At 60.4% G+C, this 57,671-nt stretch carries 48 protein-coding genes and 1 tRNA gene (1 of these 49 running past the window's edge); 13 read left to right on the top strand and 36 right to left on the bottom strand.

Going from position 1 to position 57,671, the window contains the following annotated elements:
- The 6 genes from AB5Z20_RS02610 to pheS all read right to left on the bottom strand — a co-directional run.
- Positions 1-99, bottom strand: the 5' portion of a protein-coding gene (locus AB5Z20_RS02610) for a hypothetical protein (RefSeq protein WP_368156152.1). Its footprint begins 750 nt before the window's first position; only the first 99 of its 849 coding nucleotides appear in the window; it begins with the start codon at positions 97-99; its stop codon lies off the left edge, out of view.
- Between the two features lie 103 nt (positions 100-202).
- Positions 203-949: an energy-coupling factor ABC transporter ATP-binding protein gene (locus tag AB5Z20_RS02605; RefSeq protein ID WP_368156151.1), complete on the bottom strand. Its 747-nt coding sequence runs from the start codon at positions 947-949 to the stop codon at positions 203-205.
- A gap of 44 nt (positions 950-993) precedes the next feature.
- Positions 994-1,830, bottom strand: coding sequence for an energy-coupling factor transporter transmembrane protein EcfT (locus AB5Z20_RS02600; protein WP_368156150.1), 837 nt, complete (start codon positions 1,828-1,830; stop codon positions 994-996).
- Positions 1,808-2,893 (bottom strand): cobalt transporter CbiM, encoded by a 1,086-nt coding sequence (gene cbiM, locus AB5Z20_RS02595; protein ID WP_368156149.1) that lies wholly within the window; start codon positions 2,891-2,893, stop codon positions 1,808-1,810. The genes AB5Z20_RS02600 and cbiM overlap by 23 nt, the downstream gene beginning before the upstream one ends.
- A gap of 248 nt (positions 2,894-3,141) precedes the next feature.
- Positions 3,142-5,595, bottom strand: coding sequence for a phenylalanine--tRNA ligase subunit beta (pheT, locus tag AB5Z20_RS02590; RefSeq protein ID WP_368156148.1), 2,454 nt, complete (start codon positions 5,593-5,595; stop codon positions 3,142-3,144).
- A 162-nt stretch (positions 5,596-5,757) separates the two neighbouring features.
- On the bottom strand, positions 5,758-6,834 hold the full coding sequence (pheS, locus tag AB5Z20_RS02585) for a phenylalanine--tRNA ligase subunit alpha (RefSeq protein ID WP_035136801.1): 1,077 nt from the start codon (positions 6,832-6,834) through the stop codon (positions 5,758-5,760).
- Between the two features lie 504 nt (positions 6,835-7,338).
- Here pheS and AB5Z20_RS02580 point away from each other — a divergent pair.
- Positions 7,339-8,913, top strand: coding sequence for a carboxypeptidase M32 (locus tag AB5Z20_RS02580; RefSeq protein ID WP_368156147.1), 1,575 nt, complete (start codon positions 7,339-7,341; stop codon positions 8,911-8,913).
- A 409-nt stretch (positions 8,914-9,322) separates the two neighbouring features.
- Here AB5Z20_RS02580 and glmM read toward each other — a convergent pair whose 3' ends face one another.
- Both glmM and AB5Z20_RS02570 read right to left on the bottom strand, forming a co-directional pair.
- Positions 9,323-10,654 carry a phosphoglucosamine mutase gene (gene glmM, locus AB5Z20_RS02575; protein ID WP_368156146.1) on the bottom strand — a complete coding sequence of 444 codons (1,332 nt, stop codon included), beginning with the start codon at positions 10,652-10,654 and terminating at the stop codon, positions 9,323-9,325.
- An 81-nt stretch (positions 10,655-10,735) separates the two neighbouring features.
- Positions 10,736-11,758: a DMT family transporter gene (locus AB5Z20_RS02570; protein ID WP_368156145.1), complete on the bottom strand. Its 1,023-nt coding sequence runs from the start codon at positions 11,756-11,758 to the stop codon at positions 10,736-10,738.
- 289 nt (positions 11,759-12,047) lie between these two features.
- Between AB5Z20_RS02570 and AB5Z20_RS02565 the strand changes: the two genes are divergently transcribed.
- Both AB5Z20_RS02565 and AB5Z20_RS02560 read left to right on the top strand, forming a co-directional pair.
- Positions 12,048-12,122 (top strand) — tRNA-Val (locus tag AB5Z20_RS02565).
- A gap of 390 nt (positions 12,123-12,512) precedes the next feature.
- Positions 12,513-13,199 (top strand): DUF5710 domain-containing protein, encoded by a 687-nt coding sequence (locus AB5Z20_RS02560; RefSeq protein WP_368156144.1) that lies wholly within the window; start codon positions 12,513-12,515, stop codon positions 13,197-13,199.
- A 38-nt stretch (positions 13,200-13,237) separates the two neighbouring features.
- Here AB5Z20_RS02560 and AB5Z20_RS02555 read toward each other — a convergent pair whose 3' ends face one another.
- Both AB5Z20_RS02555 and AB5Z20_RS02550 read right to left on the bottom strand, forming a co-directional pair.
- A complete protein-coding gene (locus AB5Z20_RS02555) occupies positions 13,238-13,522 on the bottom strand; it encodes a hypothetical protein (RefSeq protein ID WP_368141544.1) in 285 nt (94 codons plus the stop codon).
- Positions 13,523-13,644: 122 nt separating this feature from the next.
- Positions 13,645-14,727 (bottom strand): HNH endonuclease, encoded by a 1,083-nt coding sequence (locus AB5Z20_RS02550; protein ID WP_368156143.1) that lies wholly within the window; start codon positions 14,725-14,727, stop codon positions 13,645-13,647.
- Positions 14,728-14,942: 215 nt separating this feature from the next.
- Here AB5Z20_RS02550 and AB5Z20_RS02545 point away from each other — a divergent pair, with 215 nt between their 5' ends.
- The gene (locus AB5Z20_RS02545; protein WP_368156142.1) at positions 14,943-15,488 is read left to right on the top strand and encodes a hypothetical protein; all 546 of its coding nucleotides are present in this window, start codon (positions 14,943-14,945) and stop codon (positions 15,486-15,488) included.
- Between the two features lie 56 nt (positions 15,489-15,544).
- Here the strand turns inward: AB5Z20_RS02545 and AB5Z20_RS02540 are convergent, their stop codons facing one another.
- The 7 genes from AB5Z20_RS02540 to AB5Z20_RS02510 all read right to left on the bottom strand — a co-directional run bounded on the left by AB5Z20_RS02540 (position 15,545) and on the right by AB5Z20_RS02510 (position 22,178).
- Positions 15,545-17,011, bottom strand: a complete 1,467-nt coding sequence (locus AB5Z20_RS02540; RefSeq protein WP_368156141.1) for an ATP-binding protein — start codon at positions 17,009-17,011, stop codon at positions 15,545-15,547.
- 430 nt (positions 17,012-17,441) lie between these two features.
- On the bottom strand, positions 17,442-18,290 hold the full coding sequence (locus AB5Z20_RS02535) for a PTS system mannose/fructose/sorbose family transporter subunit IID (protein WP_320676563.1): 849 nt from the start codon (positions 18,288-18,290) through the stop codon (positions 17,442-17,444).
- The gene (locus AB5Z20_RS02530) at positions 18,290-19,063 is read right to left on the bottom strand and encodes a PTS mannose/fructose/sorbose/N-acetylgalactosamine transporter subunit IIC (RefSeq protein WP_271748895.1); all 774 of its coding nucleotides are present in this window, start codon (positions 19,061-19,063) and stop codon (positions 18,290-18,292) included. The genes AB5Z20_RS02535 and AB5Z20_RS02530 overlap by 1 nt, the downstream gene beginning before the upstream one ends.
- A gap of 81 nt (positions 19,064-19,144) precedes the next feature.
- The gene (locus AB5Z20_RS02525; protein WP_022094037.1) at positions 19,145-20,179 is read right to left on the bottom strand and encodes an SIS domain-containing protein; all 1,035 of its coding nucleotides are present in this window, start codon (positions 20,177-20,179) and stop codon (positions 19,145-19,147) included.
- 194 nt (positions 20,180-20,373) lie between these two features.
- Positions 20,374-20,847 carry a PTS sugar transporter subunit IIB gene (locus tag AB5Z20_RS02520; protein WP_250786915.1) on the bottom strand — a complete coding sequence of 158 codons (474 nt, stop codon included), beginning with the start codon at positions 20,845-20,847 and terminating at the stop codon, positions 20,374-20,376.
- Between the two features lie 71 nt (positions 20,848-20,918).
- Complete coding sequence (locus tag AB5Z20_RS02515; RefSeq protein WP_320676570.1) at positions 20,919-21,338, bottom strand: PTS sugar transporter subunit IIA; 420 nt, start codon at positions 21,336-21,338, stop codon at positions 20,919-20,921.
- Between the two features lie 135 nt (positions 21,339-21,473).
- Entirely contained in the window at positions 21,474-22,178 is a 705-nt protein-coding gene (locus AB5Z20_RS02510) for a GntR family transcriptional regulator (protein WP_215674199.1), read from the bottom strand.
- A gap of 280 nt (positions 22,179-22,458) precedes the next feature.
- Between AB5Z20_RS02510 and AB5Z20_RS02505 the strand changes: the two genes are divergently transcribed.
- The 4 genes from AB5Z20_RS02505 to AB5Z20_RS02490 all read left to right on the top strand — a co-directional run bounded on the left by AB5Z20_RS02505 (position 22,459) and on the right by AB5Z20_RS02490 (position 27,156).
- Positions 22,459-25,503, top strand: a complete 3,045-nt coding sequence (locus AB5Z20_RS02505; RefSeq protein WP_368156140.1) for an insulinase family protein — start codon at positions 22,459-22,461, stop codon at positions 25,501-25,503.
- A gap of 324 nt (positions 25,504-25,827) precedes the next feature.
- Complete coding sequence (locus tag AB5Z20_RS02500; RefSeq protein ID WP_117839829.1) at positions 25,828-26,091, top strand: type II toxin-antitoxin system HicA family toxin; 264 nt, start codon at positions 25,828-25,830, stop codon at positions 26,089-26,091.
- Positions 26,084-26,413 (top strand): type II toxin-antitoxin system HicB family antitoxin, encoded by a 330-nt coding sequence (locus AB5Z20_RS02495; RefSeq protein ID WP_343006541.1) that lies wholly within the window; start codon positions 26,084-26,086, stop codon positions 26,411-26,413. The genes AB5Z20_RS02500 and AB5Z20_RS02495 overlap by 8 nt, the downstream gene beginning before the upstream one ends.
- A 146-nt stretch (positions 26,414-26,559) precedes the next feature.
- Complete coding sequence (locus AB5Z20_RS02490; protein WP_368156139.1) at positions 26,560-27,156, top strand: 5-formyltetrahydrofolate cyclo-ligase; 597 nt, start codon at positions 26,560-26,562, stop codon at positions 27,154-27,156.
- A 167-nt stretch (positions 27,157-27,323) separates the two neighbouring features.
- On the opposite strand, the gene AB5Z20_RS02485 is transcribed toward AB5Z20_RS02490, so the two are convergent.
- Both AB5Z20_RS02485 and metA read right to left on the bottom strand, forming a co-directional pair.
- Positions 27,324-28,286 (bottom strand): hypothetical protein, encoded by a 963-nt coding sequence (locus AB5Z20_RS02485; RefSeq protein WP_346964789.1) that lies wholly within the window; start codon positions 28,284-28,286, stop codon positions 27,324-27,326.
- 443 nt (positions 28,287-28,729) lie between these two features.
- Positions 28,730-29,656 carry a homoserine O-acetyltransferase MetA gene (metA, locus tag AB5Z20_RS02480; RefSeq protein ID WP_368156138.1) on the bottom strand — a complete coding sequence of 309 codons (927 nt, stop codon included), beginning with the start codon at positions 29,654-29,656 and terminating at the stop codon, positions 28,730-28,732.
- Positions 29,657-29,867: 211 nt separating this feature from the next.
- Between metA and AB5Z20_RS02475 the strand changes: the two genes are divergently transcribed.
- Complete coding sequence (locus AB5Z20_RS02475) at positions 29,868-30,845, top strand: L-lactate dehydrogenase (protein WP_195245863.1); 978 nt, start codon at positions 29,868-29,870, stop codon at positions 30,843-30,845.
- 184 nt (positions 30,846-31,029) lie between these two features.
- Here AB5Z20_RS02475 and AB5Z20_RS02470 read toward each other — a convergent pair whose 3' ends face one another.
- The 12 genes from AB5Z20_RS02470 to AB5Z20_RS02415 form a co-directional block, all read right to left on the bottom strand.
- On the bottom strand, positions 31,030-31,998 hold the full coding sequence (locus tag AB5Z20_RS02470) for an SIS domain-containing protein (protein ID WP_217750346.1): 969 nt from the start codon (positions 31,996-31,998) through the stop codon (positions 31,030-31,032).
- A 144-nt stretch (positions 31,999-32,142) separates the two neighbouring features.
- The gene (locus AB5Z20_RS02465) at positions 32,143-32,898 is read right to left on the bottom strand and encodes a GntR family transcriptional regulator (protein ID WP_368156137.1); all 756 of its coding nucleotides are present in this window, start codon (positions 32,896-32,898) and stop codon (positions 32,143-32,145) included.
- A 2-nt stretch (positions 32,899-32,900) separates the two neighbouring features.
- Complete coding sequence (locus AB5Z20_RS02460) at positions 32,901-34,883, bottom strand: RecQ family ATP-dependent DNA helicase (protein ID WP_368156136.1); 1,983 nt, start codon at positions 34,881-34,883, stop codon at positions 32,901-32,903.
- 333 nt (positions 34,884-35,216) lie between these two features.
- The gene (locus AB5Z20_RS02455) at positions 35,217-35,936 is read right to left on the bottom strand and encodes a GntR family transcriptional regulator (RefSeq protein ID WP_368131287.1); all 720 of its coding nucleotides are present in this window, start codon (positions 35,934-35,936) and stop codon (positions 35,217-35,219) included.
- A gap of 219 nt (positions 35,937-36,155) precedes the next feature.
- Positions 36,156-37,163, bottom strand: a complete 1,008-nt coding sequence (locus AB5Z20_RS02450; protein WP_368156135.1) for a YitT family protein — start codon at positions 37,161-37,163, stop codon at positions 36,156-36,158.
- Positions 37,164-37,518: 355 nt separating this feature from the next.
- Positions 37,519-38,148: an HAD family hydrolase gene (locus AB5Z20_RS02445; RefSeq protein ID WP_368156134.1), complete on the bottom strand. Its 630-nt coding sequence runs from the start codon at positions 38,146-38,148 to the stop codon at positions 37,519-37,521.
- A gap of 160 nt (positions 38,149-38,308) precedes the next feature.
- Entirely contained in the window at positions 38,309-39,292 is a 984-nt protein-coding gene (locus tag AB5Z20_RS02440) for an SIS domain-containing protein (protein WP_035136781.1), read from the bottom strand.
- A gap of 199 nt (positions 39,293-39,491) precedes the next feature.
- Positions 39,492-40,325 carry a PTS system mannose/fructose/sorbose family transporter subunit IID gene (locus AB5Z20_RS02435; RefSeq protein ID WP_368156133.1) on the bottom strand — a complete coding sequence of 278 codons (834 nt, stop codon included), beginning with the start codon at positions 40,323-40,325 and terminating at the stop codon, positions 39,492-39,494.
- A gap of 13 nt (positions 40,326-40,338) precedes the next feature.
- On the bottom strand, positions 40,339-41,133 hold the full coding sequence (locus AB5Z20_RS02430; RefSeq protein WP_055310098.1) for a PTS mannose/fructose/sorbose/N-acetylgalactosamine transporter subunit IIC: 795 nt from the start codon (positions 41,131-41,133) through the stop codon (positions 40,339-40,341).
- A 36-nt stretch (positions 41,134-41,169) separates the two neighbouring features.
- Entirely contained in the window at positions 41,170-42,093 is a 924-nt protein-coding gene (locus AB5Z20_RS02425) for a PTS mannose/fructose/sorbose transporter subunit IIAB (RefSeq protein WP_368156132.1), read from the bottom strand.
- A 183-nt stretch (positions 42,094-42,276) separates the two neighbouring features.
- Positions 42,277-43,359, bottom strand: coding sequence for a DMT family transporter (locus AB5Z20_RS02420; protein ID WP_368156131.1), 1,083 nt, complete (start codon positions 43,357-43,359; stop codon positions 42,277-42,279).
- A gap of 397 nt (positions 43,360-43,756) precedes the next feature.
- On the bottom strand, positions 43,757-44,749 hold the full coding sequence (locus AB5Z20_RS02415; RefSeq protein WP_006235139.1) for an SIS domain-containing protein: 993 nt from the start codon (positions 44,747-44,749) through the stop codon (positions 43,757-43,759).
- Positions 44,750-44,954: 205 nt separating this feature from the next.
- Between AB5Z20_RS02415 and AB5Z20_RS02410 the strand changes: the two genes are divergently transcribed.
- Complete coding sequence (locus AB5Z20_RS02410) at positions 44,955-45,677, top strand: GntR family transcriptional regulator (protein ID WP_368156130.1); 723 nt, start codon at positions 44,955-44,957, stop codon at positions 45,675-45,677.
- A gap of 21 nt (positions 45,678-45,698) precedes the next feature.
- On the opposite strand, the gene AB5Z20_RS02405 is transcribed toward AB5Z20_RS02410, so the two are convergent.
- The 4 genes from AB5Z20_RS02405 to mfd form a co-directional block, all read right to left on the bottom strand.
- Complete coding sequence (locus AB5Z20_RS02405; RefSeq protein ID WP_368156129.1) at positions 45,699-46,289, bottom strand: N-acetyltransferase family protein; 591 nt, start codon at positions 46,287-46,289, stop codon at positions 45,699-45,701.
- Between the two features lie 77 nt (positions 46,290-46,366).
- On the bottom strand, positions 46,367-47,392 hold the full coding sequence (locus tag AB5Z20_RS02400; RefSeq protein ID WP_368156128.1) for a low specificity L-threonine aldolase: 1,026 nt from the start codon (positions 47,390-47,392) through the stop codon (positions 46,367-46,369).
- A gap of 45 nt (positions 47,393-47,437) precedes the next feature.
- Complete coding sequence (locus AB5Z20_RS02395; RefSeq protein WP_368156127.1) at positions 47,438-48,301, bottom strand: phosphatase PAP2 family protein; 864 nt, start codon at positions 48,299-48,301, stop codon at positions 47,438-47,440.
- Positions 48,302-48,527: 226 nt separating this feature from the next.
- Positions 48,528-52,160: a transcription-repair coupling factor gene (gene mfd / locus AB5Z20_RS02390; RefSeq protein ID WP_368156126.1), complete on the bottom strand. Its 3,633-nt coding sequence runs from the start codon at positions 52,158-52,160 to the stop codon at positions 48,528-48,530.
- Between the two features lie 322 nt (positions 52,161-52,482).
- Between mfd and AB5Z20_RS02385 the strand changes: the two genes are divergently transcribed.
- The 3 genes from AB5Z20_RS02385 to AB5Z20_RS02375 all read left to right on the top strand — a co-directional run bounded on the left by AB5Z20_RS02385 (position 52,483) and on the right by AB5Z20_RS02375 (position 56,617).
- Positions 52,483-53,439, top strand: a complete 957-nt coding sequence (locus AB5Z20_RS02385) for an FHA domain-containing protein (RefSeq protein WP_368156125.1) — start codon at positions 52,483-52,485, stop codon at positions 53,437-53,439.
- Between the two features lie 143 nt (positions 53,440-53,582).
- Positions 53,583-55,592, top strand: coding sequence for a DUF6273 domain-containing protein (locus AB5Z20_RS02380; protein ID WP_368156124.1), 2,010 nt, complete (start codon positions 53,583-53,585; stop codon positions 55,590-55,592).
- Positions 55,593-55,627: 35 nt separating this feature from the next.
- Positions 55,628-56,617: an FHA domain-containing protein gene (locus AB5Z20_RS02375; RefSeq protein WP_368156123.1), complete on the top strand. Its 990-nt coding sequence runs from the start codon at positions 55,628-55,630 to the stop codon at positions 56,615-56,617.
- Between the two features lie 211 nt (positions 56,618-56,828).
- Here AB5Z20_RS02375 and AB5Z20_RS02370 read toward each other — a convergent pair.
- A partial coding sequence (locus tag AB5Z20_RS02370; protein WP_368156122.1) for an InlB B-repeat-containing protein occupies positions 56,829-57,671 on the bottom strand: 843 nt, incomplete at its 5' end.

Below are 57,671 nucleotides of genomic sequence, written 5' to 3'. Positions count from 1 at the left end.
AAACAAAAAGGCATTGCGGTCGCGAACGCTCTTGCCAAGCGCACCAGTGCGCTCCAGCAAACGCTCCGTCTGAGCGATATGAATGTTCCAGCTTGGCATAGCCACCCCCATAAAAACCTGGATAACTATACCATCACGGCAAAGCCGCGCGAGCGGCTACGCACGCTCTACGCAGCAACTAGTCCGTAGCACCGTTTTCGGTTCAATACGACGGCGCAGGCGCCTCAACCACATGGTGATATCGATCGATATAGATTGCACGGGCCCCCAGGCGGCGCACCAAATCTTGGTGATGTGTGCTCATCAAGACCGTCTTACCCGCCGCGACGTAGGCCAGCAAGAAGTTGACCACAATGTCGCATGAATCCTCGTCGAGCCCATTGGTAGGCTCGTCGAGAACCAAGATATCCGGGTTCATCGACACCACCGCAGCCAGCGCAACGCGCTTCTTTTGCCCGCCCGAGAGCTGATAGGGAGAGGCGTCGGCAAGGTCGGCAACCTGGAACAGCCCCATGGCATCGCGCACGCGGCGCTCGAACTCGTCTGCCGGCAGCCCCATCTGCGCGGGACCAAAAGCAACTTCCTCGCCCACCGTAGCGCAGAACAGCTGGGCATCGGCATTCTGGAACACAAAGCCCACGCGCTGATGAAAACGCTGAGCGGCCGCGGAATCCTTTAGAAACGCCGCATCGATCACATGCCCGTCAAACAGGTATGCCCCTGCGTCTGCGAGTTCAAGGCCGTTAATAAGGCGCATGATCGTCGTCTTGCCGCAGCCGTTGGGACCGAGCAAGGCAACGAGTTCACTGCGATCGACCTGCAGCGAAACGCCATCGACCACCGTATGGCCCGCATAGGAGAACACCACGTCGCGCAGCTCGATGAGCGGCGTGACCTCGGCGCCGCCCGCACCGTTCGTGCCCGCCGCATTATTCATATCGATCGTCAAAACGTCGCCCTTCCCTATTCACATCGACGGTTCGACCGTCCGCGCTACAACACAGCGCACAACACGGCGAGCAACGCCACAACGGCCGCGTAAACCGCATCGCGCCAGCCAAACCCGGCGCGTGCGGGCGCCGGATACGCACCGGCAAAGCCGCGGCAGAGCATAGCCTCGTCCATCGCGCGGCTGCATTCCATCGCCTTGATAAAGGTCATGCCCATGATACCCGCCAGCGAGTCGGTGCGCGAAAAACCCGCAGACGCGGACCCGACGCTGCGCAGCATGACCGATTCGCACAGATTGTGCGCCGTGCGTCCCAGCACCTCGATATGCTTGAGCGCCATATCAAACGTAAAGATGACCTCGTCGGGCAGGTGCAGCATTTTGAGCGCCGCTGACATGCGGCTCCAGGTAAGCGTCCACGAAACACCCAGCACCAGTGACACATTAATGAAGGTCTTGAGTGCAATCTTGAGCATGGCGCCCGTAGCAGACGCGCCCAGCAGCAGGGCAGGCAGCGCTAGAACCACCGCGAGTCCCGCAGCGCCAAGCGCCGGCACAAAGGTTGCCCGCAGCCCGCGTACGGGGCGCACGGCAACGAGCACCAGCGCAATGGCCGCCATCAACATGAGGTACAGCGGGCTCTGCGTCAGACACACGCACAGGACGCAAACGAACATCCCCACCAGGCGCACCGGAGCCGAAACGCAAGAAAGGGCGCAGTCGACCATCGACCCGCCCTCATGCGCGCCCCCACCCAGGCGAACCCGCTCAAGCAGGCTCGCCAGGTGCAGGACATTCTTTTGCATTACGCGATGCCGAGCCCCCGCGGGCTCGTATCGCTCCTCGGTCGCAAGCCAGCTAGGCAGCTCGGCTATTGCCATGAGCACCGCTTTCCTTAACCGTCAGCGAGATCAGACGGAATGCGATGGTGAGCACCGCCACGCCAATCACACCCGAAAGAATATACATGGCAGCCTGGCCGGCAAAGCCAAGACCCTGCTCCTCGGAATAGGCCTGAAGGTAATCGCCCGTGGGCAGCGCATCGGCAAAGGTCGGGGTATCGAGGCCGACCGAAGCCTGCAGACTGTCGTCGCCAGCCTCCTGAACGGCGGTCGCGGCGCCCTCAGCGTCCCACTCGCCCCAAGCGTCACCCGTAGCCAGCAGACCCAGCGGCGTGGCCACGACAAGCGCGGCAACCAAGATGAGCGTGGGGACCAGCGAGGTCTTCTTGGCAGCAGCGCCCTCGGCAGCAAGCTGGCCATCGACGGCCTCGGGGCCGACGATAACGCTCGGCGCCGTCTTCTTAATGAAACCGTAGATGGCGGCCGTCGCTACGCCCTCGACCACGCCGGCAACCAGCATATGCGGGATCAACATGGCCGGAATGGCCACGGACAGCGGGAAGGGGCAGTACAGCGGAGCACCCGAGGCGTTGGTGAAGAGCATCGGCTGAATACCGAACTCGATCGCCGCGCACAGGGCCGCCAAGCACAGGCCGACCCAGCCGCTTACGATAGCCGAAACCGAGGTGCCCCAGCTCTTGTCGTGCAAACGGCTGTTGAGCGCACGGAACACGATAGCAGCGGCAAACGGCAGCACGAAGGCCATGTTAAAGCAGTTGGCGCCAAAGGATAGGATGCCGCCGTCGCCAAACAGCAGCGCCTGCAGCGCCAGCGCGACCGAGACGGCAATAGCAGCGGCCTCGGGGCCCAGCAGCAACGCGATGAGCGCGCCACCAACGGCGTGACCAGTGGTACCGCCGGGCAGCGGCACGTTGAACATCATGAGCAAAAAGGAGAACGCGGCGCAGATGCCCAGGAACGCCATGTGCTCGCGATCGAGCGTGGCGCGCACCTTCTTGATGCAGTGAACCCAAACGGGCACCATTGCCACTGCCATGACGGCATCGGTCTGCGGGGACAGATAATTATCTGGAATGTGCATGTACGCCTCCCGGTTATCGGCGCACAGAATTGCAACGCCGCTTAAAACGCCTTGTCAGTGTTACGCATTGTCAGATTCGTAACACGCCGCGGGCTATCATAGCAAAACGGCGCACTGCCGACAAAGCAGCACGCCGTTATGTAATGCGCGTGTCATATATGCAGGATCAACGGTGCCTTATACCGAACACCGCGGTCACACAGAGCCCACAGCAACCGCCATCAGGCCCTACGCTCCCAGCGCAAATCCTAGCCGCGGACCTCGCCGTTTACGCCCTTGCACACCTTGGTGACTATCTTCTGGTGCGCCTTCTCGACCTCTTCGCTGGTGAGCGTGTGGTCGTCGGAGCGATACGTAAGCGCAAAGGCCATGGACTTCTTGCCCGCTCCGATGCGGATGGGATCGCGGTAGACGTCGAACAGGCGCACGCCCTCGAGCAGCTTGCCACCGGCGCTGGTAATACGGCGCTCAAGATCCTCGCAGGTCACAGCGTTGTCGACCACGATAGCAAGGTCGTGCTCAACGGCAGGGTACTGCGAGAACTCGCGGTAGTTCTCCTGATTGCGGGCGCCCTTGATCAGCTTGTCCAGATCGAGCTCAAAGGCAACGACGACCTCGTCGATGCCCATCGCCTCGCGCGCCTCGGGGTGAATCTCGCCGACCCAGCCCAGCACAGTGCCGCCGGACAGAACCTCGGCAGCACGACCCGGCTGCAGGAAGGCATAGCCCTCGCCCTCGACGGGACGGAAGCGAACCTTCTCGATGCGCAGCTGGGCGAGCAGCTCCTCGACAATGCCCTTGCCAAAGAAGAAGCGCAGCTTACGGTACTTCATGCTCCAGGACTGCTCGCTCCACTGGCCCGAAAGCACACCCGCCACGGACTTGGTCTCCTTGGGCAGGCTGGCGTTCTCGCGACCGTGGAACAGACTGCCGACCTCGTACAGGTGCACGTTGGGCGTACCGTGCGCCTCGTTGTAGGCCACGGACTGCAGCAGGCCCGGCAGCAGCGAACGACGCATCTCGGTCTGCTCGGCTACCAGCGGGTTCATGAGCACCACGGGGCAACCGCGGCCCTCGGTGGACATACCGATCTTCTCCAGGTCGCCCGGAGCGGCAAAGCCAAAGGTCGTGGTCTCGTTGAGGCCGCAGGCGCGCAGAATCTCGCCGACCTTGCGGGTGAGGTTCTGCTCGCGGGTCAGGCCGCCGATGTGGTTCTTGGCAGCCGGGATGGTCGCCGTCACGCGGCCCATGCCCCATAGGCGCAGGACCTCCTCGATCAGATCGATCTCGCGCGGCAGGTCGGGGCGGAAGCTCGGCGGAGTGACCATAAAGTCCTCGCCGTCGCGCTCGACGGTGCAGCCCAGGCGAGTGAGCGAACGCTCGATAAAGTCAGGCTCGATGTCGGCGCCGCAGATGGCATGCACGCGGGCCAGGCGCAGCTTGATGCTGTCGATGGTTTTGGGCGCGGGGAAAACGTCGACGTAGCCGGGAGCGACCTCGCCGCCGGCGATCTCCTCGATGAGCGCGCACGTGACGTTGGCGACATCCACGCAACCGGTCTCATCGACCTGGCGTTCAAAGCGAATGGAGGCGTCGGAGATCAGCGACAGGTCGCGGCTGGTGTGCGAGGTGCGACCGGCGTTGAAGCAGGCGCTCTCGACCATCACGTCGACGGTGTCGTCCTCGATCTCGGAATCCATGCCGCCCATAACGCCGGCCAGCGCCACGGGACGCTCGCCGTCGGTGATAAGGCCCATGCCGGCGTCAAGCGTGCGCTCCTCGCCGTCGAGGGTCGTAAACTTCTCGTCCTGTTGGGCGGCGCGAACCACCACGCGGCGATGGCCATCGCGCTCGGCAAAGGTGTCCAGGTCAAAGGCGTGCAGCGGCTGACCGGTGAGCATCATCACATAGTTGGTGATGTCGACGATGTTGTTGTGCGGGCGCACACCCAGGGCGTTAAGGCGCTTGACCATCCAGTCGGGCGAGGGGCCGACCTTCACGTTGCGCACGATGCGGGCGACATAGCGGTCGCACAGGCCCTCGTCGGCGATCTCGACCGAAAGCTCGTCGTCAGTCGCGCGGCCGGTCTCGGCCTTGATGGCGGGCAGCTCAACGTGGAAATCGCGGTCGAAGATGGCGCCGGTCTCGCGGGCCATGCCGATCATGGACAGGCAGTCGGGACGGTTGGGCGTGATCTCGCAGTCGAGCACGGTGTCGCTCGAGCCCACGTACTCGGCAAACGGCATGCCGCAGGGCGTATCCTCGGGCAGGATCATGATGCCGGAGTGGTCGCCGCCCAGGCCGAGCTCGCGCGCAGAGCAGTTCATGCCCATGGACACGACGCCGCGAAGCTTGCTCTTCTTGATCTTGACGTCGCCGGGAAGCACAGCGCCGATCATTGCCGTGACGATGTGGTCGCCAGCCTCGAAGTTCTGCGCGCCGCAGACGATCTGCAGCGGAGCGGGGTTGCCGTCGGCGTCGAGATTCTTGTCGCCCACATCGACCGAGCACACATACATGTGGTCGCTATCGGGGTGCGGGGTCTTGGTGAGCACCTTGGCGGTCACCACGTGGTCGAAGGACTCGCCCACGGTGTCGATTGCCTCGACCTCGGTGCCGGTACGGATATATTCGTCCGAAAGGGTCTTGGGATCCTCCGGAATATCGATCATGGTCTTGAGCCAGTCGTAAGAAACGCGCATATAGCTCTCCTAGTTCTTAATCTCCGCATAGGGAGGGGTATCAAATGAAGACGTTCGCCTTAGGGTTGTCCAGGTGCCCCAGGTTGGCGTGAAAGAGGAGCGACGCGTACTAAAGGTACGCGAGCGACGGTTTGAACGCCAAGATGGGGTGCCTGGGCAAGCCTAAAATTGGTTCAGGAAGCGCATATCGCCTGTCATCAGGGTTCGCAGGTCGGGCAGGTCGTAGCGCAGGGCCGCGACGCGCTCGGCACCAATACCAAAGGCGAAACCGGTGTACTTCTCGGGGTCGATGCCGCAGTTGATAAGGACGTTGGGGTCGACCATGCCGCAGCCCAGGATCTCGATCCAGCCGCTGTGCTTGCAGAAGTTGCAGCCCTTGCCGCCGCACACGTGGCAGCTCACGTCCACCTCGCAGCTGGGCTCGGTGAAGGGGAAGAAGTGCGGGCGGTAACGCGTCTTGCGGTCCTCGCCAAACATGCACTTAACAAAGTAGTCGAGCGTGCCCTTAAGATCGCCAAAGGTGATGCCCTCGTCGACGACCAGGCCCTCGATCTGGTTGAACTGCGGCAGGTGGCAAGCGTCGGCCGTGTCGGGACGATAGACGGTGCCCGGGCAGATCATGTAGATGGGCGGCTTCTGCGACTCCATGGTGTGGATCTGCACGCCCGAGGTCTGGGTGCGCAGCAGCACGTCGGACTCGCCATGGGCGTGCGCCTCGGGGTGCGCAACGCTGCCGGGGTTGTTGTCGACCACGTAGAAGGTGTCGCGGGCCGAGCGGCTCGGGTGATCCATGGGGGCGTTGAGCGCGGTGAAGTTGTAGTAGGAGGTGTCGACCATGGGGCCGGACTCGACGGTGTAGCCGATGCCGCAGAAGATGTCCTCGGCCTCCTCGATGATCTGCTTGATCAGGTGCTGGTGACCGATTTGCGGACGGATGCCCGGCAGCGTGATGTCGACGGCCTCGTGCTCGAGTGCGTGCTTGAGGGCGGCGGCCTTCATCTCGGTGGTGCGCTCGTCGAGCATGCCCTCGATCAGCTGGCGCATCTCGTTGGCGCGCTTGCCCATCATGGGACGATCCTCGGGGGCGAGCTTGCCCATCATGCGCATCAGGCCGGTGATGCGGCCCTTGCGGCCGAGCAGCTCAACGCGCGCGGCCTCGAGCTTTGCGGCGTCGTCGGCGCCTGCGACGAGCTCCTTGGCCTCTTCCTCGAGTTTGACCAGATCATCAATCAGACTCATGTCTTCCCTTTCGTCTCTCGCGCATCCGCTTGCCGAGGCGGCTGCCGCCGTCTGACGTTGCGAAAACGCGGCCCGGTTCGGTAACAAAAAACCGTCCTCGGGCATGTGCATTGCCCAAGGACGGTTGAATTCCGCGGTACCACCTTGTTTGACCCGGCGGATGTCTGGCCCGCCGCGCCCACTCTTTGCCCCTTGTCGCGAGGCTCACGGCTTCCCTACTGGGGACATCGCCGCCGCCGGCCGCGTGCCCGTTGAGGTCGCTGCTCGGGAGTGAACGCTTGGCCCTTGCCACCGCAGGAAGGCTTACAGCCCATGACCTTCCCTCTCTTGCCGGCGACGCGGCGGGCAAAACCCTCTCCGTCAACGCATTGGGCTACAGGATACCACATTGTGTGGGCGTATCGCCGCGTTCCGTTTTGTTCGTGCTGGGTACAAGGCAGGTAGCTGTGCAAACTGGCCGTGCGCCCAGCCGTGGCGCTCGGCTCACGAGATCAAGGATATGGTATGGGAAAGAAACTCGATAAGAAGGCCAAGCCCGCAGCGGACAAGACGCCCAAAGGCATGAAGGTCGATAAGGCCGTCAAAAAATTCCGCAAGCTCGAGGGCAAGCTGTGGACCCGCGAGTACCTGCTCAAGATTGCCGAGTTTGACGGCGCGACCATTGCTCCCGCCAACGGTGCCGCCGCCCGTGCCGACGCCATGGGCACCCTTGCCGGCGAGCACCATAAGCTTCTGACCAGCGAAAAGTCTGTCGAACTTGTGCGCTCGCTGGCACGCGAAACCGTCGCCGGCGGCAAGATCGACGACCCGCAACTGCTCGACGAGATCCGTGTGCTCGGCCGCGACCAGCGTGAAGCGAGCGTCATTCCCACCGGGGAGGCCGAGGCCTGGACCAGGCTCACCTGCGAGGCCGACGCCGTGTGGCACAAGGCCAAGACGGCCAATGACTGGGCGAGCTTTGAGCCCTATGTAGATAGAATCGTCGCCCAGCTTAAGCATCAGGCCGAGCTCATGGACCCCAAGCGCGACCCATACGATGTTTGGCTCGACCAGTACGAGCGCGGCCTTTCCGCCAAGAGCTTCGATGCGTTTTGCGATGAGGTCAAGGCGACGGTCGTGCCGCTCGTGCACGCCATCGGCGAGCGCGGCCAGCAGCCCGCTGCCGACTTTTTGCACGCCCGCGTGCCCGAGGCCGCCCAGCGCGCCATGAGCTTCGACCTTATGAAGCTCGTCGGCCTTAACCTGGACGACACCACGCTTGCCTTTACCGAGCACCCGTTTAGCGAGGGCTTTGCCGTGGGCGACGCGCGCATCGCGACGCACATCTACGAGGACGACTGCATCTCCAACGTCTACAGCATCATCCACGAGGCGGGACACGCCATGTACGAGCTGGGCGTCAATCCTGCCTATGCGCGCACCTGTCTGGAGGGCGGCACCTCCATGGGCATCCACGAGAGCCAGAGCCGCTTTTTCGAAAACACCGTGGGTCGCAGCCGCGCCTTTATGGGCCCGCTGCTCGAGGTACTGCGCCGCCACGCGCCCGAGGTCTATGGCAGCGTGGACGAGGATACGCTCTACCACGCCGTGAATATCGCACAGCCGTCGCTGATCCGCACCGAGGCGGACGAGCTCACCTATCCGCTGCACGTTATGGTGCGCTACGAGATTGAGCGCATGCTGTTTGCCGGCGAGGCCACGGCCAAGGACATCCCCGCGCTTTGGAATCGCTTTATGGACGAGTACCTGGGCATTCCCGTTCCCGACGACACGCACGGCTGCCTGCAGGATACGCACTGGAGCGGTGGCTCGTTTGGCTACTTCCCCACCTATGCGCTGGGCAGCGCCTACGACGCCATGTTTGTGCCGGCCATGTGCCGCGACGGCGTCGACCTTACCGATGCCTGCGCGAGCGGTGATCTGGCGCCCGTCCGCGCCTGGCTGGGCGAGCACATTTGGCAGTGGGGCCGCGCCAAAGACGCGCCGGAGCTCATCAAGGGCGCCTGCGGCATGGCATTCGATGCTCGTTACTACTGCAGCTACCTGCAGGACAAGTTCACCACGCTCTACGAGCTGTAAAGCTTAGGCGACACGCCAACGCAAAGGGGCGCCGCAGGATCCATCCCGCGGCGCCCCCTTTTCACCTAGTCATTGGGGACGTTCTTTAATGACTAGTCGTTTGGGACACTCTTTGCCAGCCAGAAACCCGGCACTTGGGGACGTTCCTTATGTGCCGGCACTTTAGGAACGTCCCCAAGTGCCGGATGGCGAAGAGTGTCCCCGATAACTAGTCATTAAAGAACGTCCCCAATGACTAGGTTGACGCCGATGTCTTGGCAATGTCAGCGAAAACGACCCCAAGCGAGCAAGGTGACATGAAATGAAAGGGCGCTGACCTTCTGGTCGCGCCCTTGAAATTGAACGTCAGATTGCCGCTTGGGGTCGTTTGCAGCGTCGAGCAGTTACGCGGTTTGGTAAAACCGCGTAACTATAAAGCCTCGAGCGCGTTGGCGATGCGCTTCATGGCGGCGTCGGCGGCGGCTTGGTCGGGGGCTTCGGCCAGCACGCGAATCACCGATTCGGTTCCGCTCTTGCGCACCAGCACGCGGCCCTCGCCCGCCAGCGCGGCCTCGGCCTCGGCGATCGCATTCTGCACGCCCATGTTCTCGAGCGCGGCATCCTTGTCGACCACGCGCACGGCAACCTGCGCCTGCGGCAGCAACTTGCACGGAGCCGTAAGCTGCGAGAGCGTCTCGCGCTCGGCACGAATCACTTCCATCACACGCAGCGAGGTCATAATGCCGTCGCCCGTGCGCTCGATATCGCCAAAGATCGTATGCCCCGTCTGCTCGCCGCCCAGGCTGTAGCCGCCCTCGCGCATCTTTGCATACACGTGACGGTCGCCCACGCCGCTGGTCACGGCGCTCAGGCCGGCAAGCTCCAGCGATTTGATCAGGCCAAAGTTGCTGGCGATCGTCGGCACCACGGTACCGCCCGAGAGGCGCCCGTGCTTGTTCAGATACACGCCGCACACGTACAGGATCTGATCGCCGTCGACCACGCGGCCGCGCTCGTCCACGGCCAGGCAGCGGTCGGCATCACCGTCGTAGGCAAAGCCCACATCCAGGCCCTGCTCCACCACGTGGCGCTGCAGGCGCTCCATATGCGTAGAGCCGCAGTCAACGTTGATATTAAAGCCATCGGGCGCGGCATTGATCACGCGCACATCGGCGCCCAGCGCGTCGAACACCGGCTTGGCCACCGAGGACGCCGAACCGTTGGCGCAGTCGATGCCGATCTTGACGCCCTGCAGCGAAAAGTTCGCGCTCGCGATGAGCGAGGCAATATAGCGGTTGCGACCCTGCATGTAGTCCACCGTGGCGCCGATGTGGTTGCCCGTGGCCAGCGGCACCTCGCTCTTGCCATCGATATAGTCCTCGATGAGCTCCAGCACGTCCTCGTCCATTTTAAAGCCGTCGCTGTTGACGAGCTTAATGCCGTTATCGCAAAACGGGTTGTGGCTCGCGCTGATCATGATGCCGCAATCGAAACAGCCCTCCACGGTCTGATGCGCCACGCCCGGCGTGGGGATCACGTGCAGCATATATGCGTCCGCACCGCTCGCGACCAGGCCACTCACCAGCGCCGCCTCGAACATATAGCTCGAGCGACGCGTGTCCTTGCCCACGATCACGCGTGCCTTGCGCTCGCGGTTGGCGCCGTAATACCAGCCCACAAAGCGGCCGATCTTATAAGCGTGCTCTACCGTCAGCCCAACGTTGGCCTCACCGCGAAAGCCGTCGGTGCCAAAGTACTTCATAAGAGATCCTCTCTATAGACAAAGGCGCGCCGCCAAAGCAACGCGCCGCCAGCCTATTATCCTTTAAAGCAACCGCAGGGGCTACACCGTGAGGAACATCATCACGATGATCATGGCAAAGCCGATAAGGTCGGTCGGCAAAAACACCGTGCCCAGCATAACGGCACTCGTGATGGTCGCCGAGACCGGCTCCACGGTTCCGATGAGGCTTGCGCGGACCGAGCCAATGTCCTTAACGCCCTGCATATAGAGCATGTAGGCAAAAAACGAACCGATGACCACGAACACCGCGAGCGCCTCGATACCGGCAACATCGAGCGCCGGCATATGCGCCCAAGGGCGAACGAAAGCACACGAAACGATGCCCGCCGTGAGCATAGCCGAACCCGTGACGATGGGGCTGCCATATTCGGGCAGGATCTTGGCGGGGATCACCGCCATGCAGGTGGCGCTGACCGCACACATAAGGCCCGCGACCAGGCCGAGCGGCGAGATGCTCAGGCTGGTGGGGTCACCGCCGGTGGCGATCAAAAACGTACCGCCCAGAGCCAAGCCAATGCCGATAACCTCGCGCGTGCGCGGCCTGCGGCGGTCGATAACGCAGGTGTATTCCATAATGATGACCAGCTGCAGGCACTGAAGCACCGTCGCGGTTCCGGCATTGGTCAGGCGCACGGCCGAAAGATAGCAGAACTGGTTGAACAGCAGGCCAAAAGCGGTAAAAAGCAGCAGTTGTCTGCGGTCGGCGGGCGTGGTCCAGAGTTTAACCAGACGCTCGCGATCGCGCGTGACCACCACGGCCATAAAGAGCAGACCGGCGAGAATCTGGCGCACACTCATAAGCCACAGGGTATCAACGTGATAGGTATCGAACAGGAAGCTCGCGCTGGTACCCGAAAAACCCCAAAACGAACCACCCACCAGCGTGGCCAGAACGCCCGTAATCATCTTGCGCGTCGACGCACTGTTCAGGCGGTCGCGCCATGCACGGCGGGTACTGCGGCTGAGCTCGTCAGTGCCCTCGGGCACATCAATGTTCGATATATCGGTCATCGGCACCGAAGCCCCTGCGCCTTCGACCTGCTCGACACACTCTTTGCTCATTCCACTCCCCCGAAACAGCCTGGAAACAATTCGGCTTACCTTACCACGGCGAAGGCATCAGCTAGAGGCTTGTCCGCTTATCGGTAGGACAATTCCGCAGGCGTCTTTCCATAGCTCGATACCGCAATGGCCTTGCATTATGCGACAGCCAAATCGCGGCAGCAGGCTCTTTTGAAATGGATATAACAAAGCCCCCGAATTCCACAATGTAAGCGATTTTTAAAAATGTTCTTGCCACCGAGTTCAGGCTCCGTTATATTATCCCTTGCGCGCTTGCGCACCCTTGATCGGGCGTTTAGCTCAGGGGGAGAGCGCTTCCCTGACACGGAAGAGGTCAGAAGTTCAAATCTTCTAACGCCCACCAAATGTTCACAGCTCAGAGGCTATGTCTCTGAGCTGTTTTGTTTTATGTCGCCAAATCCGCTGGCAACTCCAACCGTCATCGCAACGTAACATCAATTCACCTGACGAATGGCTGCCAAACAAATTCAATACCCCAACATCAACAACAGCCGGGCACAAAACTGCGCCGCAAACTGCTCCAACCACCCTGCCCATGTACAAAACCGCGTCAGCGACCCAAGTGCCTATCCCGGCTGACTCCGTAGTCAATCAAAACCGCCCCAATAGCCACCGAGCCCGAGACCAACACGTCTCGAACCCATCCGCACCGCAACTTCTCAGCAAAACGCCGCGATGTCTGCGCCCTGCGGTATCCTTGAGCCACTTGCACCTGCAGCACCAAGGAGCCGCCATGCGCACCGAGCTCGATGTCCCCTTTTCGCACAAAGAAGAAGCCAAGGCGCTGGGCGCCAAATGGGACCGGACCAAGAAGATCTGGTATGTACCCAGCGGCGTCAACCCCGAGCCCTTTGCCGAGTGGCTGCCCGGTGTTGACCGATTCGACCCCTCAGCGCCGTATATATATCTAGTACTGGGCGAGCGCGAGTGCTGGAAGTGTCACAAAGAGACCTCGGTCGCGGCCTTCGGCATTCCCTATCGAACCGATAACGACGAGAGCATCGCCATCGCGCACGCGCCCAACGAAGCTGGGCACATTGCCATCGACACGGCCAACGCCAACGCACTCGCCATCGTGCCCGCTCTTGGCTGCGTGCCGGGCGAGATCCGCGACTACCTTCATAAGCGCTGCGGCTACAAGCCCGTAGGCGCGCGAGCCTCCAAAGCCCCGTCGCTCGGCAACACGTGCACCAGTTGCGACGCGCTGCAAGGCAGTCGCTATCTGTTCGAGGAGCCCTCGTCCCCGTTTGCCCTCACTGCCATCAACAAGCTGCCGGCACTGGAGTTTATACGCGTCGAAGTTGCCGGCGTCTTTGGCGTCCCGGCCACGCGTACCAATTTTGACCAGGCGCTCTTTACCTGGGCACGCGACCATCACGCCGAGTTCCACAAGCAGCTCGGTGAGGGGATTTATTTGTAGGGACGGAGAGGCCTTCACAGTCAGCTCCTCCGCATCACCTATCCCTCGTCGCCGGCGTCGTACACGATATCGAGGCCACAAACAGGGCATTTCTCCGGATACACCGGCATATGAACGCCTGTCCGTTTTCTCACTTCGTCGCTGAGCCTGTCGCGCGCATCGATGAACCGAATGTCGAGACACGGTATTTGCGAGCCGCAGCAAGGGCAGGCGACGACAAACGACCCGCGATCAACCTCTACGCTCGGAAACATATTGTTGTCGATAAGGGCACACGGCAGTTTTCCGTACTTCCCCATCGCAATATCGCCTCGCCAGCTCATACACGCTCCCCTCTCGCTATACAAATCAGGAAGAGCATGCACCGGCGAGCGTACGCGAGATTGCATCGCCACGCGATCCGATCAAACAACACGATCGTCAAAGAATGCCAAAGCCAAATACGCTAATACGGCAGAAGCCCCGCCTTTTCACGCTTCTTTTCCGAGCGATCGAACTCAATGCGATGGGCCTCAAGAAACACCGTATTGGGTCGCCACTGACGCTCATTCGGCTGCCTTAGCGTCGCACCCGCAAAGGAAGCGTAGTCAGTCTTATCCAGCAGGTACGATCCGCACAGCCGATATTCGCCGCAAACAGGCTCAAACGAAATCAGGTGAGCATCAAATAGGGAATGAAGGTCGCGCCGAAGCAGAATGCCGTTGCTGGCAACCTGCGATTTGGGTCCCGAGTAATTCTCGATATGCGCAGCCTCCAGAGCTTCGCTGACGCCGCAGTCCGACACCGCGCAACGGCCGTCATAGGCGGCAACGAGCTGTTTGCGGAACCATTGTTGCCCCAATCGCTCGCGCCTTAACGCATAGCGGACCTTTTCGTCGTCGGTCGCACCCTGTCCGGCAAACTCAATATCGACGGGCATGCGCTTCAGATAACTCATGTCGGGCGCAAAACGAGGGCCCGGCCCGCCTTTATGAACAGGACCGTGCAGAACAAACCATCCGTTTTCGGGCTCGAACCGCTCAACAAACGCAAGGCCGAGCACCTTATAGCCCACCTCGGTTGCAAATATGACTCCGACTGGAACGCCGCATTCCATGCAGTTGAGCATTTTACGGTTGTAATTCTGGTCTCGAAAACCAACGGTACCCGGCGCTTGAACCGAGTACTTAATGACCCACGTACCATCGTCCAAATAGAGCGGAGGCACATCGGTGTAGAAGCTCTTTTTAGAGTTATGGACCGAAAGCGCAAAGATCTTATTGGGATCTTGCTTCACCCGATCCTGGCCCGGCCAGAAGATCCCTGAATCCCGCGTTACGGGAAAGAAGTCCGAGCCAATTCTCAAACGATACTGATACTGAGGGCTATCTTCCTTGGTGTGGTGCGGAAGGCTGGTCCAAACGCCGCCGCGCTGCTCCTCACCCAGAAACCACTCCCATGCCTCAACGTATTCAGAAGGCACGAGACTGCAGGCACGGTCATAGCTTGGTCCATCCATCAACGGAACAGCAAGGTCAATGTCGTTCATCGCCAGCACCTACAACCATACGAACGCGAGTCATGCCCCTCAATAATATGACCGAGAGTCAATTATTACGAGATCTCATTCCGCGATCGGCACATCGTTGATGCTCTCGGTTTGCCGCTGGCGCGCTCGTACCCCGCTACCCCACTCCTCTGTATACTGATGTAGCACGTGTTTCATCCGGGCTTGTTGGACCGGATTGTTCATGGGAGGGTCTTATGGCTGCTTCGAATCCGCCTAAGGGGAGCGTTTCTTCTTCGTCCATCAAGCCGGTTACGCGCAAGGCCGTGCGTTGCCAGCGCGAGGTCGCTTGGCTTGTCACGCAGGCGGCGGGCAGGCTCGTGGCGACCACTCAGGACGTCAACGCGCCTACGCCGAGCTTTGTGCTGGCAGCGGCGCTGGATTTTGTGCGCCAATTGGAGCTTGCCGCACAGGATGCCAGCGGCCACCTCGACTACCAGAATGTTATGGCGCCCGACCTGCAAACGTTCTGCCACATGGCCAAGTTGCCCGCCGCGCCCAATGCGCTTTCGGACGCAGGCTACATGTTTACTCTTTCGGGCGCGGACCTTATCCGCGACATCTATACATACTGCAGCGAGCTCGCCGAGCGCCATGTCTTTGACGCGGCTGAAGTCAAACCGGGATATGTCATCAAGCTGGTTCTTAGGCTGTTCTTGATGGACGGGTTCGCGGCCATGCCGGCCCATGCCGGCGTAAGCCGAGTCTTTAGCATCACCGTCAACTGGGCAACAACCGCTTAACCTTAGTGGGCGCCAATCGAGAGTCGATTATTGGGTCGCCTCGTCCGCTAACGCATCTATCCCACGCGCTCCGACAGTCGATACTTGCGGTTGCGGCTCGTCGCCGGCGCCGTGGGCTCAAGCTCGCCTTGAGCAATGAGCGCGTTGACGCGCGACCTAACCTGGGAAATTGTGAGCCCCGTGCGCTCTGCCAGCTCACGCGTCCCCAGCTCGCCGTAATGTTTGAGTGCCGTCACAATTAAGCCCCCGCCATGATCGACCGGCTCGATCTTTGAACGGTAAAGTACGACCTTGAACCGATCGAACCCCGGGCAGAACAGGGGCTCGGCGAGACCATGCGCGCGCATGGCATCGATCATCATCGGGATGCCCGAGCCATTGCCCTCAGCCGGCGAACCTGCGCCATCCGGCAGTGGAACAATCGACATGAGCTTCACAAGCGTCGCATTGCGACATCGGGAGCTGCCGTCAAACAGGTTCTCGCGAGTCTTTCCTCCGTATAGGCCGCCGGGGTTCGTCACCTCGATACGGTCATCAAAGACGTCAACAGCGATCGACTGCCCACAGAACCGATCTCCGTATTCTCGGTGGATTACGGCGTTGGCGATTGCCTCGCGCAGGACCTCCTCGGGAATCTCCAGCGAGTCGACACGCGAGACGCCTTGGATCGTCGAGGTTCGCCGCAAATTCTTAGCGACTGCCGCGACGGCATCCGAGATCATTTCGCCCAACGTTCCCTCGCAGATCGTACGGTCCATGAACCTCAACGACCCCGCCGCGCCCTTCTGCGTTCCGGCATAGACCGCCACATCGATAAAGAGCTTGGGATAGAACTGCTGAGGATAGGCACCCGCGGCCAGGAGCCCGGCCTTAGTAACATTGCCCTGGGAGTCGAGGAAATTCAGGCGCTCCAGCTTCGTTTTCTTGTCCGGCGCGCCGCGCATTGCACGGGGTGTCAGCGAGAAAGCACGCTCTATCGTGCGGTCGACCAGGGCCTCGTCAAGATCGCCTGCGACCGCGCCGGGTACTGCATCGCGATCACTGGGGCTCGTCCGTTCATACGATGACAAGGACAGGACCTCAGTCGACGAAAGCGGGACATCTTTGTCATCGATGCGTTTGTAGCTGCCGCCTTGAGCGCCCCGCTCTATGACATAACAAGGCTTGCTCGACGGGTCGAGCTCCTCAATCGCGATGACCAGAACCACGGTGCCCTGAAGCTCCACGCGTTCAATGGTGTATTTGGGCGGATTGGCCAGTTTTCCGCGGCCGCCGGCATCACCCATGCCCGCTACGAATTGGTTGAGCACCTTCTCGGTCTCAAAGTTCTCGACCGGGATAAAGCCCGCGCGCTCGCTCACGCCGAGCACGATAATTCCGCCAGCGGTATTCGCGAATGCACTAACCGTTTCCCATACGTCGCGGGAAAGCGTCGTGGCGCTCTCCTTGACCTCGACGTTAAGATCGTCCGAGCCCATGCGCCTTAAAGACTCGAGCAGACCGGTCAGCTCGTTTTCGTTCATCTGCACGTCCTTTCGCTCGGCCCGGCGGAGAATGCCGCGAATAGATTTCCTTCGTCTCTCAGTTATCTCTCGTAATTATCTCTCATCTTACTGCTATCTCTCATATTAGAGATAAGTGAGAGATGAAAGAAAAGATGTCTGCCATCTGTTTCATTTAAACATGTTTTTACTGGTAGAACAATCAGTATTGAGACAATACCATGATTGCTTGTCTCTTTGCTGCTCAGTTATCTCTCATATTTATCTCTCGTCTCTCAGTTATCTCTCATATTAGTGACGAATGAGAGACGAGATATACGTGGGTGATGGACGAGCGTTGATTTTTGGACGGTCGGAAAATCCCTCAAACAAAAAACGGGGCCGGCCTTACGCCGAACCCCGTTTTCAAACGGTCAGTTAGTTATCCAACGCGCGAGCATAGCAGTCAACATTACGCCGCCGCGAACACTCCCAAGCCCGTTCCGATGATGCAGATCGCGAAGATGCCAATAATAATCCAAATGGTCTTGACACCCTTTTTGTACAGGGCAACGCAAGCGAACGTTGCCAGCAAGGGCAGCAGACCGGGGAAGATCGAATCGAACAGATCCTGCAGGACAATCTCCGAACCACCCACGTCAAAGGTCAAAGCAGTGGACAGCGAGACCTGTGCCGCAATCATGGCGCCGATAACGGTCATTCCGAGGACACCGGCAGCATGCGTCATGCGAGACATAAGGTTGTTCTCTTCGGACTGCTGCAGGAACTTGGTTCCCAGGTCGTATCCCAGATGGGCGGCGACGATACGCGTTGCAAAGTTAATCACGGAGTAGATGAGCGCGTACACGATGGGGCCGAGCGGGTTGCCCGTCGACGCGATGCCGATACCAATGCCGGCGGCGACCACGCGGAACGTACCCCAGTAGAACGAATCGCCAATGCCGGAAAGCGGTCCCATGAGGCCGACCTTCATGGCGTTAATCGAGGACGTGTCGAAGTTCTTATCGGCAGCCGCCTGCTCTTCCATCGAAACCGTAAGGCCGGCTACAAACGGAAGCACATGAGGCGTGATGTTAAAGAACTCGGTATGGCGATCAAGCGCCGCATAGTAATCGTCGTCGTTGGGATAGATCTTTCGCAGGGGCTTCTGAATGGTGTACATGAAGCCCATTGCCATCATCTTGTCGTACGACTGCGAGCACTGGCTCGTAAACTGGCGAAGGAACATGCTCCGATACATATCGGGGCTCATAATCGCGTCCTTCTTGGCCTCTTTGAGGTCGGTGTTCTGGGTAGCCATTAGAAGTCCTCCTCTTCATCTGCAGCAACCGTCTGCGGACCGGACGAGCCCTCGCGGAAGGCCAGGAGCAGTGCGACGCAAATGGCAGCTGCGGCGACGCCGATAACGTCCATCTTGAGGTAAATGACCATAATGAATCCCAGGAACAGCCAAGGAAGCAGCTTGTTATCGCCCATGGTCCTAATAAGAAGTGCGAAGCCGATGCAGACCATGACGCCGGATGCAACGTTGAGGCCGTCCATCACAAACTGCGGAATCGCGTTGAGCGCATTGTTGATGAGGTCGGCACCAAAGAACAGCGAGCAAAACACCAGCAGTGCAGACGGAATGCCAATCGACAGCGGCACGACGGTCAGATGGTACAGGTTCGCCTTGGCAAGATCGCGATTTGCCAGAGCGGTCTCAATCTTCTTGCAGGCAAAGGCACCCGGAACGGCGTAGCAGAAGTTGCGCCACACCTGAAGGAAGACGGAGACGGGAAGGGCGAGTGCGACGGCAGTTGCCGTGCCCGTACCCGTAATGACGGCAAACGCGCAGCCAAGCACGCCGGAAGCATAGACCTCGGGAGGAACCGCCGCACCGACCATAATGGCGCCCATGAACATGGACTCCAAAGCAGCGCCGACGATAACGCCCTGCTGGACATCGCCAAGGATCAAGCCAACGAACAGGCTCGTAAACAGCGGACGACCAAGCATCGTAATGCCAAATAATTGCTCGTCCATGGACGCAATAAATGCGACCAGTGCAACTAGAAGATACTGGACAACCATTTCGATCAACCCCAGAAACAGGTCTGCAGGCGAGGCATTCTGCGCAGCTCGCCTGCAGACAACCGCAGCAATTTGAGAGGATTAGTAGTTCATCTGGTGATAGTAACGACGCGTGGTGAGCGGGTGGTTACGGACGTGCTCGAGATGGCAGCTCAGACGCTCGGTGATGGTGTAGGTGACCATCGGGGAGACGATCTTGCGGAACTCGGGGTCGCTGAACGGCAGCTCGACCTCGGCGGTGTCGAACTTGTTCACGCGGACATGGACGCCCTTCTCGTCAGCGAGCATGTGAGTGAAGTTGTCCACGCGGTCCATGAGCTTACGGGTGTCGTCCTCGCCGTAGAGCATGATGAGGCTCGTGCCCTCCTCGCACAGCTCGATGGTGCCGTGGAAGAACTCGGCGGCGTGGATGGACTTGGTCTTGATCCACTGCATCTCCTCGAGAATGCACATAGCGTAGTCGTAGGCCTCACCCCAGAGCATGCCGGAACCAATCACCATGTGGTAGTCGGTGTCTTTGAAGTCCTCGGCCATGGCGGCGCAGCGCTCGTCCTGAGCGTCCTTGGCCTTGATGAGGTACGGAGCGATGTTGCCGAACTCCTCCATGAAGGTGTCGTACTTGGGGAAGGCGCCGGCGTTCTTGAGGAAGCGGGCGACCAGCGTAATCTGGTAGGTGTAGATGGCCTCGCACAGGACGTCGTCCTCGGCGAAGCTGAAGAACTTGTAATCGGCGTACTCAGTGGCCGGGGTGTTGTCGTTGGAGACATACATCAGCGTGCGGGCGCCCTGCTCCTGGCAGAACTTGGCGGCCTCGATGATCTCGGGGGTGGTGCCGGTACGGGTGGAGAAGACGCAGACCGAGTCCTTGTTGAAGGTCTTGGGCGGGCATGCGAGGAACTCAGCGGCAATCTCGCAGTGGACGTCGACGTCGGCCGTGGTGGTCTCGACCCAATACTTCATCGGGAGCGTGTGGGCCCAGGTGCCGCCGCAGCCGATGAAGAAGATGTTGGAATAACCCTGCTCGCAGACCTTGTCCACGGCAGCCTCAATCTGAGGACGGAGAGCGAGGGCATCGCTCACAACCTTCTCGTAACGAGGCTCATCGAAATTGAACATCCCTTACTCCTAACTCACTTGGATGAACCCTTCATTCATCCCATGACGTTATAATACTTTATATAACTAACTATGCAAGAACTATTTCAGATTTTTTTGATTTTTCTTTAATAAAAAGCCCGCCGATCAAATGATCGACGGGCTTAAGAAAGGAGGACCTGATTAATAAATGCCAGACAATGGCATGTTTCCAGCTAGAAAACGTCCTTGGCAAATACCTTTGAGTCATTGGGGACCTGACGGATTTCGATAACCACGCCATCGTTGACAAGCTCTTGGATATGCTCGGCATCGGTTTCGGTCGCAAAGATCGCGGGGGTCGGATGAAGCGTGGTCTCGGGAGACTTTCGAGTTCCGCCCAAATTGATCTCCTTGATGTCTTTGCAACCCTTAGCAAGGCGATAGGCATCCTCGATCGTCTCGACAATGATAAACAGCGAATACTTGTCGGTGACGCCGCTGTTGAGCGCCTCGATAGCAGCGTCAACATCCTTGATGACGAGTTTAACGCCGCTGGGGCGGGCGAGCCTCAAAGCGGCTTTTCTCATATCGTCTTTTGCCACGGCGTCGCTGGCACACAGGATGCAATCGACGTCCAGCGCATGTGTCCAAGACATGGCGACCTGGCCGTGAATCAATCGGTAATCAACTCTCGTAAGCTTAATCATCGTAATCATCTCCGCACGTAATAAAGGTAATGACAGGCGTGGCCCTTAGCTAGGGCTCGAACCAGAACTAACTAGAACTCTTCTTCTTCGACATCGGCAAGCATGTCCGCCGCCTCACAAAGCATGATAAACGAACGTGATCCCTCGACCGCGGCTTTGGCCTTGTCCGCATCCAGGGAGTCCAGCTGTGTAGCCATTTCCACCAGCAGCGGCAAGTTCATTCCGGTGATCAACGTAAACGATCCGGCGGTCTGCCTCTGAATGAATTCGTTGTTTACAGAGCCACCAAAGATGTCAGTCACGACAAACCAAGAGTCGGCAGGGTCCCTCGTCTCCATCCAAGCATCGATAAGCGCTGCGACATCCCTCGTGTCGTCATCGATATAGGCGCACAGGCACTCGATTCGGTCGTTAGTGCCCATCAGAATCTCCAGAGAGCTTTTCATGCCTTGGGCGAGATAACCATGACTCGCTAGCAATATCTTATTCATAGTTCTCCAATACCAATAGGACGTACTATATTGTCATAACAAAGTATATTAGCAATCTACCCTACGCGGTGTGTCTATTTTCCAAATCCGCGAACGGTAGCAATTGGTCGGTAAATCGACCAATCTATCTCTAATTTACAAGTAGAACTTCAGTCGCTCGGTGCAGTACACCTGACGGGAGATGAAAAGCGGCTCGCCGCTTGGAGCATAACGTCTATCGACAAACAGAAGCAGCGGAGAGTCCAGCTCCACGTTAAGGTATGCCGCCTCGAGCTCGCTCGCATAGCAGACCTCGAGCGTACGCGTGTTGGGGCCCATCTTGATCCCCTGGCGATCGAGTACCGCCATCAGCGAATCCTCGAGGGATTCATGCTCCAAAAAAGAAAGCGCAGCAGAATAGCTATTGGTTTCCAGCATCGTGGGCTTGTCATCCACAAGGCGCAGACGACGACTACGCAATACCTTTTGGGTATCGTCTACGCCCAGGAACTTCGCGTCTCGCAGGCTTGGGAAGTCCCAGCCCATTGCGAGAACCCTGGTAGACGCCTGTTTTCCCGCAAGCTGGCACGAATGGGTAAAGCTCTCACGGTCGTCCGCGGCATACATCTGTGTGTCCGACGAAACGAACGTGCCCTTGCCGCGGGCCCTCTCAACAAGCCCAGCATCTTCCATTTCTTTAATTGCGGAGCGAACCGTTATTCGGCTCACGCCAAATTGCTCGATGAGCTCCGCCTCGGTCGGAAGCTTATCTCCCGGGCGGTACGTGCCGTTGGCGATCGAATCAGAGAGCGCACGGACAATCTGTTTGTACAGGGGGATAACGCTATTTGCTTCAACCATATCAACCATACCTTTGCAAGGAATCAGCAGCTTATAGATAGATGACTTATATTGTATTAGAACTTTTTAGGAGTCCATATATTTCCTAAATGATTCGGTAAACGGGGTGTTATTTCACTTTAGCGGGGTGCAGCGGCTACCAGCGGCATTCGTTATCAACCTAGCTAGGCTAGTCCACCCACATCGTCTTCAGTTCGCCGCAGAGCCGCGGCCCCATATGGGTATACTCTCGGGGATTCGACTCGATTCGCCCCCGCTGGGGCGTCAAAGGAGACTGCATATGCCCACCACCTCAACCGACCCGCGCGCCGCTGCTGCCGCGCTGCTGGTGCCCGGTACCACCTGCCACGGTTTTGCCGTCGAGCGCTGCGAGACCGTGCCCGAGCTCGACTCGGACGCCTACGTGCTGCGCCACACTGCCTCGGGCGCTCGCCTGCTGTACCTGGCGTGCGACGACGAAAACAAGGCCTTTGCCATTGGCTTTAAGACGCCGCCGGCCGATTCCACCGGCGTGTTCCATATTCTTGAGCACTCGGTGCTGTGCGGATCGGCCAAGTTCCCCGTCAAGGAGCCATTTGTCGACCTAATCAAGAGCTCCATGCAGACGTTCCTCAACGCCATGACCTACCCCGACAAAACCATCTACCCCGTTGCCACCACCAACGAGCAGGACCTGTACAACCTGATGGACGTGTACCTTGACGCGGTGTTCAACCCGGCCATCTATACCAAGCCCACCATTTTTGAGCAGGAGGGCTGGCAACACGAGCTGGACCTGCCAGAGGGCGCCGAGAGCGAGGGCGACGGCAGCGCCGCCAGCCTGCGCGAGGGCACGCTGCGTTATAACGGCGTGGTGTTCAACGAGATGAAGGGTGCGCTGTCCGACCCCATGAGCGTGCTGGACGACGCCGTCAACGCCGCGCTCTATCCCGACACCGCCTATGCGCACGAAAGCGGCGGCGACCCGCGCGCGATTCCCGCGCTCACCTACGAGCAGTTCCTGAACACGCACGCGCGCCACTACAATCCTTCCAACTCCTACATCACGCTCTACGGCGACCTGGATGTGGACCGCGCCCTGGCCTTTTTGGACGAGCGCTATCTGTCGCAGCCGAGTGCCGCAAGTCGGCGCATGGACGCAGCCGTTGCCGCCGGCGAGGACCCGTCCACGCTGGCGCCCAATCCGCTGGATGCGCAGACGCCCGTGACCTGCGAGTATAAGCGTGTCGAGATGGCCACCACGCCCGAGAACGCCCTGGTGGGCCTGGGCCTGGTGCTGGGCAGCGCGCTCGACCGCAAGCGCACAATCGCGGCGGACATCCTGTTCGAGGCACTGCTGGGCTCCAACGAGGCACCAGTTAAGAAGGCCATTCTGGCCGCCGGCCTGGGCGGCAACGTGGTGAGCTACACCGCGGCCGAGAGCCTGCAGCCCTACGAGCTCATCATGCTGCAGAACGCGCAGCCCGGCGTGGCGCGCGAGCTGCGTCGCGTATTCCAGGACGCCTGCCGCGACCTGTGCGAGCACGGCGTTCCGCGCGAGCGCCTGGAAGCTATCATCAGCAGCAACGAATACGACCTGCGCCAGCGCGACTATGGCATCGCCGATGGCGTGGCCATTGCGTGCGACGCGCTGAGCACTTGGCTCTACGATGACGACGCCGCGACGCTGGCGCTCAAGTACGGCCCGGTGTACGAGGAGCTGCGTGGCGAGCTGGACGGCAGCTACTTTGAGGACCTTCTGCGCGAGCTCGTGCTCCAGAACGATCACATGGCGCTGGTCGAGTTGGTTCCGGTAGACGCTGCCGAGGGTGCGGAGAGCGCCGAAGCTGCCGAGCTGGCTACCAAGCGCGACGCCATGACCGATGCCGAGCTGGCGGACGTGGTCGAGCGCACGGCCGCGCTGCGTGCCGCGCAGGAGGCCGAGGACACGCCCGAGGACAAGGCCACGCTGCCGCGCCTGCGTGTATCCGACATTGGCGAGGCGCGTCCCGAGCCGCCGCTGGTTGTGGACACGACCGCGCCCATCCCCTGTCTGCGCCACGGCATCCCCACCAACCGCCTGGCCTACGCCATGCAGTATTTCGACCTGAGCTGCGTCGCATTTGAGGACCTGCCCTACGTGACGCTGCTCTGCCGCCTGCTCAAGCAGCTGCCCACGCGCGAGCACTCGGCCGAGGAGCTCGACAACTTGCTCGCCGGCAAGCTGGGCTTTTTAAGCTTTACGACCGAGGTCATGACGCAGCCCGACGTGGACGGCGTGCGCCCCTACCTGCTGGTGAGCGCCGGCGCCCTGTCCGAGAAGATCGACGCGCTGGCGAGCCTGCCGCGCGAGGTGTGGTCGAGCACGCTACTGGCGGATGCCGACGCCGACCGCGTTCGCGACGTGCTCACGCAGATTCGCATTGGGCTTGAGCAGGGCTTTATCAACAACGGCCACTCGGCGGCGCTGGGTCGCGCGATGAGCTACAGCTCGCCTTCGGCCGTGGTGCGCGAGCAGCTTTCGGGCGTGGACTTCTACCTGTTCCTGCGCGATCTGCTCGAGCACTTTGACGAGCGACTGGACGGCCTGCGCGCCAAGCTTGCCGAGCTGGCAGACCACATCTTTGTGGCCGATGGCTGCATGGCGAGCTTTACCGGCAGCGACGAGGACTTTGACGCGTACTGGGATGCCGCGGGCGACCTGGGGCTTGACGCGGGTGACGGCGCCGATGCCGGCCGCAACGCGCTCGTGGTGCCGGAGCCGCGCGACCGTCACGAGGCTTTCGTCATCCCCAGCGACATCTGCTTTGCTGCGCGCGCGTGCGACCCGCGCCGTCTGGGCATTGACGTGACGGGCGCCTGGGCGGTTGCCGCCAACGCGCTCTCCTACGACTACCTGTGGAACGAGATCCGCGTGAAGGGCGGTGCGTACGGATGCGGATTCCGCGCGGCCGGCGAGCGCCAGACGGCGTTCTACACCTACCGCGACCCGGCGGTCGATCCTTCGATTGAGCGCATGGAACGCGCGGGCGCATGGCTCGGCAGCTTTGAGCCCGACGAGGCCGCCTTCGAGGGCTTTATCGTGAGCTGCGTGAGCGGCATGGACGCGCCCGTGAAGCCGTACGCGCTCACCAAGCGCCGCAATACGACCTACCTGGCTGGGCTCGATCCGCACGCGCGCGAGGAGCGCCGCGCCCAGATGCTCGCGGCCACGCCCGCTGAGCTTCGCTCGCTCGGCGCCGATGTGACGCGTATTGCGGCCGTCGCACCCACCTGCGTCTTTGGCGGCCGCGACGTCATCGCCAAGAGCAACGCCGGCTTTAACGTCATCGACCTGCTGGGCTAACACACAAAGGTAGATTTTTGGGACATGCCTGAAAATCTACCTTTTCTTTTGCCGCGGACCGGGCAGGCGGCCCGACTTCGGCCCGCCCCGTCCCACCAGTTTTGTCTCGATCTGTAACAGCTAGGCCCATTTATGTCGAGTTACTGTTACAGATCGAGACAAACCGCCGCAGACATCCGCCCTTCAGCAAAAACCACCGCAAAGGGGACAGGTGTCTTTGTGTTGATTCGAACACTTGTTCTATACGTACACATGTTCTATAGTAGGGATGCTTGCATCGGACTTAAATTGCAACTAGGATATAGTTGCAGAATGTGAGGCGGGATGACGCGGACCGATAAACTCATCGCCCAACTACTTAGCTGCCCTTCGACGTATCGGTATACCGATTTTTTAAAAGTCATGGCTTCATATGGCTTTGAAATGGACAACAAAGGCAAGACATCCGGATCGCGCGTTCGCTTCTACAGGCCATCAGATGGCAGGATGTTCGTAATGCACGCGCCACATCCATCTGACGAATTGACAGCGGGGACCATTCGAAACATCGTTCGATTTCTGCAAGATGTCGGAGGTAGTCATGAGTAACGTTTTGGCATACAAGGGTTATTTCGCCCCAGTCGAGTTCGATGCCGAACAGCATGTGCTAACAGGTATGGTCACCGGCATTAGGGATGCAATTGTGTTTGAAGGCTCTACGGTTAAAGAAGTGGAACAATGCTTCCACGACGCCGTCGACGATTACCTTGAGTTTTGCGCCGAGAAGGGCAAGGAACCCGAGCGGGCTTTTAAGGGGTCGTTCAACGTAAGAACGGGCTCTGAGCTCCACAAGCAAGCAGCGCTGGCAGCGGCAAAGAAGGGTGAGTCACTCAATAAGTTTGTGACTGAGGCGATTGCTGCGGCGTTATAGCATTAACGCACAGGCCCAAACAACCACAAAGGGCGCAGTTCACAGGCATATTTGCGGTGACTTTACTGCCCATATCGCGTTTGCCCAGATAAAACCTGCCAAAATAAACCTGTCCCTTTTTGGTAGGTTTGGGAGATGAGGCTGGGATGGATAAGGCCGAGTTGCGGCGGGCGGTGATTGCCCGGCGCGATGCTCTTGATTTGGATGTTCAGGCGGCGAAGTCTGCTGTTGTATGCGCGCGGCTTGTTGAGCTGCTGGATCGCTTGGATGCCGCGGCGCCGCGCACCGTTGCCGTCTATGCCGCGATGGGTTCCGAGGTCGACCCAGCCGCGTTTGCCGCTGCGGCCGCCGCGCGCGGCTGGCGTGTAGCCTATCCATGCATGCTCTCGGCAACAGACGCCATGGCTTATGGCCAGCGCATGTGCATGCGGGCAGCCTCTGCCGGCAATACGTCCGAGGCCCCGTTTATCGCCCACCCTACGCGGGCCTTCGCAGCCACGGACATCGACGGCAGCCGCTTCCCCACCGTGCCTGCCGTGGCTCTCGACATGATTATCGTGCCACTCGTAGCCTTCGACCGCACCGGCGCGCGCCTGGGCTACGGCGGCGGCTGCTATGACCGCTACCTGCCCACGCTCTCGCCCGCATGCCAAATCATCGGCATCGCCTTTGACGAGCAGCGTGTCGACCACGTTCCCACCGACGCCCACGACCTGCCGCTACCCCACATCGTCAGCGCCTAGCCGCCGCTGTATCGCACCCGCAAGATGAGCGTGGAAAATCTCCCACTTTGAGCCCCCTTACGAGCTAAAAACGGGAGATTATCCACGCTCATTCAACAAGCGTCCGAAAATCCACGCTCGTCCGTCCGATTTTCCACGCTTGTGCAGCCAAACGCTCTGCAACTGCCTCAGCACGCACGCGGCACGCCGGCGACCTTGAGCTTGCGATCGAACTTTGTCGGATCCCTTAGATCATCCCAGCACAAGCGCACGATCTTGCAGTTATCAAGCAGCGAAAGCCTCGACTCGCGCTGGCGCTCATCGAACTGCGTCTTCGCGAGCTTGCCCTCCTCCGCTGCCTTCTCGCTTTTAACAAATCCGTCGAACTCCCCGATAATCAGCCGGTCGCCCACGCGCCACAAGTAGTCGACGCGATACGGTCGTCCCGGCTCAACCGGGTCGAACAGCTCAACTTGCAACTCCGGCGTCTGCCAGCCGCGCTCGATCATCAGGGCACGCGCCTTGGACTCGCCGCCGCTTTCCGACAGCCCATCGGCACATCGTGCAACCCTGCGCGCCGTCACAACACCGCGACGATTCAGGCCAAGCTTGTCGACAGTCTCAACGAGATGCTCCTTCGACAAAAGTTGCTCATGGAGCGCCGAATCCGCGATGATCAGTCCCTCGACAAACGATGCATCGACCAAGCAATCCGTAATCGTTTGATCGATATCGGTTACGGCGATATCCATCTGGGTGGCCCGTGTTTGACGAGCATAGCGATGACGAATGACCTGAGAGCCCGGCGTCGTCGATTGGGGCGGCATCGCGGCGATATGGATGTGCGTCAAATTGGCATGCGAAACCGAAAGGCCATAGATAACAGCCGCCGTATAGGAGCAAAATGTCCAGTCGGGGTGCTTTTGCGCAAGCGCCCGCACCCGATGCAGATAACGCTGCCGAAACTTGAGCTCGGACCAGTATTCCGGACGCGCATACAGCCCCGGCATGACCGCTTCGAGACTTCCCGCCTCCGCCCGCCGCTGAATTTGCTTTGCCTCCGCCGCCGTGCGCGCGTACACGCAGCTCATCTGCTGTTCGCATGCTTTAATGTGACTTGCAAGCCTTTGATTCGCCGTCATGTTTCCCATGTCGCCTCCCAAATCTTGGAACGGCGCAAACGTACCAGACGGTTTCATGCGAAGTCTGACCAAATACCGTCCAGGCGCTGACCAAATGCTTGACGGTTTTGGACGTTTTAGGCTGATGTCTTATATCTGCAGGTAGGGCGGTTGTCGAGAGGTCCCTGTCTCCACATTTTGAGGCCTTGGTCCATCGGATTATCAGAAAGAAAAACCCGTCGAGATTCAAGACTACGCCAAATGCGACTTTGCCTCTGCACGCACCGTCGCTTAGCCGAGCCATCGGCATCTACATGCCTAAAAAATGAGCGTGGATAATCTCCCGTTTTGAGCCTAGTTTCAAGCCAAAAGTGGGAGATTATCCACGCTCGATTTGTAAATGTCCGAAAATCCACGCTCGTCCGTCCGGATATCCACGCTCGTCACGCCGCCGGCACAGCAACAGCCGTAGCCTAGTGCTCCTCGCCGGCGCGGGCCAGGTCGTAAGGCGTGGTCTGGTAGACGTAGTAGTTGAGCCAGTTGGTGTAGAGCAGCTGAGCCTGGCTGCGCCAGACGTTGCGCGGCTCGGCGGCGGGGTCGTCACCTGGGAAGTAATGCGCCGGCACCTGGGGGTTGAGCCCACGCTTCACGTCGCGCTCGTACTCCAGGCGCAACGTGTCGGTGTCGTACTCGGGATGGCCAAAGACAAAGAAGCGGCGGCTGTCGGTCGACTTGACGATGTACAAGCCCACCTCGTCGGACACGGCCACGACCTCAAGCTGCGGCTCGGCCTCCACGTCCTCGCGGCGCACATCGGTGTTGCGCGAATGCACGGCAAAGAAACGGTCGTCGAAGCCGCGGACCAGCGGGCTTTGCGGCTTCACCAGATAATGCTCGAACACGCCGCTCGCCTTTGCCGGCAGGTCGTGCTTCTGGATACCGTAATGATGGTAGAGCCCCGCCTGCGCGCCCCAACAAATGTGCAGCGTAGAGTGCACATGCGTGGTGGACCAATCCATGATCTGGCAGAGCTCGGGCCAGTAGTCGACCTCTTCGAACGGCATCTGCTCCACCGGCGCGCCCGTGATGATCAGGCCGTCATAGTGGATGTCGCGGATGTCGTCGAACGTGCGGTAGAACGTCTCCAGGTGGCCGGCGCTTACGTGCGTGGCCTCGTGCGTCTTGGTGCGCAGCAGGTCCACCTCCACCTGCAGCGGCGTGTTGGAGAGCTTGCGCATGATCTGCGTCTCGGTGGCGATCTTGGTGGGCATGAGGTTGAGGATGAGCACGCGCAGCGGGCGGATGTCCTGGTGCAGCGCGCGGTACTCCGTCATGACAAAGATGTTCTCGCTCTCGAGCTGCGCGGCGGCAGGGAGGGCGTCGGGAATGCGAATGGGCATGGATGCTCCTTACGAGTCAGTTGCAGCTATGGTACAACGACCGGCCCCATCCGAGCGAGCACATCACCCAGCGATGCCGTCAGCGGCCCAAATCACCCCAAAAGTAGAGATTAGGGCATGTCCCAAAAATCTACGGCGCTTTAGTCTAGCAAAGTGGCAGCTGGACGCTACAATGGTTCGACGCGAAAAACTCGGCCGAAAGGATACTCATATGTACCAGACGCGTAAGATCGGTGTGGTCGGCCAGGGCCACGTAGGAGCACATGTCGCCAACAGCCTGCTTATGCAGGGCATTGCCGACGAGCTGTACCTGTGCGATATCAACGAGGCCAAGGTGACGTCCGAGGTCCAGGACCTGCGCGACTCCCTTTCGTTTGTCCCGTATAACACCAAGATCGTCAACTGCTACGACCACTACGAGGAGCTGGCCTGCTGCGACGTCATCGTCAACGCCGCCGGTAAGGTCGCGCTGGCCGCTGGCAACCGCGACGGCGAGCTGTTCTTTACCACCGACGCCGCCCGCTCCTTTGCCAAGCGCATCGTCGACGCCGGCTTCGACGGCATCTTCGTGAGCATCTCCAACCCCTGCGACGTCGTGTGCACCGAGCTGTGGCACCTGACCGGCTACGATCCCAAGAAGATCATCGGCTCGGGCTGCGGTCTGGATTCCGCCCGCCTGCGCACCGAGATCTCCAAGAAGGTCGGCGTGAGCCCCAAGTCCATCGACGCCTACATGATCGGCGAGCACGGCTTTAGCCAGCTGGCTGCCTTTAAGGCCGCGACCATCGCCGGCAAGAGCCTCAACGAGCTTCAGGCCGAGAACCCCGACAAGTACGCCTTTGACCACATGGAGGTCGAGGAGCTCGCGCGCAAGGGCGGCTATGTGACCTACCAGGGCAAGCAGTGCACCGAGTACGCCGTCGCCAACTCCGCCGCGCGCGTCTGCGCCGCCGTGCTGCACAACGAGCACGCCGTGCTTTCCGCCTCCACGCTCATGACCGGCCAGTATGGCGAGGAGGGCATCTTCACATCCCTGCCGTGCGTGATCGGCGCCGAGGGCGTCGAGGAGGTCTACACGCTCGACCTGTCCGAGTACGAGCTCGAGGGCTTCCACAAGAGCTGCCAGCACATCCGCGACAACATTGCCCAGCTCGACTGGTGGGACGCCGAGGCCTACGACGCAAAGTAGGCCGCTGGCTGCCGCAACCTTGCGAATCTAAGCGCGATACCAAGCGGGCCGCGCCGGAAATCCCCGGCGCGGCCCGCCTTTTTGACTCACGCAGTGCCCTTGCGAAAACGAATCCGGCCGCCACAACGCAAAACGGGGCCCGCGCACAGCGCAGACCCCGTCGTGAGAGGTTATTCCCGGTATATTAGTACTGCTCGATGCCCATGTAGCGACGAACCTCGGGGCTGTGGTCGAAGACCTTGCCGCGGGCGGCGCGCAGCTCGCAGCTCATGTTGTAGAAGAAGATCGGCTCTAGGTACGAACGCACGCTGGCGGGCACGTCGCCCACGCCGTACTCAAGCGCGTCGAGCACCATAATCGTATCGGTGTGCGTGTTGAGGAACGCAAGGGCGCGCTCCTCCATGGGGCGGCACTCGCCCGCGCCAAGCTGCACAAAGTAGAACACGCCGGGCTCGGTGGCCTCGAAGGGGCCGTGGAAATACTCGCCGGAGTGGATATAGCAGCAGTGCTGCCACTGCATCTCCATGAGCGAGCAGATGGCCATGGCGTAGGTCTGGCTAAAGTTGGGGCCGGAGCCCAGGATATAGAAGAACTTGTGCTGCTGGCAGAGCTCGGCAAAGCGGGCGCCCAGCTCGGCGTTGACCTTCTCGCGAGCGGCGGGCAGCAGCGCATCCATCTGTTTAAGGCCGGCGTACATGTCGGCGAGTGCCTCGTAGCCTTCCTGCTGGTCGAGCAGCTCGGCGGCGATCAGAGCGCCGATACCCTGAGGCACCTCGGCCTGCGGCACGCCCTCGCCCCAGGGGTAGACCCAGGTGGTCCACTTGCCGTTGTCGATCTTGGAGCCCTCGCAGTCGGTCATGGCGACGACCTCGGCACCGGCGGCCAGCGCCATCTCGCAGCCGTCGACGACCTCCTGCGTGTTGCCGCTGTGGCTGCAGGCGATGACGAGCGACTTCGGCCCTAGGCTCTTGGGGGCCATCAGGCAAAACTCGCGTGCCGTGTAGACCGCCGAGGTAAACGTGGTGGCTTCGCGCTTGAGCAGCTCGTTGGCCGGCATCAGGTCGATCATCGAACCGCCACAAGCGATCCAAAAGACGTTCTTGATCCTGCCTTTGCGCTCGATGATTTCCTGAACCAGATCATGTGCGTTCATCCTGATGTTCCTCCTTGTGGGGCGGCCTTGAGCGACGGCAGCTCGTACCTGCTGTCGTTCTATGTTGTCCTATTTATAACACGTGCAACAACGCCCGTGAAGTCATCTTAGCAAAGTTGTTCTATGTTGTTCTATCTGTGGACGTTAGATGTCGAAGACGTAGCGCGAGCCCACGATCTTTTGGCGGCCGAGCAGTAGAGGGCGCCCACCGGCGTCGGTAAAGTAGGCCTCCATATAGAAGAGCGGCTCACCGACCGGCACCTCCAGCAGCGGGGCCGTCTGAGCATCGGCAAGCGCAATCTCCACGGTGCAGGGGTCGGACTTGAGCGGCGCGCGACCCGAATGCTCGGCAACGAGCGCAAAGATGGAATTGTCCGTGAGGTCCTTGTCGGCAAGCGTCTGCAGGTAGGGATGGTCGGCGAGCACAAAGGCGTTGTTCTCGAGCATGACAGGGATGCCGTCGGCTGTGCGCACGCGTTCGACCACGATAAGCTCGCAGCCGGGCTCCACGCCAAAGAACGCCGCATCCTCGTGCGTCGCCGCGACCACCGTGCGCGACACCAGACGCGCACCCGGCACCATGTCGTTGGCAGCACAACCCTCAGTAAAGCTCTGGACGTCACCCTTCTGGCGAATCTTGCGCTTGAGCTTGGGCGCACACACAAAGGTGCCCCTCCCCTGCTGGCGGTTGAGATACCCCGCACGCGACAGCTCCTCGATGGCGCGACGCACGGTGACGCGTCCCACGCCATAGGACTTCGCGAGCTCCATCTCGGAAGGAATGCGCGAGCCGGCAGGGTACACACCGCGCGCGATCTCGCCCTTTAGGTCGTCCATGACCTGCTGGTACAGCGGTACGGCGGACACGTCAGTACGGTCGGTCTTGCTATCGGCTACCATCGTTACGCTCCATCCCGCGCATGCTCGGACTCAAACTCTTCAATTGCCGCCATAAACTGCTCGCCAAAGGCGTCGGCCTTTTTCTCGCCAATGCCGTTGACCTGGATCAGCTCGTCGCGCGTCTGCGGGCGCAGGCGGCACAGGCCGCGCAGGGCCTTGTCGGAAAAGACCATGTACGGCGCCATCTCCAGCTCGGTCGAAATCTCCTTGCGGAGGGCACGCAGGCGCTCGAACAGCTCGGCATCGTCGCCCACGCGCGGGCGCTGATCCAGCTCGGCCTCCTCGCGCAGCAGATCGACGGCGCGGCGGGCGCGGGCCGAGGCCTTGCGCTTGGACGCGCGACGCTTAACGGTAAAGGCAAACGCCTCATCCTCGACCTCGGCGGCACGCGGGCCCAGCCCCACGACCGGGTATTGCCCCTGCGAAGTGGCCAAATAACCGCGGCCGCACAGCTGGCCGATGATGTCCTTGATGCGCCCGACCGATTCACTCGGCAGCTCACCGTAGCCGCGGTCCTCGTCCAGATGCATCTGGCGAATGCGCTCGGTGTTGCCGCCGTGGAGCACATCGGCGATCAGCGACTTGCCAAAGCGCATGGGACGCGTGGCCACATAGCGCACAGCGGCGCGAGCCATATCGGTGACGTCCTCGACCTCGAACTGTGTGAGGCAGTTGCTGCAGTTGCCGCAGCCCTCGGCGTCGTCCGTGGCGGTGGCGCCCGCACCAGCCGCAGCAGCATGCTCGGCCGCGGCCTCATCGCCAAAGTAGCGCAGCATGTATTCGCGCAGACAGCCGGTGGTATTACAGTAGCCCTCCATCTGGCTGAGCAGGCGATAACGGTTCTGGAGCGCCCACGCGCGCTGCTCTTCGTCGAGTGCCTCATCGGCAGCATCGCCGCGGTCGATCAAAAAGCGGCGCATGCGAAAATCGTTGCCGTTCCACAGCAAGTAACAGCTGGCCGGATCGCCATCGCGGCCAGCGCGGCCCGCCTCTTGGTAGTATGCCTCGATGCTCTCGGGCACGTTGTTGTGGATCACGTAGCGCACGTTGGGCTTGTCGATGCCCATGCCAAAGGCGTTGGTGGCAACCATCACCTGAATGTCGTCGTCGATAAAGGCACGCTGGCTCTGGCGGCGGGCGTCGTTGCCCATGCCGGCATGGTAACGGCCCACGCGAATGCCGCTGGGTCCCAGCGCCTCGGCAAGCTCGCCCGCCAGCGCATCGACCGTCTTGCGAGTCGAGCAATACACGATGCCGCTCTCGCTCGAATGCGCAATCACGTAGTCGCGCACCCAGGCAGTCTTGGCCTTGTCGCCCATCTCCTCGCAACCAAAGTAGAGGTTCTTGCGATCGAAGCCCGTCACCACCGTCGCGGGGTTTTGCAGGCCGAGCATCTGCTGAATGTCCGCGCGCACGCGCTCGGTCGCCGTGGCGGTAAACGCCGCCACGATCGGGCGCCGCGGCAGCGAATCGATAAACTCACGAATCTGCAGGTAGGCGGGACGAAAATCCTGGCCCCACTGGCTCACGCAGTGGGCCTCGTCAATGGCCACGAGCGGCACGCCAATGCCACCGTCCGCCGCGGCTTCCTGCGCAAAGGCTAAAAAGCGCGGCTCGAGCAGACGCTCGGGTGCCACATACATAAGCTGATAGCGGCCCTCGCGCGCCCGCTTGAGCACGGTATTTTGCTGAGCCGGCGTAAGGCTGGAGTTGAGATAGCTGGGCCGCGCACCCGCCGCGAGCAACGCACGGGTCTGGTCCTCCATAAGCGACAGCAACGGGCTCACCACAAAGGTGATGCCGGGCAGCATGAGCGCGGGCACCTGGTAGCAGATAGACTTGCCGGCGCCTGTGGGCATAACGCCGAGCGCATCGCGGCCAGCAAGAATCGCATCCACCATGCGGTCCTGCCCCGGGCGAAACGAGGTGTAGCCAAAATAGGCGCCGAGCGTGTCGAGCGCCATCTGCTGCATGCTATCGGTCATGGTTTCCTAACGTCTAAGTCATCTGCCGCCGATTATACGCCGCCACGCGGACCGGCGTCGCCCGGCTGTCAGCCACGCTCATTCTGCGGGTAGTCATTGGGGACGTTCTTGAATGACCAGTCGTTTAAGAACGTCCCCAACGACTAGTCTCTTGACAAGCGCGGAAATCCCGCAGGTTGAGCAAAAGTCAGCGAAAACGCCCCTAAGCGAGCAAGGTGACGTGAAAGAGGAGGGAAGCGTACTTTGGTACGCGACCGACGATTGAACGTCAGATTGCCGCTTAGGGGCGTTTGCAGCGTCAAGCCGTTACGCGGTTTGGCAAAACCGCGTAACCTACATCACCATAACGTAGCGCGATCCCACGTAGTACTGCTTACCCATCAGGACCGGCTCGCCATTGGGGCCGATAAAGCCGGCACGCAGGTTGAGCAGTGGATCGTGCGGAGCAATGCCCAACTCGGCCGCCTGCTCGGTATTGGCACGAACGGCCTCGACCGTGCGGTAGCCAACCGAGACAATCGGCGTTCCGCCAACACGCTCGACCTCGGCAAAAATCGACTTGTCCTCAAGATCGGCCGTCAACAGCTCACGGTAGGCGTCAAACGGCACAAAGATGTTCTCCTCAAAAATGGGCTCGCCGTCGGCCGTACGCACGCGCTTGATGTGCAGCAGCAGCGCGTCCTTCTGCAGGCCAAAGAACTCCATCTCGTTTTGACGTGCCGGCACAATCTGGCGATCGACCACATGCGCGCCCGCCTTCATGTCATTATCGGCACACAGCGCGGTAAACGTCTGCAGCGTCGAAGCGTGGAACTGGCGGTTGATGTGCGGCGTGGAGACAAAGGTGCCACGGCCCTGCTGCTTAACCAGGTAGCCATCGGAGCACAGCTCCTCGACGGCGCGGCGCACCGTAATGCGGCTCACGTCGTACTGCTCGGCTAGCTCAAGCTCGGACGGAATACGCTCCTTGGGTGCATAAACACCTTTCTCGATCGCATCTTTGATTTCGTCATAAATCTGCTGGTAAAGCGGTGCATTTTTGGGTGCAGGCATATCTGATCACTCTTATCGAAATATCGAAATAACTAATACGTATATAACGTCTAGTTTCATATTATCTCATATTGATAAAACGATACACCATCCCTACCAAAAAGCGACAGCTTCATTTTGGTAGGTTTTATCTGGGCAAACGAAAGTCCCTCGAAAGCAACGGGGCTTTCGAGGGGCTCATGCGGAAGGGTTGCGCCGGGCCGGCAAAATGCCAATACCCTACTTGCCGTCGTCCTGCTGCAGGCTGTCCTGCTCGCTGAGGCGCGCCTGCCTGCTGGCCATGCGCGCGGGCTTGTCGGGATCGGGTACGGCCGTGGGCATGGGCTCGTCGACATGACCGCCCCACCAGCCGCCCACAAAGTTGAGCGTGTGGAACACGTTGATCACGGCGCCGGGATCAATGTCGCACACCAGCTTGATGATGTCCTGGCTCTCGTAGGTCGAGACAACGGCGTGCAGCAGGTACATCTTTTCGCGGCTGTATCCGCCGATGACCTCGGCACAGCTAATGCCGTGCTGAAAATGGTCAACATAGGCGGTCATGACCTCGTCTGCCTTGCGCGTCGTGATCTGCAGCGTCACGCGGTCGTAGCGACGATAGAAACTGTCGATGGTCTTGGTCGAAATAAACTGGAACACGATGGAGTACGCCGCATTGCCCCAGCCAAACATAAAGCCAAAGATCGCCAGGATAAAGCAGTTGAAACCAAAGATGACGCCCCAGATAGTCTTGCCCGTGTGGTTGGAGACCCACAGCGCGATAAAGTCGGTGCCGCCGGTGGATGCGCCGGACTTTAGCGCGATGGCAGCGCCCAGACCCGAGACCACGCCGCCAAAAATGATGAGCATAATCTTGTCGCCCAAAAACGGGGCAAAGTGAAAGATGTTGAGGAACAGCGACGAGAGCACGACCTGCATCATCGAGAAGATGACGAAGCGCTTGCTAATGCCGCTCCAGCATAGGAGTGCCACGGGGATGTTGAGCGCGAGCATACCGAGCGAGATGTCGATGTGGACGCCGCCGAGCGAGGTAACGCGATCGAGTAGGACCGCGACGCCGGTGAGACCGCTCGGAAGCAGGTCGGCGGGTTGAATGAACGCCTGGATCAGAAATGTCTGGAGAACGGCAGAAATGGTGACCGCCACGGCAGTAATGGCACGGCGGACGATGGTGAGGCGGCCGAGCACGAGCACTCGGTCCGTGAGCTGTTCGATGGCGTTCGCCACGCAGGCTCCTTTCGAAGGCAGATGTAGTTGTGGGGCATGCCCGCGATTGTAGCATGGAGCGTGCGGGGGCGCTTCAATTCACCCTCTCTCGACAACCAAAGCGGGATCAGCAACCCCCACGACCAAAGGCCCAAATTACAAGTGAGTAGACTTTTTACGATCTGCCGAGCACACCCAAAACCGCCACCCCTGTGACCTGCGGTTTTACTAGAGCAGATGCACTTTGTGCTCGGCCTGTGCCAAAAAGTCTACTCACTTAGCCCGAATCGAAGCCAAACGGATCAAAATCGAAACCAAATTGAGCCAGTCCACCGCAAAAAACGTTTGAACCCGTGCTTCTCGCGGCGGATTGACACTACAAAGCGGCCAAGATGTCGGTCAGGTTGTCGATGATAACGTCGGCGGCGGACTGGTCCAAGTTGACGCCCTCGTGCGGACGCAGCGCCAGGACGCGGGCGCCGGAACGTTTGCCAGCCTCAATCCCCATAGGCGAATCCTCGATAACCAGGCACTCGGCAGGCTCCACCCCCAGCGCCTCCATGGCGCGCAGGTAGATCTCAGGGTCGGGCTTGAACGCGCTGCACTCGTGACCGCTGATGGTGTAATCCAGCACGTCGGCGATACCGGCAATCTCCACCAGCTCGTCGATCAGCTCGCGATAGGACGAGCTTGCGATGGCACACTTCACGCCGCGCTCGTGCAGCTCACGCATCACCGGCTCCGTCTGCTCGTTGAGAAGCTCGGCATACGGAACGGGGTGGTCCGGGCTGTAGACCTGCTTGTACTCCACGCGCAGGCGCTCGCGCAGCTCAACATCGTCGGGCACCAGCGCCTTCCAGATGGCAGGCTCGTTAGACCCCGAAAGATCGGGGATCTCGTCAAAGTGGAAGCCCTCCTCTTCCATAAACGCTACGCGACGACGGTTGTAGAACCACTCAGTATCGACCAGCACGCCGTCCATATCAAACAGCACTGCCTTGATCATACGCATCTCCTCCCACCTGCCAAAAAGGGACAGGTTTATTTTGGTAGGTTTTATCTGGGGTTTTGCGACACGACAGACACACCCTCCCCAGAGCAAAAAAGGGGATGGGGCGCAAACCCCATCCCCTCTCAATCAACCCGTAAGGTCTACTTACTTGTGATTAGTAGGAAAGCTTCCACATGTAGCGACGCATGGTCAGCGGGTGCTGACGGGCCTCGGCGATCTGGTTGCCGTACTCGCGCATAACGGCGAGGTGCAGCAGCGGGTTGAAGTAGGTGACGACGCTCGCGGGCACGGCGTCAGCCAGGCCGTAGTCCTTGGAGTCGATCAGAGCGACCTTGGCGCCCATGCGCTTAAGGAAGGTGAGGGCGCGGGCGTCCATCGGACGGGTAGCGCCATCGGACATGAAGAAGACGTAGGGCTTACCCTCGGTGGAAACCTCGAACGGGCCGTGGAAGTACTCACCGGTGTTGTAGGCGGCGGCGTCGATCCACTGCATCTCGGTGAACAGGAAGGCGGCGTGAGAATAAGCCATCTTCTCGGAGGCACCGGAAGCCATGAAGTAGATCATCTTGTCGTCCTTGAAGTCCTCGGCGAACTTCTTGGCGAGCTTCTTGCAGGACTGAGCAGCGTTCTCGCAGAGCTCAAAGACGTTGGTGAGGCCGGTGATCATGTCCTCGTAGTGGTCATAGCCCTCGGTCTGCTGAAGGATCTCGACAGCAAGAGCGATGGCGTAGCCGGGCTTCTCGCACTTGGCAGCGAAGTTGGCGTGGAAGCCGTGAACGATGACGTAGTCAGCGTCGACGGTCAGAGCGGAGCCAGCCTTGTTGGTGAGGGAGACGACCGGGCAGTTGTGCTTCTTGGCGGTCTTGTTGGCCTCGACGGTCTCGGGCGTGGAGCCACCGAGGGAGCAGGTGATCACGAAGGTGTGCTCGTTGACCCAGGAAGGCGTGTCGTAGTTGAACTCGTTAGCAGTGAAGATCTGAACGTTCAGCTTGTCCGTGTTGTTGGCCAGGAAGTACTTGGCGGGGTAAAGGTCGGACATGGAGGCGCCGCAGCCGACGAAAGCGACGCTGTGGATCTCGTGGTTGGACAGGACGTCAGCGACGATCTGCTTAGGGAGGTTAAGGTCGATCTCGTACATCTGACACATTCCTTTCAATTTTTGCGGCGCCACATTGCCGGGCGCTCGCAGGGTTACTGTGGTTTGGACCGAGTCGCCGGCCCGTTGAGGATGCGACAAAGGGACTGTCCCATTGTCGCATGTTGGGGATGGAAGCCTGCCTGGGGTATGGGATGCCAGGCAGGCCCCCGGGGGAAAGCGGTTAGGCGCTTAGTCGCGACTAAGCCAGGATGCCGACCGCGGAGAGGGCGATGCCGCCCACAATGGCGATCACGAGAAGCCAACCGGTGTTGACGTTCTTCTTGATGAGCCAGTACATAAGGCCAGTGAGGCCGAGGGAGATCATCTGGGGCATCATGCCGTCCAGGATGTCCTGGATCACGACGGTGCCCTCAGCGAACTGCAGCGGGGTGGTGGCGCCGATCAGCGTAGCGATCATGCCGCCCACGGACATAAGACCCACGATGCCGCAGACATACATGAGCTTCTCCATGAGGTCGCCGCCCTGAAGCTTGCTCAGGTACTCGTGGCCGCCCTGATAACCCATCTTGGCTGCGAACCAAGTGATCAGCACAGAGGGGACGATGGAGATGAGCATAGCCAGGATCGGGCCCATGATGGAGCCCTGCTGAGCCAGCTGAACGCCCAGGCCAAAGGCGATAACGCGGATGGTGCCCTGGAAGAAGGAGTCACCGATGCCGGAAAGCGGACCCATGAGGGAGGTCTTGACCGCGTTGATCGAATCGGGATCGAAGTTCTCGGGATCCTTGGCGTACTCCTCCTCCATGGAGGCGGAGAGGCCCAGGATGAAAGCGCTCGTCTGCGGGGTGCAGTTGTAGAACGCCATGTGACGGTGGTAAGCCTCTTTCTTAGCAGCGAGCTGCTTGGGGTCGGACTCATCCGGATAGAGGCGATCGAGCGTGGGAACCATGCCGTAGAGGAATCCCATGTTCATCTGACGCTCGTAGTTCCAAGAGGCCTGGATGGCCCAGGAGCGCCAGAAGAACTGGCTGACCTTCTTGTTCAGGGACACGCCCTTGGTTGCGGTTGCCATAGTGTGTTCCTCCTTAGTCTTCGTCGTCTTCGAGCGGATCGTAGTCGGAATCGACACCGGCGGCTGCATGGGAACCGTTGAACTTGAAGCCCATGAAGACGACAGCCAGGCACACACCGATCAGAGCGACCGCGATGACGGACAGGTTGAGGTAAGCGGCGAGCAGGAAACCGATGAACAGGAACGGAGTCATACCCTTCTTGATCATCATGGTGAGCAGCAGGGCCAAGCCGTAGGCGGTCATGATCTTGGTCGAAACGTTAAGACCAGTGGACAGCCACTCGGGAACCATGTTGACGATGGCCTGAACCAGGTCGGTGCCAACAAAGACGGCGAGGAAGATCGGCAGGAAGTACATGACGGCGTACAGACCGGAGCCGGCGCAGATGTGCATACGGTAGGCGGTCTTGAACTTTCCGTTATCGATCGCGTTATCTGCCACATGGGTGAGGGCGGCGATGATGGAACGGAACACGATGCCGAGGAGCTGACCCAGGACGGCGACCGGGATGGCGATCGTCATGGCGGTCTCGGCGGAAGCATCGGTCAGGCACGCAAAGGCAGCGGCCACGATGCCGCCCAGGACCATATCGGGCGGAACGGCAGCGCCGACCTGCACCAGGCCCATGGACACGAGCTCGACGGCGGCACCGACGGCAAGGCCGGTGGGCACATCGCCCAGCAGCAGACCGACGAGCGTAGCGCCAACGAGGGGCTGCTCGAAGTTAAGACGACCGAGCAGGCGGGAGTCCCACATGCAGAACACGCCGACGAGGCCGACGAGCACCGCACTGATGAACGTATTCATACCCTTCTCCTTTCAGTCAGGCAAAAGCCTGGTTGATTACAGCTTGGCGTCGATGTCGACGCTCTGATACGTAGGGGTCTGCTGAACATAGAGCTTGATGCCCATGTCGAGCAGTTGATTGACGTCGGCCTTCTGGGTGGCGTCGAGGAAGACGGAGCTGTCCTTGCCGCCGACCTGATCGGCACCGTCGTGGTTGGCGGTGGCGCCCAGGTTGATGGCGTCGAGCTTGTAGCCCTGGCAGAACTGCAACATCTCGGCAGTGTTGCCAAAGACGAGCATGACGCGCTCGCCGAGGGTGTTGAGCTTGTCCATCTTGGCGAGGGCACGCTCGACGGTGAAGACGTTCAGGCGCACGCCCTGAGGCTTGGCCAGCTTAAGAGCACCCTTCTTGATGTCATCGTTGGCGGCAGCGTTGTCGACGACGATGATGCGCTCGGCCTGAACCTTGGTGGTCCAGGTAAAGACGACCTGGCCGTGCAGCAGACGGTAGTCAAGACGTGCGAGGACGATCTTGGCGGGACCGGAGCTGTGACGGGGCGCCTTGGCCTTCTTGGCGGGAGCCGCGGCAGCCTCGACCGGTGCGTTGGGGTTGGTCAGGCCGGTGCGGGCCTCGTTGATGAGGGCCGCGAGCTCGGCGCCCTTGACGGGGACGGGGCTCATAGCGAGCGTCAGTGCCAGCGGAATGTTGAAACCGCTGACAACCGTGAACTTCGTGCCGTTCTTGGAAAGCTCGACCATGTTGTTGTTGACCGAGCTGCCGAGCATATCGGTCAGCACATAGACGGTGTCGTTCGCGTTGAACGTGGCGATCATGGCGTCCACCTTATTGGTGATGGGCTCCTTGTCGTCACGAGCAAGCGACACGACGTGGACGTTCGACACGTCGCCGAGAACCATCTCGAGCGTGTCTTTGGCGCCTGCGGCCAGGCCGCCATGAGATGCGAGAATGATCTGATTCATCTTGCCTCCTCCTTTTCGTTATGGTCATTATAACGTCTTATACGTTGCTTATATTGCTAATTAGTATAAAGACCGTTCGCGGGTGAAAATCGACCGTTGACGGGTTTAACGTACTTGAAACGTTGGGGCCGGGTAGTCCGGCGCGGGCTGGATAACCCCAGGTCAGACCCTGCGCTCAATCCTCTATCGCACGAAGTACCAGGGGCTTTCCTGCACGGTAGGCTCCAGCGCGATGCCGGTGCGCTCCTTAAACAGATCCATGTCCTGCGATTTTTCGGTCCACCACGCGTTGGGCTTAAAGGTCATGCTCTCAACAACATGACCGACAAACACACTGTTGCGCAGCTTGGAGAAGTCGGTGTTCATAATCAGGATGGACGCGAGCACCAGCACGATGCCCAGGACTTTGATCACGCCGGCGGGCTCGGCATAGACACCAATGCCCACCAGTACGGTGACGACCGTCTCGAAAGACATTACGACGGGAACTCTCGATGTCTCGAGCCCCATGGACAGACCCTGCATATATAAGATGTAAGCCACGGCTGTGGGGATGAGTCCAAAGCCAAGGAACAGCAGCAGCAGCTGTGGCGACATTGCCGCGGCGACATCCGGCCACGGAGCCGCGATGGCCGCCATAACCGCACCGCCAAAGACAAAGCCCCAAAACGTGACAGCCAGCGGGTGGACCGTCTTGGTTGCTATCCGGCTAAACACCGCGAGCGACGCACCACAAAGGCCTGCAATCACGCCCGACGTGACGCCCCAAACCGAAAAATGAAAACCGGAAAGGTCGCCATTGGTCACCGCAAGCACGCAGCCAACGATGTTAAAGACAATGGCAACGAGCTTGTTGGGGGTCACGTCCTCGCGATAAAGCACGCGGCCGAGCATGACGCCAAACACCGGCGAGGTGTAGAGCAGCACCGAGGCCGTAGACATACCCACCTCGCGCATGCACTCGTAATAGCAGGTGTTGGCGGCGGCTAAACCGACGATACCGACCAGCGCGCAGGGGACGAGCTCTTTGGGGCTTGCCTTGAATAGCGTCAGGGGACCCTGAGCCACGGTAGACCCCTCACCCGGACGGCAGCCCATAAACATCAGGACCGGCGCCAAGATAAGCGCTCCGACCAACAAGCGAAAGGCCGCCATGCTCTGAGACGAAACGCCCATGGCCGCAATGCCGTTTACAAAGATTCCGATGCTGCCCCACATAAGCGCGGCGATCAGCACCAGCACATAGCCCAGATTGCTTTTCTTCAACGCAGCCTCCTCGGTATTGTTTCCAATATGTTTCATACTACGTTATAGTCGTTATATACATTTTTCAAGACACAAATCGGCGAGCGGAAAAATCTGCTCTACCGCTACAACCCATTGGTGCAAAGGGGTCAGGTTCATATGCGCCAACTTGGTGTAAAGTAACCTGTCCCCAATGACTAGGACTGTCCCCAAGTGCCGAACGTCTCCAAGTGCCGCATCTGGGCCAAGGCGACGCCGATGCTTTGGCAACGCCAGCGAAAACCCACCTGAGCGAGCAAGGTGCCTTGAAGCGAAGCGGCATTGACCTTCTGGTCATGCCGCTGAAGCTGAAAGGCAGATTGCCGCTCAGGTGGGTTTGCAGCGTCGAGCCGTTACGGCGTTTGGTAAAACGCCGTAACTAATAATCCAGCTTCCACATGTAGCGGCGCGTCATGTAGTCCTTGTGGGTGACGGCGGAGAGCGCGCGCATGTAGACGTTGTTGAGAATCGGGGCGAAGATCAGGTGGTTGAAGTACTCGCTCACGCTGTCCTTGATGTCGTTGAGGCCAAGCTCCTTGGCGTCGAGCTGATAGACGCGCTCGCCACCGTACTGGTTGACGAAGCGGATGCCGCGCTCGTCGTTGCAGCGGCTGCGGCCGACGCTGATGAGCTGGAACAGCGAGGTGCGCTTGTCCAGGATCTCGAAGGGGCCGTGGAAGAAGTCGCAGGTGTTGATGGTGCAGGAGTCGATCTGCAGCATCTCCTGCACGTTGCAGATGCTAAAGACGTAGGCGGCACCAAAGAGCGGACCCTGAGCCATCACGTTGATGCAGGGCTTGTCGGCGTTCTGCTCGGCCCACTTGGCAGCGAGCGGACGAGTGTACTCGACGGCCTTGCGATAGATGGGGTCGACCAAGTCGAACGCGGCCATAGCGGTCTCGTACTCGGCATAGCCCTCGGTCTGCTGCGTAAGCTCCATGGCGATCATAGTCACGACGGCGGAGTTGGTACGGCCCATGCAGGACTCGTCGACGGCCAGGCTGTCATACTGGATCTTGTAGTCACAGACCTCGGTGAGGCCGGACTCGTCGACATAGATTGCGATGGTGCTGGCGCCGTGGTCCTTGGCGACCTGGGCGGCGACGATGGTCTCCTTGGTACCGCGCATGGACACGACGACGGCCAGGGTGTTCTCGTTAACGTAGGCAGGGGTTGCGTGCACGAACTCGTTGCTGGTGTAGCTGGAGCTCACGACCTGCGTGGCCTCGTGCTCCATAAAGTACTGGGCAGGATAGTTGCCGCCGTTGGATCCGCCGGCGCCAATCCACACGACGCGCTTGATGCCGCCCTTGTCTGCCTTGTCAGCCAAAACCTGGGAGACGACATCCTTAACCTGTTCCTGAGTAGTCATCGTGCATCAGCCTTTCTTCTCGTTTGATGCTCTCGATGGCATACAAGTTACATATATGTTTTGGTTATGTCGACTAGTTGTATGCTATATTTGTCCTATAAAATTTACTAGTAATGTTTTCGGTAGCTCGCTACCAGCGATTTTGTTGTTTTATTGAATACATGCTTGATTAGACTCGCATACAAGTTAGATACAGGTTGATCGCATGAAAGCTTCGTCTAAAAAGAAACTGGCCCAATACGAGCGCTTGGCGGGCATGCTGCGTGACCGCATCGCCGCCGGCGTCTACGCGCGCGAAGACAAGCTGCCGTCCGAGATGGAACTCATGGACGAATCGGGGCTGTCGCGCAGCACCGTGCGCCACGCCCTTAAGGTGCTCGTTGATGAGGGCCTGGTGCGCACCGAGCGCGGGCGTGGCGCCTTTGTGGCCGACACGCCCGCGCTCCACGAGAACAACCTGGTGTTTTCGAGCTATACGGCGCAGGTCCAGGGTCAGGGCATGAAGCCCACCACGCACACCGTGGACTCGGGCTTTGCCAAGGCGGCCGGCAGCATAGCCAAGTTCTTTGACGCCGCCGTGGGCAGCAAGCTCGTCAAACTTGTCCGCCTGCGTTATCTGGACGATGCGCCGCTGTGCCTGGAGACCACCTATCTACCACCGAGCTTTGAAGCACTCATCGATCGCGATATCAACGGTTCGCTCTACGCCACGCTGCGCCAGGAATTCCATCGCGCGCCGGCACAGGGACATAAAACCTTTGAGGTGTGCTATGCCTCGCAAAACGAGGCGTTTTTGCTCAACGTTGAGCGCGGGCAGGCGCTGATCCTGATCACCGACTACGTCTACGACACCGACGGCCGACCGCTCCATGTCTCCAAGCGCATCCAACGCACCGACCGCGCCAAATACACCGAGCCCATCGGCTAACCTGCCAAAATTAACCTGTCCCTAAATGGTAGGTTTGGGGAGGTCGGGGAACCAGATTGGTTTGGGTTGGTTGGGAACGCGCTCGGCTAGGACCAACTCCATCCAACACATGTCGTACCAGCGACCGAACTTTTGGGCACAGCGATCGAAGGCGCCCACCAAGCGATATCCCATATGGGCATGGAAATCCTGGCTGTTGTGCGTCAGGTACTCATCGTCCTTATCGTGCGGCACGGCAATGAGCGCGCACATGTTGGTGATGCCCATCGCGATCAGGCATTGCTTGAGCGCATCGTGCAGCTTGCGGCCCAGCCCGCCGTGGCGCACGTCGCGCGCCAGGTAGATCGACGTCTCGACCGACCAGTCGTATGCCTCGCGGCTGTTGAGCGAACTCACATAGGCATAGCCTACCGGACGCCCGTCCAGCTCCATCACCAGATACGGATAGCGCTTGAGTGTACGCTCGATGCGCCCGGCGAACTCCTCAACGCTCGGCACCTCGTATTCGCAGGTAATCGCCGTCTGGCGCACATACGGCTCATAGATGGCAAGCAACGCCGGCGCATCATCGGGCGTCGCCAGACGAATCGTCGGCTCGGACATCTCGGTCATACAACCCTTCTCCCTCAAAAACAAAGGCCGCCTTGCGCCAAACCCAAGCGCAAGGCGGCCCCCGTCATCATGTCAACTTACAGGACAGCCGCCAGCGCGTCGATATCCTCCTGCGTCGTGGCCCAGCTGGTGCAAAAGCGCACCACCGTGTGGGTCTCGTCGTACTTTTCCCAGTACTCGATCGAGGCATGCTCGCGAATGCGCGCCATGTCCTCGTTGGGCAGAATCACGAACTGCTGGTTTGTGGGCGTCTCCAAGAAGAACCGGTAGCCGTGCTCGTGCAGCACGCGACGAAGCGCCTGAGCGGTTTCGATCGCCTGACGGCCAATCTCAAAATACAGGCCGTCAGTAAAGAGCGCCTCAAACTGCACGCCCGTCAGGCGGCCCTTGGCCAACAGCGCGCCGTGCTGCTTAATACGCGGAATGGGATGCGCCGGGGCGTGCATGCCGCAGAACACCACAGCCTCGCCGCAGAGCGCACCGCACTTGGTGCCGCCGATGTAGAACACGTCACACAGCTGCGCCAGCTCGGGCAGGGTAATGTCGCACTCATCGGCCGCCAGCGCATAGGCCAGGCGAGCACCGTCCACAAACAGCGGAATCTCGCGCTTCTGGCACACCGCGTGAATCGCCGCGAGCTCGGCCTTGGAGTACAGCGTGCCGTACTCGGTCGACAGACTCACGTACACGGCGCCCGGGAACACCGTGTGCTCGTAGCTCTCGTTTTCATAGAACACCTGGATATAGTTCTCGAGGTCCTCGGCGTGCATCTTGCCCTCGTAGCCGGGGATGGTGAGCACCTTGTGGCCGCCAAACTCGATGGCGCCCGCCTCGTGGCAGGCGACGTGGCCAGTCTCGGCAGCAACGACGCCCTCGTACGGCGCAAGCAGCATGTCGATCACCGTCGCGTTAGCCTGCGTGCCGCCCACCAGGAAAAACACGTCGGCGTCAGGCGCCTGGCAGGCCTCGCGAATAAGTTGCTTGGCACGCTCGGTATGTGCATCGGTACCGTAGCCGGGCTGCGGCTCCATATTGGTGTCGACGAGCGCCTGCAGCACCGCTGGGTGTGCGCCGTGGGAATAGTCGTTGTTGAACGCGAGCATGGCAATCCTCTCTTACCGGGTATCGGCCAGATGATTCAAACGGAGCTATTGTACGCCGCCGGGATAGGCAATGCGCGCGGCAAGGCACTCAAGTGCCAGTACCAGAGCAAAACCGCAGCTCACGTCACTCAAAAAGTGCGCTCCGATCACGATGCGGCCAAACGCGACGAGCGCCGCGACCACAGCCGCCGTCCAAAAGACCACACGACGGCGCGACGGCTTTTCCTTAAAGGCCGCCGCGGGAAGCCCAGCGAGCATGAGGCCGATTGCCGCGTGCGCCGTGTGTCCGCTCGCAAACGACTTAAAGCCGTCCTTGATTACGCCGGCCGCAATATAGCTCCACTTGTCGGAGTTGCCGATTACCCACCACGGCTGAAAATTGAGCCCCGGCGTGACCTCGATCACGCGCATGCGTGGGCGCGACCACAGCGGCTTGACAATCACGTTGAGGATGATGGCCTGAGCGACCCACACGGCAAGCACCATCAACGCCCAGCGCGTGAGCTCGTCAGGCTCGGTCGCGCGCGTGAGGCGATAGACGATAAGGTTGGCGGCGATCACCAGCACAAACGTCAGCACCAGCTGAACGGCAGTGAGTTTACCGCCAACCCGCAGGGACGAAACGATCTCGTAGCCGGCCAGGCCAACGTTGACGAGGATGCCGAGCACGGCGAACCATTTGCTCCCCCTGGAGTCGGGACGCACCGCGCGTACGAGCATAACGCCCGCGACGCTTGCCGTCAGCTCGAACGGCAGCTCGCCGGCGGCCTCGATAAGGCGACCGTACATACTGCCGATATTGAACAGCGCGCTCGAGATCTGATAATCAAAGAAACTGCCCACGCCCAGGCAAAGGGCAAGGATGACCGCGATAGCAGCGGCGTCTTTCTTATAGATGTATCCGAACATGCTTTCCTTTCGGTCGGGCGAAGGGTCGACCCGCAACATGGTGGGGCAAAGATAGCTTTGTCCCATAAATACCCTTACAGGTTGAGCATAAGTAAGCGAAAACGTTCCATTTGTGGCAAGGTGGCCCGAAGGAGGAGGGAAGCGTACTTGCGTACGCGACCCTTGCGTACGCGACCGACGAGTGAGGGTCAGATTGCCCAAATGGGGCGTTTGCAGCGTCGACCCGTTAGTCGTCGTCGCTCGCACCCAACTGCTGCAGCAGCATGAGCGCCGCCGCCACCGGGCCGGTGCCGTCGTTGGCGTCGAGGCCGCGGCCCAGGCCGCTGCCCGCGCCGGCGCCCGCCTTGTAGGGCACCGACAGCTTGCGGCTCTTGGGGAAGTTCACCGCGCCATAGCGGGTCTTAAGTTCAAAGGCCACTTTCTTGGGCACCTCGACGCCCAAAAACGTGATGCGTCCGCCGCTGAGCGTGACACTCTCGAGCCCCAAGCGCTCGCCGCGGATGCGGATACGCGCGCGGTTGAACAGGTTGAGTCCCGCCAACGGCAGCTCGCCATGCGCGGCCTCGGTCTCCTCCTGCACCTCGTCGATGCTCTCAAGGTCCTCGGCCGCCGCGAGCTTGCGGTACACGAGCACGCGCTGGTCCACCGCCGGCATGTACTCCTCGGACAAGAAGTAGTCTGCCGGCAGGTTGATGCCCACGCTCGCCGCCTCCACGCCAGCATCGTCATCGCCGCGCGCCTCGGCCACGGCCTGTCCCAGCATCTGCGTAAACAGGTCAAAGCCCACGCTCGACAGGTTGCCGTGCTGCTCGGCACCCATGAGCGAACCGGCACCGCGGATCTCCAGATCGCGCATGGCGATGCGCATGCCGCTGCCCAGGTCCTGGAACTCGGAAAGCGCGGTCAGGCGCGCCGTAGCCTCCTCGGTGAGCGGCAGCTCACCCGGGAACATAAAGTACGCGTATGCCTGCGTGGCCGAGCGGCCCACGCGGCCCTTGAGCTGGTAGAGCTGTGCCAGACCCAGACGCTGCGAGTCCTCGATGATCAGCGTGTTGGCCGTTGCGTTGTCGATGCCGCTCTCCACGATGGTCGTGGCGATGAGCACGTCAATCTTCTTGGTCGCGAACTCGATCATCACGTCCTCGACCTCGCGCGGGCTCATCTTGCCGTGCGCCACGCCCACGCGCGCCTCGGGCGCGGCCTCGTGCACGCGCGCCACGGCGTCATCGATGGTCTTGACGCGGTTGGACACGTAGTACACCTGACCGCCGCGGCCCACCTCCAGGCGAATCGCCGCACTCACCACGTCGGGGTCGTACTCCCCCACGTGCACGATCACGGGACGACGCCCGGTCGGCGGCGTCGTGATCAGGCTCATGTCGCGCACGCCGCTCGTGGCCATCTGCATGGTTCGCGGAATCGGCGTTGCCGAAAGCGTGAGCACGTCAATCTGCTCGCGCAGGTTCTTGAGCTGCTCCTTGTGCTGCACGCCAAAGCGTTGTTCCTCGTCAATGATCACCAGGCCCAGGTTTTTGGGGTTCACATCGGCCGAAAGCAGGCGGTGCGTGCCGATAAGCACGTCAATCGTGCCCTCGGCGAACGCCTTGAGTGCGCGCTTTTGCTGCGCCGGCGTGCGGAAGCGGCTGAGCACCTCGACCTCAAGGCCAAACGGAGCAAAGCGCTCAAAGAACGTCTCGTAGTGCTGCTGGGCCAGAATGGTCGTGGGGCAGAGCACCATGACCTGGCGGCCGGAGTCAACGCACTTAAACGCCGCGCGCAGAGCGACCTCGGTCTTGCCAAAGCCCACGTCGCCGCACAGCAGGCGGTCCATGGGCTTGGGCGCCTCCATGTCGGCCTTGATGTCGGCGATGGCCTCCAGCTGATCGCGCGTCTCGTCGTAGGGGAAGCTCTCCTCCATCTCGATCTGCTCGGGCGTGTCGGGCGGACAGGCAATGCCCGTGATCGACGAGCGGCGTGTATACAGGTCGACCAAGTCAAACGCCAGCTTTTTGGCGTTCTTGCGCGCCTTATTGGTGGCGCGCGTCCAGTCTGCGGTGTTGAGCCTGGTCAGGCGTGGCTTGTCGCCGTCGGGACCAACATAGCGTGTGATGCGGTCGACCTGCTCCAACGGCACGTAGAGCTTGTCGCCGTCGGCATATTCCAGCAAAAAGTAGTCGCGTTCCTTGCCGCCCACTTCCTGGCGCGCGATCTCGCTAAAGAGCGCGATGCCATGGGTGGCATGCACCACGTAGTCGCCCGGCTTAAACGGGAACGTGATCTGCGTAATGTCCACCTTGCGACGGCTGCGCGCACGGTTGGCGTCCATGCGGGCGTTGAGGTCGGCGATCGAGAACACGGCCAGGTTGGCATCGGGCACCACCACGCCCTGCGGCAGGGCGGCATCCACAAAGGTCACGCGTCCGCGCGAGATGGTGGGCACGGCGGCACCGGCAGCAGCCTGGGCGGCACCCGCCTCGAGCGAGCGGGCGTTGAGCGCATCTGCCTTGCGCTCGCGAATGGAAGCATGGGCCTCCTGGCGGGCGGCACGGTCGGCAGAATCCGCCGCCGCCACACGTACGCGCTCGCCAATGACGCCGGCGTTTTCGGGCGCCGCGGTCAGCGATTCCTCAAAGGTAATGCCCTCGTCGCCAAAGGTGAGCTCCATCGACTCGCGCGCACCGCGGTCGGGAATGGCAAACACGCAGGCATAGCGCTTGCCCACGACCTCCTGGATGCGCGTCATAAAACGGTTGTCCGAGCCCGCGATAGCAGGCTGCTCAATCTTGAGCTCGGCCGTCACCGCACCGCCGGCACGAATCAGGCTCACATAGTTCAGGCGCTGCTGAGCACCAAAATCGAGCTGCTGGGCACGTACATACAGACCATCCAGGCGGTCAATCCCCGCCTCGCCGGCACGCGCCTCGATATCCTCGTAGGCGCGCAGGCAATCGTCGAACAGCGAGCGCGGCTCAGACAAAACCACGAGTGCCTTGCCACTCACGTGTGCCAGCGGGCTTACGGTCTGGCCGTACATCACCGGCAAAAAGCGGTCGAGCTCGGGCGTGACGATGCGTGCATCCACCATCTCGAGCAGCGCCGCCAGTTTGCTGTCGTCCTGGCTGGCGCGATAGAGCGCCACATGCATGTTGTGGACGGCTTCGTCGGTAAGCGCCAGCTCACGGCAGGGGAAGATCTCGATGCTGTCCTCGTTGCCGATGGTCTGCCCCGTTGAGCTCACCATGCGGCGGATGCGATCGATCTCGTCGCCGAAGAACTCGATGCGCACGGGGGCTTTTTCCTGCGCGGGGAACACCTCGACGGTGTCGCCGTGCACGCGGAACAGGCCAGGCGCGTCGGCGGCGCCGGCATTGGTGTAACCCATGCCCACCAGGCGCTGCGGCACCTCGTCAAAAGGAATCTCCTCGCCCACCGCGAAGGTCGTGGACTCCCAGTAGCGGCTCTCGACTGGCGGCACGCAACGCAGCAACGCGCGGGCCGAGGCGACCATGATGCAGTTGTCCCCGCGCACGATGCGTCCCAGGGCCTCGCAGCGCTGGGCAACCACGGCATCGTCGGGCGCCTGCTCGCGCCACGGATAGTCCTTGCGCTCGGGAAAACGGCACACGTGCGCCAGGCCCACGTAGGCGGCAAGGCTGCGCGCGGCGCGATCGGCCGCGTCCTCGCCGCTCACAATGTAGACCGTGGGGCGCGGACGGCGCGCAAACTGGGCGGCGGCCATAAGCGTGCGACCCGACTGCGACACGGCCAGCGTCACGTCCTCGCCGGCATCGAGTCCGGCCTCGACAGTCTGCAAGGCCTCGGCAGTGTAGAGCTGCGCGGCTATACGGTGAATGAGCATGCTGTTCCTCCGGCATCGCAACGCCAAAAGCCCGCCGGGGCAAGCTCGGCGGGTCGTACGTCAAAGATCATTGACGTTTATGGTACCGCACGGCCCCGTGACCAAAAGCCTAAGCGACATCATGCCAAATGTTGCCCACAACGGTCTTGCTAACGCGTTTTCCCAGCTTATTAATCCGCTCTCCGCTTTTTGATTTGCTGTCTTCCGGCAGCGATTTACACCGCCCGCGCCCCCTGGCGAGCATTTCGAGCTGCAAAGCGCCTATAATTGACCATGCTTACGTATTTAATGTCACTTTTTGAGGAGGGGGGGGGTAAAACAAATGGCCGACACCCCATCTTATGCACTGTACGCCGGGCTTAAGTCACTCGGTCGCATCAACAACGGTAGCGCCGCGCAAATTCTCATGGCCGGCAACGCCCGTTACGGTGGACGCCCCATCTCCGAACGCTTGACGGTCCCGTCGTTTATCTCACGCGAAATCGTTCACGCCAAACCCGGTGACCTTCCTGAGCCGCTGTTTGTGCCCTTTGAACAAAGTGCGCGCCAGATACTCAACCTCATCATGCAAAACCGAGGCTCCGACCCCCAATCGCTGAGCAAGGTCGCTAAACGCTATATGGAGTCGTGCGTCCCAGACATGCAGGATGCCCTTACCAATTGCGGCGTCGACGGCATGCTCTTTAGAAACGGCGTTGAGCGCATCGAGACCGCTGACGATAGCGACATCAAAGATCGCCTCTACATCCATCTGGTCTTTTTTATCGTTACCGGCTGCCTTGGCGACCCCGCCCGCGCCATCGAATACACCGAGTCCTTTGTGTCCGACCAGATGCTCTCGACACTCGGCACGGTCGAGACGACCGTCACCTCGTTTTTCTCGACAACCGCGCGCCCCACGGGAGACATTCGTCTGGGGCTGCTGCGCGTCGTGGGCAACTCGGCACGACCGCCGCTGCGTCCCCTTACCACGGACCCGGTGGGCAGCATTATCGGGTCGCTGACGGGAGACGAGAACGCCATCACCGACGTCGATTCCGACGTCTCGCGCCAGCACCTGCGTATTTGGCTCCAAGACGGACGCTGGCTTGCGCAGGGCCTCGGCTCCACCAACGGATCGTTTTTGATCTCGGGCGTCGACCGCTGCCGACAGGCTATCGAACCGCCCAGACGCGAGCGCCCCGCCAACTTTGCCAACACCCCCGTCGAGATTCACAACGGAGACACGCTTTGCTTGGGCGCCACGACGCGCTTCTTGGTCATTCGCATCACAGACTAGCCCGCCCACACATCTTCGACGCAAAAGGTGCCGTTATTTGCATCAACCCATGCAAATAACGGCACCTTTCGATTAAGGCAACGGTTGCGCTACCTTTTCACTAACATTATCGTTACGCACTTTTTTCTCGAAAGGATCGCCCCGTGACGTACGACACGGATATGAATATCATCGCGTTGTCCCCCTTTGAACCAAACGGCATGTTTGCGACCAACGAAGACCCCGATACTATTCGCCGCTTTACCACCCTGTTGGATTGCGGGGCAGTCGGCGGCGGTTCCCACCATCTTCGCAAGGTCGCCAACACCGAGGGCGAGACCTTTGCGCTCAAAACGCTATGGCCCCTCAGCGGCTGTGATGAAAACGGCTCCGCCATCAGCCCCTCGGGCATCAAGACGCTTACCGAGGAGTATCGCAATCTTGCAGCCGTCTCACTGTTGGGCGGCTTTCCCAAAACCTATGGCTACGGCTATACCGGCTCCGTACCGGCCATCCTTATGGAGTGGATTGAAGGCCTGCCCCTTCGCGATGCTGCGGCAGAGCTAACCGACTCCGCCGAGGGCGGCCACATTCCCGCAAACACCGTCGCTGCGATTGGAAAACGCCTGGGAGAGATTCTCCTGGGTGCCCAAAAGCTCGATGCACCGTTTGCGCACCGTGATATCTCCTTGCGCAACATCATTATTCGCACGACGCGCCGGTCCCTTGCCCAGCAGATTGCACACTGCAGTTTTGACCTTTGCCTAGTCGATCTGGGCAGCTCGAGCATCAAGCGCTCAGACCCCTCGTTTACCATGTCCACCGGCATCTGGCGCAACGGCACCCCCGAGTTCGCCCCACCCGAGATGCTCTCCAACGACATCCCCGAGCTGGCGCCGCTGCGTACGTCGCCCAGCATCGATACATACGAGCTCTGCAGCATACTCTACACGCTCTATGCCGGTCACACGCCATATCGCCTAAACGAGCATATGGACCAGTCGTCCTACCTGTACAAGATCGAGCACGAGCTCGAGCCGCTTGAGGCACGCGTACCCGGCGACCAAATGCTTGTCGATGTCATCATGAGCGGTATCCATAACAAGCAGTCCCAGCGCGCGCCGCTGTCTACGATTGTCGGCAAGCTCGATGCCTGGATTAAAGACATCGATTTTGAGCCGCGCACGCCGTTGCCCACCCCGATCGACTTTAGCCAGCAACCGAAGCCTTCCGGCTCCGACAAGGCTCAGACGCATCACCCAGTCATCTCGCGTCGCACTGCGCTCGCGCTCGGCGGCGTCTGCGTTGCCGGCATCGCAGCTTCCGCCCTTGCCACGGGATGCTGGGGGCTTATCGACCTGGCGCACGGCATCAAGCCGTCACTCGACGATTACACCTGGGAAGAACTCGCCCTGATCTCCCGCAAAATCCAAGAGACATCTTCCAACAAGGACGCGCTCGCGATTGCCGAAACCTACCACCTGGTAAACAGCAAGCAGTCGCTCGAAAACGAGAACACCAAGACCGTCAGGCTTTCCGACGGGACCAAGGCACAAATCCAGATCGTTGGCTTTAAGGCAGACACGCTCACCGATGACGGCCTCCCCGCTGGCATCACCTTTATGTTCCGTACCCCCATCGCCATGCGCGCCGTAAACGACCGCGCCGCGACGGGCGGTTGGGAGCAATCGTCGCTTCGTGAATGGTTGGCGGACAAGGGCATGGCCACGCTACCCGACGATCTCCGTAATCAGATTCGCTCGGTGCGAAAGCTCACCAACAACACCGGCGGCACTAAAGACGCCTCCAGCATCACCGCCACCGACGACATGCTCTGGCTACCGTCCATGAGCGAGCTGTGCGGCTATCAGGCGCCCGAAACGTTCGCAGAGGGCAGCGAGTACCTTTCTGTCCTCTACAGCGGAGAAGGCGATCAGTACCAGCTCTATCGCGAGCAGAGTGTGAGCGGCCTGACCACCAACGATGCCATGATCCGCACCGTCGCTGGCAAAAAGATCTGCTACTGGGAGCGCACCCCCAGCGCCGACTGCAGCGAGGTTGCCGACTCGACGTACTTTAACCGCGTTGGAAAAGACGGCGACGTGTTTTGCTGGGCAACGCCCGGAAACGCTCCGGACCAAAAGACCTATGTCCTACCCGGCTTTTGCATCTAACACCCTCCCCGGATACCAGAAAGGAGCCTCGCATCATGCGTGCGGAAACACCTTCTGAGGTGCTCTTTGATTTCCTTAAGTGCGACCTGCAGATTAACAATCGAGAAGCAGCGCGCATCCTGATTTCGGACAAGCCGATGGGCTCCAAACCGGCCCCAAGGTTTCGCATTACCGAAAAGACGTTTCTATCACGACGCGTGGTGCACGTCGTTCCGGGTACCGATAAGATCGACCCCGAGATGTTTACCGATTTTTCGCAGAGCGTCCAGAACTTGGCTGCCGTTGTAAAAATCGGCGTTGGCAGCAGTCCAGCCGCCGCCAACGCTCGCCAGCAAGTCATTACGACGCGTGCCCTCGAGCGCATGGCAACGTCGCTCGAACACTGGGGGCTCGATGGTTCCATCCTGCGCAATATCTTTGACCGCATCGCCGTCATGCCAGGCCTCAAGCAAAGCGATCGGCGCCTTTTGGAGCTTCTAGCGCTAACGGTCTGCGGATGCTTGGCCGATCCCAATGCCGCCGCCTCCGAGGTCAAAGACTTTGCCATAACGCAACTGGCCCAGACCTTTGGCACGCTCGAGACCGCCGAGGTCGTCCAGGCGCGGTGCACCAACCGCAAGGTCAACGAGCCTCCTGCAAAACTGGGACTGCTCAGGCTTGCGAAAGACGGCTCGGCCCTGCCGCCGATCTATCCTTTGAGCCTCGATCCCGAGGGAACGGTACTTGGCTCTTTTGCACACGACCAAAACGCCATCACCAACGTAGGACCCGATGTATCCCGTCGGCACCTGCGTGTAGCGTTTTCCAACGACACATGGCTCGCAAGCGGCCTGCACTCCACCAACGGAACGGTGCTGGTGACACGCAGTGGCGCGACCACCGTTATCGAAAAGCCACGCTCGCTGCGCACCGCTGGCGATGAGGATAAGCAGATTCCCATCCACGACGGCGACTTGCTCAAGCTGGGTTCCTCGACCCAGTATTTGGTGCTGAAGATCTCCTCAAACGTACGAGCGCTGGCCTAGGGCCGAGCTCACACAATAAGAATCAACGCAAAGGGGCGCCGCTGCACACATCGCAGCGGCGCCCCTTTATATCGCGTGGACATCTAAAAACGGATGCAGAAGCCGAAAAATTCAACAAGATAACTAAAACATAAAAGCCGCGTGGGGGTCGGGTCCCCACGCGGCTATCAGGTTTGGGCTAATAAAGCCCGGAGGTAAACACTAGTAGAGTTTAGTGCTCGCGACGCTTGGTCATGTACATGCCCACAGCGACAGCCACGGCGCCGGTAAGGGCGGCAGCAGAGGTCACAACGAAGGTCGGATCGCCGGTAGAAGCAAGGGCGGCGTCGTCCTTCTTCTCGGCCTTAGCCTCGTCCTTCTTACCAGCAGCAACCTGCTTCTTGCCCTCATCCTTCTTCAACGTCTCGGACTTGGGGGTCTTAGCGGTAAAGAAAGCGTAGACAGTGGTGTCCTCAGTGATAGGAGTAGAGAAGTCAAACTTCTTGAAGGACTCCTTGGAAGAAGACCAGCCGACAAAGTTGAAGCCGTCGACGGAAGGATCGCTGGGCTGAGCAACAGTCTTACCGTCCTCGACCTCAACCGTAGTGGTGGAACCATCAACATAGAAATTGACCTTGTGGGTCTGGACAGCAGGCGTCTCGTTCTTGGTCCACTGGGCGTAGAACGTCACGTGGTCGCCGCCGCCCTGGACGGGCTTGGTGAAGTCGACCGGCTCGGTGCCCTCGGAGTCGTAGGTCCAGCCGGCGAAGGTGTAGCCCTCGCGGGTCGGGGCCAGGGGCTGGCGGGCGACGCCGTCGGAATCAGTAACGCCCTGGAGCGTCACATTACCGTCGAAGAATACACCGCCGTTGGCGAAGTAGAGGACATCCTTGACGTTCTTGTTCTCGTCAACGTCAGCTCCCTTGTCCTCGGTCCACTGGGCGAACAGGGTAGCATGGTCGCCGCCGCCGACCAGCGGCTTGCTGAAGTCGACGGGATCGGTGCCCTCGGAGTCGTAGGTCCAGCCGGCGAAGGTGTAGCCCTCGCGGGTCGGGGCCAGGGGCTGGCGGGCGAC

Source organism: Collinsella aerofaciens (assembly GCF_040910245.1).
In the GTDB taxonomy this organism is placed as follows: domain Bacteria; phylum Actinomycetota; class Coriobacteriia; order Coriobacteriales; family Coriobacteriaceae; genus Collinsella.
This window is presented reverse-complemented; position numbering and strand designations above follow the sequence as displayed.

Bases quoted from the DNA above. Each gene is read 5' to 3' on its own strand.
- AB5Z20_RS02405 (WP_368156129.1), bottom strand. From the start codon at position 46,289: ATGACCGAGATGTCCGAGCCGACGATTCGTCTGGCGACGCCCGATGAT.
- AB5Z20_RS02455 (WP_368131287.1), bottom strand. From the start codon at position 35,936: ATGCCTGCACCCAAAAATGCACCGCTTTACCAGCAGATTTATGACGAA.
- AB5Z20_RS02400 (WP_368156128.1), bottom strand. From the start codon at position 47,392: ATGCTCGCGTTCAACAACGACTATTCCCACGGCGCACACCCAGCGGTG.
- AB5Z20_RS02510 (WP_215674199.1), bottom strand. From the start codon at position 22,178: ATGGTTGAAGCAAATAGCGTTATCCCCCTGTACAAACAGATTGTCCGT.
- pheT (WP_368156148.1), bottom strand. From the start codon at position 5,595: ATGCGCGTTTCTTACGACTGGCTCAAGACCATGATCGATATTCCGGAG.
- AB5Z20_RS02415 (WP_006235139.1), bottom strand. From the start codon at position 44,749: ATGACTACTCAGGAACAGGTTAAGGATGTCGTCTCCCAGGTTTTGGCT.
- AB5Z20_RS02425 (WP_368156132.1), bottom strand. From the start codon at position 42,093: ATGAATCAGATCATTCTCGCATCTCATGGCGGCCTGGCCGCAGGCGCC.
- AB5Z20_RS02505 (WP_368156140.1), top strand. From the start codon at position 22,459: ATGCCCACCACCTCAACCGACCCGCGCGCCGCTGCTGCCGCGCTGCTG.
- AB5Z20_RS02555 (WP_368141544.1), bottom strand. From the start codon at position 13,522: ATGAGCTGGCGAGGCGATATTGCGATGGGGAAGTACGGAAAACTGCCG.
- AB5Z20_RS02475 (WP_195245863.1), top strand. From the start codon at position 29,868: ATGTACCAGACGCGTAAGATCGGTGTGGTCGGCCAGGGCCACGTAGGA.
- pheS (WP_035136801.1), bottom strand. From the start codon at position 6,834: ATGAGTCTGATTGATGATCTGGTCAAACTCGAGGAAGAGGCCAAGGAG.
- AB5Z20_RS02560 (WP_368156144.1), top strand. From the start codon at position 12,513: ATGCGCACCGAGCTCGATGTCCCCTTTTCGCACAAAGAAGAAGCCAAG.
- AB5Z20_RS02540 (WP_368156141.1), bottom strand. From the start codon at position 17,011: ATGAACGAAAACGAGCTGACCGGTCTGCTCGAGTCTTTAAGGCGCATG.
- AB5Z20_RS02435 (WP_368156133.1), bottom strand. From the start codon at position 40,325: ATGGCAACCGCAACCAAGGGCGTGTCCCTGAACAAGAAGGTCAGCCAG.
- AB5Z20_RS02570 (WP_368156145.1), bottom strand. From the start codon at position 11,758: ATGAGCAAAGAGTGTGTCGAGCAGGTCGAAGGCGCAGGGGCTTCGGTG.
- AB5Z20_RS02430 (WP_055310098.1), bottom strand. From the start codon at position 41,133: ATGAATACGTTCATCAGTGCGGTGCTCGTCGGCCTCGTCGGCGTGTTC.
- AB5Z20_RS02520 (WP_250786915.1), bottom strand. From the start codon at position 20,847: ATGATTAAGCTTACGAGAGTTGATTACCGATTGATTCACGGCCAGGTC.
- AB5Z20_RS02600 (WP_368156150.1), bottom strand. From the start codon at position 1,830: ATGGCAATAGCCGAGCTGCCTAGCTGGCTTGCGACCGAGGAGCGATAC.
- AB5Z20_RS02500 (WP_117839829.1), top strand. From the start codon at position 25,828: ATGACGCGGACCGATAAACTCATCGCCCAACTACTTAGCTGCCCTTCG.
- AB5Z20_RS02460 (WP_368156136.1), bottom strand. From the start codon at position 34,883: ATGACCGATAGCATGCAGCAGATGGCGCTCGACACGCTCGGCGCCTAT.
- AB5Z20_RS02440 (WP_035136781.1), bottom strand. From the start codon at position 39,292: ATGTACGAGATCGACCTTAACCTCCCTAAGCAGATCGTCGCTGACGTC.
- AB5Z20_RS02530 (WP_271748895.1), bottom strand. From the start codon at position 19,063: ATGGTTGTCCAGTATCTTCTAGTTGCACTGGTCGCATTTATTGCGTCC.
- AB5Z20_RS02485 (WP_346964789.1), bottom strand. From the start codon at position 28,286: ATGGGAAACATGACGGCGAATCAAAGGCTTGCAAGTCACATTAAAGCA.
- AB5Z20_RS02525 (WP_022094037.1), bottom strand. From the start codon at position 20,179: ATGTTCAATTTCGATGAGCCTCGTTACGAGAAGGTTGTGAGCGATGCC.
- glmM (WP_368156146.1), bottom strand. From the start codon at position 10,654: ATGAAGTACTTTGGCACCGACGGCTTTCGCGGTGAGGCCAACGTTGGG.
- AB5Z20_RS02410 (WP_368156130.1), top strand. From the start codon at position 44,955: ATGAAAGCTTCGTCTAAAAAGAAACTGGCCCAATACGAGCGCTTGGCG.
- AB5Z20_RS02465 (WP_368156137.1), bottom strand. From the start codon at position 32,898: ATGGTAGCCGATAGCAAGACCGACCGTACTGACGTGTCCGCCGTACCG.
- AB5Z20_RS02550 (WP_368156143.1), bottom strand. From the start codon at position 14,727: ATGAACGACATTGACCTTGCTGTTCCGTTGATGGATGGACCAAGCTAT.
- AB5Z20_RS02385 (WP_368156125.1), top strand. From the start codon at position 52,483: ATGGCCGACACCCCATCTTATGCACTGTACGCCGGGCTTAAGTCACTC.
- AB5Z20_RS02580 (WP_368156147.1), top strand. From the start codon at position 7,339: ATGGGAAAGAAACTCGATAAGAAGGCCAAGCCCGCAGCGGACAAGACG.
- AB5Z20_RS02445 (WP_368156134.1), bottom strand. From the start codon at position 38,148: ATGATCAAGGCAGTGCTGTTTGATATGGACGGCGTGCTGGTCGATACT.
- mfd (WP_368156126.1), bottom strand. From the start codon at position 52,160: ATGCTCATTCACCGTATAGCCGCGCAGCTCTACACTGCCGAGGCCTTG.
- AB5Z20_RS02535 (WP_320676563.1), bottom strand. From the start codon at position 18,290: ATGGCTACCCAGAACACCGACCTCAAAGAGGCCAAGAAGGACGCGATT.
- AB5Z20_RS02495 (WP_343006541.1), top strand. From the start codon at position 26,084: ATGAGTAACGTTTTGGCATACAAGGGTTATTTCGCCCCAGTCGAGTTC.
- AB5Z20_RS02545 (WP_368156142.1), top strand. From the start codon at position 14,943: ATGGCTGCTTCGAATCCGCCTAAGGGGAGCGTTTCTTCTTCGTCCATC.
- cbiM (WP_368156149.1), bottom strand. From the start codon at position 2,893: ATGCACATTCCAGATAATTATCTGTCCCCGCAGACCGATGCCGTCATG.
- AB5Z20_RS02470 (WP_217750346.1), bottom strand. From the start codon at position 31,998: ATGAACGCACATGATCTGGTTCAGGAAATCATCGAGCGCAAAGGCAGG.
- AB5Z20_RS02395 (WP_368156127.1), bottom strand. From the start codon at position 48,301: ATGTTCGGATACATCTATAAGAAAGACGCCGCTGCTATCGCGGTCATC.
- AB5Z20_RS02490 (WP_368156139.1), top strand. From the start codon at position 26,560: ATGGATAAGGCCGAGTTGCGGCGGGCGGTGATTGCCCGGCGCGATGCT.
- AB5Z20_RS02375 (WP_368156123.1), top strand. From the start codon at position 55,628: ATGCGTGCGGAAACACCTTCTGAGGTGCTCTTTGATTTCCTTAAGTGC.
- AB5Z20_RS02515 (WP_320676570.1), bottom strand. From the start codon at position 21,338: ATGAATAAGATATTGCTAGCGAGTCATGGTTATCTCGCCCAAGGCATG.
- metA (WP_368156138.1), bottom strand. From the start codon at position 29,656: ATGCCCATTCGCATTCCCGACGCCCTCCCTGCCGCCGCGCAGCTCGAG.